Genomic DNA, 57671 nt, shown 5'->3' with positions numbered 1-57671 from the left:
GAGTTCGGTCGCGTCGGGCCAGAAGTTCGACGACGTGCTGAAGTCGTTGGCGCTGAAAATGTCGGACCTGGCGGCGAAATCGGCGCTGCAGGCCGGCGCGGGCGCGATGTCATCGAGTATTTCCTCGCTGGTCTCGAGCCTGTTCGGCGGCGCGGGCAAGGCTGGTGTGAGCAATACGGTGAAGGCGTTCGCGTCAGGCGGCGTGATCGGCACGCCCAGCTATTTTCCGATGGCTGGCGGCGGCACGGGTCTGGCCGGCGAGTCCGGGCCGGAAGCGATCATGCCGCTGCAGCGTGCCGCGGATGGCAGCCTCGGCGTCGCCACGCAGGGCGGTGGCAACACCATCCATGTGCAGATCGCGACGCCGGATCTCGACGGCTTCCGTCGTTCGGAGAATTACGTGACCGGCCAGATCGCCCGTGCCGTCGCACGCGGGCAGCGCAGTCTGTGATGGATAGCGTGCGATCTGCTTACCCTCCCCTGGAGGGGGAGGGGCGTCACGTGCGCAGCGCGTGACGGGGTGGGGTGACTGTTCATCGACGGTACTTGTGGCTTTACCCCACCCCGTCTCTCATCGCGCTTCGCGCGCCGATCGTCGACCCTCCCCCTCCAGGGGGGGGTGAAGGAAGAGTCTCATGACAGTCTTTCACGACATCCTGTTTCCGCTCGATATCGCGCTGAAGAGCGCAGGCGGACCGGAACGACGCACGGAGATCGTGTCGTTCGGCTCCGGGCGCGAGGAGCGTAACGCACGCTGGGCGCATTCGCGCCGCCGCTACGATGCAGGCTACGGCATCAGGACGCTGGCGGCGCTGCAGAGCGTGGTGGCGTTCTTCGAGGAACGGCGGGGACGACTGCACGGCTTTCGCTGGCGCGACCGGCTCGATCAGACCTCGAATAGTTCAGGCGAAGCGATTTCGCCGTTGGATCAAGGCATCGGTATCGGCGACGGAACGACTGCCTCGTTTCAATTGATGAAGACCTATGGCAGTGCCTTCGCGCCGTATCAGAGGCCGATCGCCAAACCCGTCGACGGAAGCGTGCGCATTGCCGTTGCCGGCGACGAGATCGCGGGCAGCGCCTTCAACTGCGATGTGACGACGGGGCTCGTGACATTCGCCAGCGGGCATATTCCTGGAGCGGGTGCCGCGATCACGGCTGGCTTCCAGTTCGATGTGCCCGTCCGTTTCGATACCGACTATCTCGAAGTCGATCTGTCGGCCTTTGCAGCCGGCGCGATCCCGAAAATTCCGCTGGTGGAGATCAGGATTTAGCAGGTGCATTGGTCGTGAGGGAGGCGGACGATCAGTCGGTCGTCTCGCCGTGCAGTTCGAGCTTGTAGCTGTCGGTGTTCTCGAAATTGACCGTGACCTTCTTGCCCTCGAAAGCCAGCCTCCAGGACTGCATTTCGCTGTGGCCGAGAATGCGGCGCTCGACGATAAAAGTATTGGCGTTCGTCCATCGCCCGCGGACCGCATCGACGCCATAGCTGACGGGAGAACCGGTCCGGAAATTGCCGTCAAGTCCGAGCGGGCCCGTGAAGCGGCGTGTCTGCTCGGGCTTGCCTGTGACCGTGGTGATCTCCCATGACGGGCTGTCGCCGACCAGGTTCAGGCTAAAGGTCCCGACCCGGATTGCATTTTCGGTGAAGCGGTAGGTCTTGCCGGAGATGTCTTTGGCCAGCTCCGGCGTAAGGCCGAGCGGCGACGGCCGCGGCGTTGCCGCGTTGCGGATCGATGCGGCCAGCAGTGTTTGCGCAACGGGATCGTCGGGCAGGGCGCTCTCGGATTTCACTGCGCTGGCGATGTCGTCGATCAGACGGCGGGTCGGATAGAATTCATCCTTGCGCATGCTGCCGGTCAACACGGCGACGATATCGAGTTTCGGCAAAACCATGACCAGTTGCGAGTGCAGACCTCGCGCCATATAGGCGCCTTTCTCAGGGATCGACCACCACAGATTGGCGTAATGATTGTCGGCAGTTGCGACGATCTTGCCCTCGGCCGTGCGATCGACCCATGACGGCGGAATGATCTCGCGGCCTTCCCAGACACCGTTTTGCAGATAGAGATAGCCGATCTTTGCCATGTCATGCGGCGGGATATAGAGCCCGGCTTCGCCATCGGTCACGCCCTGCGCATCGGGGCGACCCCAGTCGATGTCGGTAATGCCCAGCGGTCCGAACAATTCGCGCTTGGCGAATTCGAGCGCGTTCTGTCCCGTCTTCTTGTTGATCAGCGCGGAGAGCAGATAGGGATTACCGCTATTGTAATAGAACCGCTCGCCCGGCGCGCGGCTCATCTCCTGGCCAAGCACGAATTCGGTCGGATTTTTGCTGCGATACATCCGGTCAAGCGTTTCGTCGGATGTATAGGCTTCCTCCTTCCAGGCGATGCCGGAAGTCATGTCGAGCAGATGCTGGATCGTGATGGCCTTCTTGCGATCATTCAGTTTGTCGATCTGGTTGTCGGCGAACAGATCGACGACCGGGTGATCGACACTGTCGAGTATCCCGTTTTTCAATGCGATGGCGATCAGTGTCCCGGTGACGCTCTTGGTCACCGAGCGCAGATCGTGGCGCAGGCCGGCCATATAGGGCGCGTAATAGGCATCGGCGACCAGCCTGCCGTGGCGCACAATCAGCAGGCTGTCCTGCTGGCGTGCGCCGACGGTATCGATCAGTTGGGCCAGCTTGCCGGAATCCATCCCTTGCGATTCCGGTGTTGCGATCTGCCAGCCCTTGGTTGGCCACGGCGTATTCGCCGCCCGCTCTGCGTCTGGCGCGCTGGCTGCGGGAGTGACCGTCGCAGGACTAACAATCGATGTGACGATCGCCGCGAGCACGGCGATCCCGGCAAGGCGTTGTCGCAGCATCCGTCCGCTCCCTGTGCCCGGCTTATCGGGCCGCTATTGTGAGAGCAATTAGAGCGCGAAGGATGGTCGCGCGCAACGACAACGTTTCAGGATCCAATCATGCGCAGCATCCCGCCCGCACTTCAGGCCAAACTGGATTCCGGTGTCACCACACTGGCACAGGTGTGGAAGCTGACGCGGCGCGATGGCGTTGTCGCCGGCTTCACCGATCATGACTGCGATCTCGTCATCGGCGGCGTCACCTATCGCGCCGGCACCGGGCTCGCGGCGTCGGAGGCAACCAGCCGCTTCGATCTGTCGGTCGATGGCGGCGATATCGCCGGTGCGCTGGATGACGACATCCTCACCGACGCCGATCTCGCGGCGGGCCGCTACGATGCCGCGCAGGTGGAGACCTGGCTGGTGGACTGGAGCGACGTTGCGCTGCGCGTGCTGACGGCACGCGGTACGCTCGGTGAGGTGAAGCGCGAAGGCACCGCATTCATCGCGGAATTGCGCGGGCTTGCGGCGTTGCTGTCGCAGGAGAGCGGGCGGCTTTATACGGCGCGCTGCGGTGCCGACCTCGGCGACGGCAAATGTCGCATCAATCTCGCAGGCTGGCGAGGCGCTGGCGCGGTGGCGGCGCTCGAGGGTGCCTCGATGTTCTCGGCCAGCGGACTCGATGCGTTTGCCGATGAGCTGTTCACCGCAGGGCGCCTGACATGGACAAGCGGCGGCAATGCCGGGCTGGCGATGGAAGTGAAGCAGCATCGCGTCATGCCGGGCCATGTGCGGCTGTCGCTATGGCAGGCCATGGCGGAGCCGATCGCGGCCGGCGATGCTTTCACAGTCACGGCCGGCTGCGACAAGACGCTGGCGACCTGCCGCGATCGCTTCGACAATGTCGATAATTTTCGCGGCTTCCCTGATATTCCCGGCAACGACTTCGTCATGAGCTATCCGACGCCCGGGATGGGTGGGGGATGAGCGCGATCAATCCGTCCCCTGCAGGGTGAGGGATGGCGTGTGGATCGCATGTGATGCGGCGGCATCGATTCGTTGCAGGGCGATGTAGTGGACGATCACGAAACAGGCGATCGCGGCGGCGTAGAGCAGACGTTCGAGCAATGCCATCGGTGGTCCATCCGGATGAGAGGCGCGCTTGTCGTGGCTCATCATCGATGGCGCAGTGATATCAAGCGTCCTACGAACGGCTGATGCGACTTCACATTCGTCTGTTGCGTGCGTTGCCACGTTCTGACGCGAGAGACATCGAACCAGCGCACGCACTGATAGATTGAGCTTGATCTGTGCGGGCGTGACCAATGTCCGCTGTGCTTAGGTAGTAACGAAATTCTGCTCCGCAGCGAATGATGCAATGTGCCAATCGGTGATATCACCGGCTTCGCGTGCCGATCTCGAAAGGCTTTGTTAAGCGTCTTTCGTTGCGCGAGCGACACACGCCGCATGTTTGTCAGCGAGAACACGCTCCAGTTATTGTCGGATTGATTTAGCTCATTTACCGTCGCAACTATTCTTCGCGGATTGCACGCCTCAAGATTCGCATCCTCGAACCGGACCCGAGCGAAACTGGAACGAGCATCATGCGCGAATGCGTGGTTGAAGTAGCAACCCGACGACAACCAGATGACATGCGCCAGAAGACTCTGGATCGCGCGCGGCGATCCCCATCTGCCAGCCACGGAGCGCGCTGGTTCCACTTGCTGCTCGCGAGCGCCTCGGCAACGGCGCTCACGGCCTTGTTTGCCGCACCAGCAGCAGCACAAGTTTCAGACTGGAGCGGCGCCGTCAGCAATGACTGGACGCTCGCGACCAACTGGGCAGCCGGAACCGTTCCCGCCGGAGCTGGCACCACGAACGTGAATACGACGTCACCAAATGCGACTATCCTCGGCGTCGGCGGTCCGGCGATCGGGGCGACAGGGAGTTTGATTCTCGGCAACAACGCTGGAACGTTCGGCAACCTGACGATCCAGAACGGCAGCTCCCTGACAACCGGCATCGCGCGGTTCGGACTTAACGCCACAAGCGGTGGCATCCTCACTGTCACCGGACCCGGGTCGCAATGGGTGGCCGGCGGACTTGTGTCTGTCGGCTTTCTGGGTACCGGCACGGTGAACATTCAGAACGGCGGCCAAGTCGTCGCGGCGGCCGGCATGACCCTGGGCAACGGCGCCTCGTCTTCCGGCACGCTCAACGTCAGCGGGGGCGGCACGCTGGAGACCCAATTCCTGCGGGGCGGCGCCGGCGCGAGCCAGGCTAACTTCGACAATGGCATTCTGCGTGCCAGGGCCAACAATGCGACCTTCATCAACGGCTTCAATCCCGGAGAGCTCAACCTTCTCGCGGGCGGGCTGACCATCGATACCAACGGCTTCACCGTGGGCACGGACGCGACATCCGGCTTCAGCGGCATCGGCGGGTTGACCATCACCGGCGGCACGGTTTTCAGCCTTCTGGCGAACAGCACCTATTCCGGCGAAACGCGGATCGTGGCCGGCAGCGGCCTCGCGCTGTCGGGCGCCGGCGCCATCGCCAATTCCAGCAGGGTCATCGCGGACGGCGCCTTCAATGTCTCGGGTATCACGGCGGCCGGCACAAGCATCCAGAGCCTCGCGGGAAGCGGCGCCGTCACGCTGGGCACGAAGGATTTGACGATCACCAATGCGAAGAACGATCTGTTCTCCGGTGTCATCTCCGGCACCGGCGCTCTGACGGTCAGCGGCGGCAAGCAGATTCTTTCAGGCGTCAACACCTATACCGGCGGGACCACGGTGAACGGCGGCACGCTGGCGGTCAACGGCAGCGTCTGCGGCGCCATGACCGTGTTGGCCGGCGGCACGCTGCAAGGCATCGGTACGGTCTGCAATACATCGAATACGGGGATCGTGGCGCCCGGCAATTCCATCGGCACGCTCACGGTCGCCGGCAACTACACCGGCAATGGCGGAACGCTGCTGATCGAATCCGTGCTGGGCGGCGATGCCTCGCCGACCGACCGGCTTGTCGTCACGGGCAACACCGCAGGCAGCACCAATGTGCGGGTGATCAATCTCGGCGGCGGCGGCGCGCAGACCGTCGAAGGCATCAAGATCGTCGATGTCGCCGGCGCATCGAACGGCGCGTTCTCGCTGCTCGGCGATTATGTGATCCAGGGCCAGCAGGCCGTGGTCGGCGGCGCCTATGCCTATACGCTGCAGAAGAACGGCGTGAGCACGCCGACCGATGGCGACTGGTATCTGCGCTCCAGCCTGGTCAATCCGCCGCCGCCGATGTCGGCTATGCCGCTGTATCAGCCGGGCGTCCCGCTATACGAAAACTATGCGCAGGTGCTGCTCGGCATGAACGAATTGCCGACCATGCAGCAGCGCGTCGGCAATCGCTATTGGGGCGGCAGCGATGCCATGGCGCGCGCAGGTGTCGCGGCGGCACCAGGCGATGGCTCTTCGGCGCCCACGGCGTTCTGGGGCCGCATCGAGGGCGGCCAATCCGATTTGCAGCCCTCCACCACCACGGGCTCGACCTATAAAGCCGACCAGTTGAAGGTGCAGGCGGGCCTCGACGGTCTCCTGATGGAGAACGAGCGCGGAAGGCTGATCGTCGGTCTCACCGGGCAATATGGCCTGACCACAGCGAATGTCGCATCGGTCTTCGGTAATGGCCGCATCCGCGTCGAAGGTTCGGGTGTCGGTGGCACGCTGACCTGGTTCGGCGACAACGGCTTCTATGTCGACGGCCAGGCGCAATCGATGTTCTATCGCAGCGATCTGTCTTCGGTGCTGGCCGGCAGCCTGACCCACGGCAACGAAGGGGTGGGCTATGCTTTCAGCGCCGAAGCCGGCAAGCGGTTCGCGGTCGGCAACGGCTGGTCGCTGACGCCGCAGGCGCAGCTGTCCTATTCGAAGGCCGAGTTCGATCGCTTCTTCGATCGGTTCGGCGCGCCGGTATCGTTGCGCGATGGCGACAGCCTGCTCGGCCGCGCCGGCCTTGCGCTCAATCACCAGAAAACCTGGAACGACGGCGCGGGCATCGTGCGCTCGGATATCTACGGCATCGGCAATCTGCGCTACGAGTTTCTCGACGGCACCCGTGTCGATGTCGCCGGCACCGGCTTCGCCAGCGCGCAAGACCGTCTCTGGGGCAGCATCGGCGGCGGCGGCACCTATAGCTGGGCCAACGGTCGCTACGCGGTGTTCGGCGAGGTCTCCTATAGCGCGAGCCTTGAAGACGCGGCGGCGAACCGCAGCTACAAGGGCACCGGCGGCTTCCGCATCGTCTGGTGAGCGAACGCGCTGGTCGCGCAACTCAGTCAAGACCTTGTGTTTGTTCTGCGCCGCGACGTCGCCAGCCATTCAGGCAAGGCCTTACGCCGTTTTGCACGATCGGCGTATCGCGACCCGGTACGTCGAACGCGCGGCAAATGATCTGGCGCTCATCCGATCAGCTGCGTCGCATAGCCGGCATACAGCTTGACCAGATCCGCCTGCCGCCGGGTTCCGGTTTTGTAGAACAGACGGCTGAGATGCGTCTTGATCGTCGTTTCGGCGACGCCGAGCGCTGTGGCGACTTCGGGCACGCCGCCGACCTGGACGATCGCCAGCAGGACGCGAAGCTCTGACGGTGTGAGCTGGAATGCCTTGCCGATGAGTTCCGGCGGCGAGGTGGCGTCGATATCCGCCTTGCGCACGAACAGCGCCGCCGTGGCCGAATAGACCAGTCCGGCCTGTCGCCGTGCACCCGATGTCAGCGGCAGGAGATGTGCGACGTATCGTTCGCCAGTGCTGCCGACGAGCGGCATGGCGATTCCGCGCATGCCGAGCGCGCTGTCGCCTTCACCGGCGACGGCGAGGGCCTCTCGCAAGGCGCGATCGGCCTGGCTGTCGCGAGCACTGAGGCGGCCGGAGGAGGCGCGCAGGACGTCCGCTGTATCGAGCATGGCATGGCCAGCAAAGTTGGCATGGACGATGCGCGCTGCCGAATCGACGAGGAACAAGCTAACGCTCAGCCCGTCGAGCGTATCCGCCAGTGTTGCTGCTTCGCCGGCTTTCAAGTCGAACATGCGTCCGATCATCACGGCGCGGCGGATATGCGGCGCGATCAGTCGCATGCGGTGTCGTGCGCGCTCATCCGCGACGCCGTCACGCTCATGCCGGAATACGCCGAACATGGCGACATTGGTGATGGACTTGTCGAGCACCGAATTGATGCAATCCGCCAGTCCCTGCGGCTGCACCCATTCCTTGTAGAAGCGGGTTTCCCTGAACTCCGCGTAAGGCAGGATGTCCTCGATCCCAATCGGTTCATCGAGCTCCGCGAAGAACTGCACGGTCGTGGTGGGATCGAGCGCAACATATTTGTCGAAATAGGAGCTTTGATAGTCCGCGGAAATGCCGACCACGTGGAGAATATGCCCAGACGGCATCGCTGCATTCTTGGTATAGAGGCTGGCGCCGACGCCGCCGACGAATTGCATCGCGCGCTCGATCGCATTCGTCCAGGACGACGAGTCGAGGACGGTGTCGTAGATGCAGCTGATCAGGTCGCTGAGTTGTTCTGCGCTTTCTGCGAGATCAGGCGATGCGAGCCGGGCGGCCATCGGCCAGAGCGGAGTCACTGACGTCATTTGCAACTATCTCTCGGGAAGGTGAGCATGCACCTTTGCATGCGTGCCTATGCCGGCACACCACGATGCGTGATTGGAAAGCTATGTGGTTCCGGCGGCGATGTCGTTGCCGAACGCGCAGAAGCTGTGTTTCAGCGTGCGAAATATTTTCCGGATGATGCGCGGAATAAATCGAAAATCGCGGACGTGCGCCGATCGGTCTTTGATAGCAAAATGACGGCGCTTGCGGCGCCGTCATTTGAACCAAATTCAACTGATGCGGAACACTCAATCCTTGTGCAGGAATGCGTAGTCTGCCGAATAGGGCACGCTGAGAAACTGGCCGGCATCATCGCATGAACCGGCAGCAATGCCGCCTTTGGTGTTGATGCGCTGGATCACGTCGACCATTGCGAGCTTGCCGTCGCCATGCCGGTCAGTCACCGTCAATTTGAGCCACGGAATGTCGTTCGCGGTTTTGCCTGGTGCGCGGCCAACTGCTTTGCCGCCCAGCGTGCTGCCATCGGTGAGTTCCCAATGCGGGCCCGCATAGTGGCGGCCTACGGTCAGTCCATCGGACAGCAGCGTGGCGATCGGCTCGCGGAAGATCCAGGCAAGCTTGCCGTCGGAGGCGGCCATGCACTCATACACCTGCGCGCCTTCGGCGTGATAGATCGCGACAATTGTGGCATCCGGTTCGGCAATCTCGGACGGCACCTGAGCCGCGACCGGATGCGCAAACGCGGCGAGGGCGGCGATGAGCGCCGCCCCGAACAGTCGGTACTTCACTTTGCAATTCATATGATCGTTCATGGGACCTCGCGCGTGATGTCTATTCAGCGACGGCTTCGCCGGAGCCGCCGAGCTCCGCCGGAAAATCCTTCAACTTCGGCAGGCCGTCCTTCATCGGCAACACGGCCTCCGCATAATTGACGTGGACACCGGGTTCGAAACGAAGTGTCGGGATGGTCGCCGCAAAGACATCGACCAGGCCGAACGTCGGATGATTGGTCAGCAGGTGCCCGCCACATTTGCTGCAATACTGGCGCTGGCTGAGCGGCGTCTTCTGGAAGCTTGCAATATGCTTGGCGCCCGCGGTGATCCGCACGGCGTTCGGCTTCCACAGGCTGAAGGCATTGACCGGACCTCCGGACCACGAACGGCATGAACTGCAGTGGCAATAGCCCATCGCTTCCGGGACACCATCCACTTCCAGTTCGACCGCGCCGCAGAAGCACTTCCCAACATGTGTCATCGATCTCATTTCCTCTTGCTCGTGCATTTCGTCCCGCGGCGAAGCCGGGGCATCGCGCGTCCTGCTAGCAGGGACGCGCAAGCCGGAGCGTCATGCGATCGGATGAGGCAGCATCACAAGATGTGTCGATGCAACACGCGTACCAGACCGCAATGTGGCCGGTCGCGCAGTCGCTGACGTCATGGAGTTCACCTCATGGTCGCAACGCTCAAGCCCTCTGTCATTGTTGCCGAGGCGCGGAGCTGGATCGGCACGCGCTATCAGCATCAGGCGTCGCTCAAGGGCGTCGGATGCGATTGTCTCGGCCTCGTGCGCGGCGTCTGGCGCAATTGCATCGGCAGCGAGCCGGAAGCACCGCCCCCTTATGCACCGGACTGGGCCGAGGCGCGGGGCGAGGAGGCACTGGCACAGGCGGCGTTGCGTCATCTCGTGCCCATCGGAATCGATGCGTTCGGATGTGGCGATGTCCTGCTGTTTCGCTGGCGCGACGGCTTCGTTGCCAAACATGCGGCGATTGCGAGCGGCGAGGGCACGATGATTCACGCCCATGACGGCGCCGCCGTGTGCGAGGTCGCGCTGACACCGTGGTGGCGTCGTCGTCTGGCTTATGCGTTCCGCTTTCCCGGAGTGAGCTGATGTCGCAACTGGTTCTCTCCACGGCCGGCGGCGCCATTGGCGGCATGTTCGGCCCGCTTGGCGCGATCGCAGGCCAGCTCGCCGGTGCGGCGCTCGGCGGTGCGATCGATAGCGCGCTGTTCGGCTCAAATAATCAGACCACAAGCGGGCCGCAGCTCGCCGATCTCGATGTGATGGCGTCGACGGAGGGCGCGCCAGTCCCGCGCGTCTATGGCCGTGCGCGGCTGAGCGGCCAGGTGATCTGGGCGACGCCGCTGGAGGAAGTCGCGACCTCGGAGACGGAGCCGACAGGCGGCGGCAAAGGGCTCGGCGGCGGCCCCACCACAACGACGACGACCTATCGTTACTTCGCGAATTTTGCCGTGGGGCTGTGCGACGGCGTGATCGGCCGCGTCGGGCGGATCTGGGCCGACGGCAAGCCGCTCGATCTCGACGGGATCAATTTTCGCGTCTATCGCGGCACCGAAGACCAGATGACGGACGGGTTGATCGTCGCCAAAGAGGGCGCGGGCAACGCGCCGGCCTATCGCGGGCTCGCTTATGTCGTGTTCGAGCGCTTGCCGCTGGCGAATTTCGGCAACCGGATTCCGCAACTGTCCTTCGAGATCATCCGGCCGATCGGCCTGCTCGAAGCGATGGTGCGCGCGGTGACGCTGATCCCCGGCACCACCGAATTCGGCTATGAACCGTCCACGGTGGTGCAACTGCTCGGTCCCGGACAATCCGCACCGGAGAACCGCCATCACGGTTCGGCGCGGTCCGATGTGGTGGCGGCGCTGGACGATCTGCAGGGCCTGTGCCCGAACCTGCAACGTGTCGCCATTGTCGTGGCGTGGTTCGGTTCGGATCTGCGCGCCGAATATTGCGCCGTGCAGCCGGGCATCGACAATCCCGCCAAGACGACCAGCCCGCTGTCGTGGGAGGTCGCTGGCGTTACGCGCCCCTCCGCCTATGTGGTGTCGCAAATTGCAGGACGTGCGGCATTCGGCGGTACGCCGTCCGATGACAGCGTCGTGCATCTGATCGGCGAGCTGAGAGCGCGCGGGCTGAAGATCACGTTCTATCCGTTCGTCATCATGGACGTGCCATCCGGCAATGGCTTGCCCGATCCGTGGAGCGGGGCAGGCACACAACCGGCCTATCCCTGGCGCGGCCGCATCACCTGCGATCCCGCGCCGGGACGACCGGGCTCGCCTGATGGCACTGCAACCGCGGGCGCGCAGATCGACAACTTCTTTGCCGGCGGTCTCTGGAACTATCGCCGGATGGTGCTGCACTATGCGCAGCTCGCATCGCTTGCCGGCGGCGTCGATGGCTTCATGATCGGCTCGGAATTGCCTGGGCTGACGCGCGTGCGCTCGGCGCCCGGCGTCTATCCCGCTGTCGCTCAACTGATGGCGCTCGCCAGCGACGTGAAGGCGATCGTCGGGGGCGGCACGGCCGTGACCTATGGGGCGGACTGGACGGAATATGGCGCGCATGTCGCTACCAGTGATGCGTCGGAGATCCGCTTTCCGCTCGATCCGCTCTGGGCATCGGCCGCCATCGATGCGGTCGGGATCGACTATTATGCGCCGCTATCCGACTGGCGCGACGAAGCCGATCATCTCGACCGCGATCTCGCCACCACGATCTATGAGCGCGCCTATCTGCGCGGCAATGTGGCACGCGGTGAGGCCTATGACTGGTACTATCCGAATGACGATGCCCGCGATGCGCAGGAACGTGTTGCGATCACCGACGGGCTCGGCAAGCCGTGGATCCATCGCGTCAAGGATCTCTGGAACTGGTGGGGCAATGCCCATCACGAGCGCGTCGGTCATGTGGAATTGGGCAGTACGACCGCATGGGTTCCGCGCAGCAAGCCGATCTGGCTGACGGAAGTCGGCTGTCCCGCCGTCGACAAGGGCGCCAACCAGCCCAGCGTGTTTCCCGATCCGAAATCGTCGGAGAACTTTGCGCCGTATTTCTCCAGCGGCGCGCGCGACGACCTGATGCAGCGGCGTCATCTGGAGGCATTGATCTCCGCCTTCGATCCGGCCTTCGGCGCCAGCGATGCCGAGAATCCGGTGTCGCCTGTTTATGGCGGGCGGATGATCGATGTGTCCGCCATTCACATGTGGACCTGGGACTCGCGACCCTATCCGATATTTCCGGCGGCCGACGACATCTGGGGCGATAGCGCCAACTGGCATACCGGCCACTGGCTGAACGGCCGACTCGGCGGTGCGCCGCTGGATGCATTGGTCGACAGGCTGGCAACGGATGCCGGCGTCACGGGGATCGATGCCTCGGCACTATCAGGCGGCTGCGACGGCTATGTGGTGGACCGGCCGATGGCGCCGCGGGCGACGATCGAGCCGCTGTCGGTGGCTTACGCCTTCGATGCAACGGCGGCGGATGGCACGCTGCGCTTCATCCCGCGCGGCGGCGCGCCGGTGGCGGAATTATCCGAGGACGATCTGGTGGCGCCGGATGACGGCGCGCTGGCGCGCCTCGTACGCGCGCAGGAGACCGAACTGCCTGTTCAGGTCAGCATCGGCTTCAGCGATGCACTGACGGATTATCGCCGCTCGGCGGTGTCCTCGCGCAAACTCACCGGCGGCGCCAGCCGCATGCTGCATGCGGATCTCGCGGTCATCACCAGCGATACGGCGGCGACGCAGCGCGCCGAGGTCTGGCTGCAGGACCTGTGGGCCGGGCGCGAGCGCGCGGAGTTCGCCGTGGGGATGAATGCGCTGGCGCTGGCGCCGGGCGACGTGATTGCGCTGACGCTGAAGGGCCGACGACGACTGTTCGAGATCAGCGGGCTCGTCGATACGCAGGCGCGGCAGGTGACGGCGCGCAGCATCGATCCCGACGTGTTCGCCGTGCCGCTGCTGGCGCCCGAGATCAAGCTGCCGCCGGTGCCGCCAGCGCTCGGGCCGGTGCAGGTGCTCGCGCTGAACCTGCCGGTGATCGACAGTGGCAATGCCGATGTGCTGACGCGGCTCGCTGTCTTCGCCAATCCGTGGCCGGCCTCGGTGGTGGTCTGGCAATCCAGGGACGGCGCGAGTTTCCAGGTGGCAGCGGTCGCGGCGACGCCTGCTGTCATCGGCGAGACGCTGGATGTGCTGCCGGCCGGGCCGACCGCACGATGGGACAATGCCAATAGCTGCCGTGTGCGGCTCCATGGCGGTGCACTGGCGTCGCTGTCGGACGCGCGGGTGCTCGGCGGCAGCAATTCCGCAGCACTGCGGAATGCGGAGGGAGACTGGGAGATCATCCAGTTCGCCAATGCCGAACTGGTCGAGGCCAACACCTATAAGCTGTCGCGGCTGCTGCGCGGGCAGGCGGGGTCGGAATCCGCGATGGCAGCGCTATTGCCGGTTGGTGCGCCGTTCGTGATGCTCGACAGAAGCCTGGTGCCGATCGCACGGGGACTCGACGCACTCGAACGACCATTGTCGCTGCGCGTCGTCGGCAATGGCCGCAGCCATGACGATGCCTCAGCCGTCGCGCTGGTGCTGACGCCGGATCGCAGTGCGCTGCTGCCGCTGGCGCCCGCGCATGTGAAGGCCGCGCGCAAGAGCGACGGCATTCACATCTCATGGATCAGGCGAACGCGTCTCGATGGCGATGGCTGGAATGCCGAAGTGCCCCTCGGCGAAGACGGCGAGGCATACCGGCTCGAGATTCTGTCCGGCACGTCGGTCATCCGCAGCATCGCCTGCACCACATCGCAAGCGCTTTATGCGGTGGCCGACGAACTCGCGGATTTCGACGCACCGCAGCTGAGCCTGCATCTGCGCGTGGCGCAGCTCTCCGGCACCGTCGGTGCCGGGCATGCGACCGAGGGTATAATTTCATTGTGATCGTCATTGCGAGGAGCATAGCGACGAAGCAATCCAGCTCTTGGTTTTCTGGATTGCTTCGCTGCGCTCGAAATGACGGCTGAGAGCGCGAGACCGTAGACATGACCGACACGCCGAATCTCGGACTGCCCTTCATCGATGGCGGGCAGGCGCAGAAACACGTCACCCACAACGAGGCGCTGCGCATTCTCGACGCGGCGATCCAGATCTCGGTACTCGATGTGACGCGAACCGTACCGCCGGCATCGCCGGCCGAGGGCGCACGGCATATCGTGGCGGCCGGGGCGTCAGGGGCCTGGAGCGGCCATACGCTGGCCATCGCCACATGGCAGGACGGGGCATGGACGTTCCTCGTGCCGAAAGCCGGCTGGTGCGTCTGGTCGATCGCCGATGACGTGATGATGGTGTTCGACGGCGCGCTGTGGCGCGATCTGCGCAACCTTGCGCTCGACAATATCGACCATCTCGGCGTCAACACAGCGGCCGACAGCAGCAACCGCTTCAGCGTCAAGTCCGATGCCGTTTTGTTGTCGCATGACGACGTAACACCCGGCAGCGGCGACCTGCGGGTGACGTTCAACAAGCTGAATGCAACGAAGGATGTCGGCTTCACATTGCAGTCGAACTATTCACCGCGCGCGCTGATCGGCTTGCTCGGCAGCGACGATCTCTCGATCAAGGTCTCCGTCGATGGCGTGACCTATCGGACCGCGCTGGCAGTCGACAAGACCAGCGGGCAGGTCAGTTTCGAGCAGTCCCCGAAGTTTCTCGCCTATCTGAACTTCGACAAATATTGCGCGGCGAACACCTTCACCAAGGTGCAGTTCAACAATAGCCGGCATAACGACCAGAGCGTTTTCGATGCCGCGAACAACCAGTTTGTCGCGCCGGTCGCCGGCGTCTATGCGCTCGGCTTCCGCGTGTTGTTCAAGGCCAATGCGGCGGTGCCAACCATGCTGACGGCGGCCATGTACAAGAATGGCGTCGAACTGCTCGACGATACGCGCGTGCAGACATCGGCGCTCGTCAGCAACAGGACGATGCTGAGCGGCCATGCGCTGCTCAAGCTCGCCGCCGGCGATGCCATTTCGGTCTGGGCCGCGATGGAGACCAACGACGGCTATATCGCCGCCGCGCAGAACGGCTTCTACGGCCACCGCATCGCCTAGTTGCGCGACGGCGAGGATCTCGCTCTCCTACAGGATCATCATCATGAAGCTCGATGAAAACACCTTGCGGCGTCTCTGGCCGCAGGGCGACAGCCGCGTGCCCGGATTGCTGTCGGGTATGGTGCAATCGTCCGAGGCTGTGTTTGCGCGCTACGGCATCACCACGCCGCTGCTCGCCGCGCATGTGATGGCGCAGATATCACACGAATGCGGAGCAGGGCGCGACGTCGTCGAGAACATGAACTACAGCGCCGGGCGGATGATGCAGGTCTGGCCGTCGCGGTTTCCAACCATGGCGAGTGCCGCACCTTATGCCGGCAATCCGCGGGCGCTCGCCAACAAGGTCTATAACGGCCGCATGGGCAATGCCGTTGGCTCCGACGACGGCTGGAATTTCCGCGGCCGGGGCGGATCGCAGACCACGGGCCGCGAAGGCTATGAGCGGGTCAGGAAGGCCACGGGGATCGATGTGGTCAAGCATCCCGACTACCTGATCGATCCGCGTTACTTCCTCATTTGCGCTGTGTCGGATTTCATCAATTGCGGCTGCGTGCCATTTGCGAGAGCGGATGACATCGTCGGCGTCACCCGGCGGCTCAATGGCGGCACCGTGGGTCTCGCCGAGCGCAAGGCCTGGCTGGCGAAATGGAAGGCTGCGCTGCGCGATGTGTCGCTGGCGCCAGCGCCGTCCGTGGGGCTACCGCCCGTGATCGCATCGCCGCCGCTGGCGCCGGAACTGCCGACAGCCAAACCGACCAATCTTTTCGCTTTCATCGCCGCGCTTGTCGCGGCCTTCCGGAGGACATGACCATGGACTGGGGTGACCTTGCCAAACAGGTGATTGCGCTGGGCGCGCCGATGCTGGGGACGGCATTGGGCGGCCCGCTCGGCGGTGTGGCCGGCGAGATTCTCGCCAAGGCGGTGGGCTCGGTGACGCTGACGCCGGCGGCGGTGCAGGCGGCGCTCCCCGCGGCCGATCCGACCAGGCTGGCTGAAGCCGAGGCGCATTGGGCTGACATGATCCGCGCCGAGGCGGAGACCCAGCGCGCGGCGATCAGCGAGACCCAGGCGACGATCCGGGCCGAGATCGCCAGCGACGATCCGCTGCAGCGTTGGTGGCGGCCGGCCTATGCGCTGGAATTGACGGTAGAATGCGCCGCGCTGTGGTGTGTTCTGATGCACGAGTTCTGGACCGGGGATATCCAGACCATCAATGCGCTGGTCAACGCCACAGCGCTGCTGGTGACCTATTGGGGGTTCCGGTTCGGCGTGCTAGGCGTCTATATCAGCGGCCGCACCCGCGAAAAGGTCAGTGCACTGACCGGGCAGGATGCGCCCGGCATGGTCGAGAAGCTGGTCAAGGCGCTGACGGTTAAAGACGGTGTGAAGAAAAAGTAAGGTTGGCGGCCGTCGCCATTCATGGAGTGTTCACGCGTCCGGGCATCAATTCGGATTGTGAACGCGGAGAAGTCATTTGCGCCTGCTCGTTGTCGAAGATGATCCCGATCTCAACCGTCAGCTCACCACGGCGCTGACCGATGCCGGCTATGTCGTCGATCGTGCCTTCGATGGCGAGGAGGGGCATTTCCTCGGCGACAGCGAGCCTTATGACGCCGTGGTGCTCGATATCGGCCTGCCGAAGATGGACGGCATTTCGGTGCTGGAAGCCTGGCGCCGCAACAACCGCATCATGCCGGTGCTGATCCTCACCGCGCGCGACCGCTGGAGCGACAAGGTGCAGGGCTTCGATGCCGGCGCCGACGATTACGTCGCCAAACCTTTTCACCTCGAAGAGGTGCTGGCCCGCATCCGCGCGCTATTGCGCCGCTCCACCGGCCACGCCCAGTCCGAACTCACTTGCGGACCTGTGTCGCTGGATACCCGCACCGGCCGCGTCAGCGTTTCCGGCAATCCGATCAAGATGACATCACACGAATACCGGCTGCTGTCCTATCTGATGCACCATACCGGCCGCGTGATCTCGCGCACCGAACTGGTCGAGCATCTTTACGATCAGGATTTCGATCGTGACAGCAACACCATCGAGGTGTTCGTCGGCCGTATCCGCAAGAAGCTCGATGTCGATATCATCCAGACCGTGCGCGGCCTCGGTTATCTGCTCACGCCGCCGCAGCCGTGATCGTCCCCGGGATCATGCGCTGATGCGCAACAGCTCGCTCGCAACGCGGCTGTTCCTGTCGGCGACGGCCTGGGTGGTGGTGATCCTCCTGATCACCGGCATCGTCCTGTCCTCGGTCTATCGCAGCGCCACCGAGCGCGCCTTCGATCGCCGCCTCAATCTCTATCTCCGTACCCTGGTGGCCGAAGTCGCCAATCCCCCGGACGCGCCCGATCACGACACGCCATCGCTCGGCGAGCCGCTGTTCGAACTGCCGCTGTCGGGCTGGTACTGGGAAATCGCGCCCACCGAAGGCGCGAAGACCGAGATGCGGGCCTCGCGCTCGCTGTGGGACAAGAAGCTGCCCAAGCTCGAAGACCAGGGCGTCGAGCTCACGGCGTCGGGGATCCGCCAGGGCTATGTGGACGGGCCGGAAGACCAGCGCCTGCGCATGGTGGAGCGTCCCGTCGATCTCGGCGCCGACGGCAAATTCCGCATCAGCGTTGCCGGCGACGCCACCGAGATTTTCGAGGAAACCCGCACCTTCGACTATTATCTTGGCGGCACTTTCGCTGCACTTTCGATCGTGCTCGTGCTCACCACGATCTTCCAGGTCCGCTTCGGCCTCGCGCCGCTGAAGCGCATGTCGGATGCCATCGCCGATATTCGGTCCGGCCGTGCCGAGCGGCTGGAGGGCACATTCCCTGTCGAGATCTCACCTCTGGCGGGCGAGATGAACGCGCTGCTCGATGCCAACCGCGCCATCGTCGAGCGCGCGCGCACCCATGTCGGCAATCTCGCCCACGCCATCAAGACGCCGTTGTCGGTGATCGTCAACGAGGCGAACAGCCGGGGTGTCGACCCCTTTGCGAGCAAGGTGCTGGAGCAGGCCGATGTGATGCGCGATCAGGTGACGCATCATCTGGAGCGTGCGCGGATCGCGGCGCGTGTCACCATCGTCGGCACCGTCACCGATGTCGCGCCGGCGCTGGAGGCGCTGTGCCGGACAATGCAGAAGATTCACCGGGATCGCGGCATCACCATCGACCTTGAGGCCGATGCCGCCGCGAAATTCCGTGGCGAAAAACAGGACATCGAGGAGATGGTCGGCAATCTCGTCGACAACGCCTGCAAATGGGCGGACTCCCACGTCACCATCGGCGTGCAGGTCGAGCGCACCGGCAGTGCCGATCCGGCGTCGAAGCTGCGGATCATCGTCGATGACGACGGACGCGGGCTGTCGGACACCGAGCGCGCCCAGGTCGCGCGCCGCGGCCAGCGGCTCGACGAGACCAAGCCGGGGTCAGGTCTGGGTCTGTCCATCGTGGTCGATCTGGCCGCGCTCTATGGCGGTAGCCTGACGCTCGGCAAGGCGCCGATCGGCGGGCTGCGGGCGGAGCTGGTGTTGCCAGGCGTGTGAGGGCTTGCCCGTCGCCGCCTGGAAATGCCTATCCCCATATGCAACCTGTAGTTTAATGTTGTGCTGTTACTGTCGGTAGGTGCCGTCTCAGGCCGCTTGGGTTTCGGGAGAAACCAAAGGGTGTTGACATTTGTTAACAGCAGAATAGGTATTGGGTGTGAGGATGGCTAGGCGGCCTCTGCATCCGAACAAAGAGGTCGAAGCTGCGGTTGCTTATGCCGAGCAAAATGGCTGGTCATGGGTAAAGGTCAAAGGGCATGCCTGGGCGAAGCTCTTGTGCGCGCATCATGATCGCGAAGGGTGTGCGGTATTCGTCTGGTCGACACCCCGAAATCCGCAGAACCATGCGCGCCAGCTGAGACGCGAGATCGATCGTTGCCCGCACCGAGAACAGGAGGACAGTGATGACAGAATTTGAGTTCAGCATCATTGCATCCGGTCTCGATCCGGACGCGGAGGATTTCGCTGATCGCTTTTTCGACGCGGGTTGCGACGATGCGACAATTTCGTTCCAGAAAGGCCACATCATTGCTGATTTTGCCCGCGAAGCGACATCGATAGATGCGGCCATCTGCTCGGCGGTCGAGAATGTCATGAAGGCGGGCGCGCAGGTCGATCGCGTCGAGCCCGACCCGCTGGTGAGCCTTTCGGATATTGCCATGCGAACCGGGCTGTCGCGTGCGGCGATCACCAACTATGCCAGCGGCAATCGTGTCGGCAATTTTCCGCCACCGGTTGCACGCGTGACGTCGAAGACCTCGCTGTATGACTGGTCAGCGGTGGCGACATGGCTGTTCCAGCACGATCACCTGTCGCGCGAGAAGGCGATGGAGGCGGAGGCTGTCGGAGTCGCAAATGAGGCGATCCGCGCGCGCACGCCGAAATTGCAGGAGGCACTGCGCGATGGCTTGGCGACCTACGCAAAGAGGCTCGACGGCGTCGCATAGGCTAGATCCGCGTCTTTTGCTCTCGCTATCGACACGCATCTCATCTAACGCCGAGGCGAAATCATGAGGATGGCAATGCGGGTAGGATTTGTTGAGTGGCCAGAAAACTTAATTGCCGATAGCGAGCAATGGCTTAGTTTGGCAAACGATCTTTCCAAGACGACAGTCGATATATTGGTAACGAATGAGTTGCCTTTCGGTCCCTGGATTGCGTCAACTCCGGATTTCGATCCGAAACTGGCCGAATATAGCATTGAGTGTCATCGGGCAGGCGTAGCGGCACTCGAAAGGTTAAATATCCCAGCGGTCATTTCTTCTCGACCTGTTTGGGAGGGGGCGCGGCTTGCAAATGAAGCTTTCTGTCTTGAAGGTGGAGAAGTAAGACATCTCCACACCAAGCAATATTTTCCAGCGGAATTGGGCTGGTATGAGTCGAATTGGTACACGACCCAATCGCGCGAATTCGAGCCAGTCGTAGTTTGCGGTGTATGCGTAGGAGTGCTGCTATGCACGGAAGTGATGTTCAACGAACATGCTCGCCATTACCGTAAACAAGGCGCCGAGTTGATCGTTGTACCGAGAGCCACGGGTAGAACCGTGGATGTTTTTCGCACAGCAGGCGCGATGGCCTCGATTGTTTCAGGCTGTTATGTCGTAAGCTCGAACCGCGTTGGGCAAGGATCAAGTGGGCCGATATTTGGAGGCAAAGGTTTCGCGTGCGCGCCTACTGGAGAATTAATCGACATGACGTCTCCGGAAAACCCGCTCGTGATAATCGAGCTTGATATCGCTTCTGTCAAAGAGAAGCAGAAAAGCTACCCCTGTTATGTGACGGGACCTGTTTGATCAGCGCAGTGGTTCCAGCAGCCGTTTGGCCTCCGAGATATCCATTCCGCCGAATTTGCCTTTCCAATTGTACAGTGTCGCCTTGGAGACGCCGTGCCTGCGCGCGAGATCAGCGGCTTTCGCCCCCCGCCTCGTGCTCGCACAACACATCGATAGTCTGTTCTTCCCTTAACCTTGCTCGCTTCTTCTTTTCTGTCCTGCTTATCGGATGAGGCGGAGTCGCGCTTTCTATAACTCATTTTTGACCCATCGTATGAGCTATAGGAAAGGCCGCTATAGCTCATGGGATGGAGCTGGCAGCAGCCGGATTGGCCGGAATTCAGCTACGGATAAGCGTCGCTGAGTGTCGCTTTGAATGCGCTTATTGAGAATCGCCCGTTCGCTGGAGCGCCGTATATGGTCTTCGGCTCTGTGGGCCGGCAGCCCAGTTTTATCGATGGATTTGCGACAGGCCTCCTCAGCCTATGCAAGCCCACCCCGTTTCTGAAGAGATCGAGTGGGGTCCGAAACCCGCCCGCCTTGCGCCCCGTTGTCGCCCGAATTATCCCGTTCGTAACGTCTTTGACGTTTCCTGTGTTCCGGTTTGCGTTCGGGGTCTGCGGTCCATGGTCAAGTTCAACGCCTTCTGTGTTGCCGCCGTCGCGCTGACGCTGGGTGGTTGCGACGTGACGACGTCGGACGGCGGGTTGGGCCTCGGCACCGATACGATCGCCCGGGCCTATAGCAGCACCAAGTCGGCCGTTGGCCTGTCAGAGGAAAATGCAGCGGCGGCGGTGACCAATGCCGCCTTTGGCGGGCTGATCGGCGCCAAACTCGGCGCCCAGCTCAACGACGAGGACCGCCGGCTGGCTTACGAGGCCCAGATCGCCGCCCTTGACCGCGGTGCACCCGGCGCTCCGGTGCCCTGGCGCAACGCCACGTCGGGACGCTATGGCAATATTGTCGCCGGACCGGCCTATAACCAGAAGGGCCGGGAATGCCGCGGCTTTTCCCACACGGTCACCGTCAATGGTGACCTCAAGACCGCCCGCGGTACCGCCTGCCGCAGTCCTGAAGGCACCTGGGCGGCGGCCTGATCCCGGTTCCTCAACGCCTTCTTAACGGGGCGCCTGCTACAAAAATCGGTGGCGATTTTCGGTTGTAGATCGACCGGAAAGCACGGATTCCTAGGCTGCATGAACAAAACCTCGATCGATCGCTTGCGGGAGTATTTGGCGCAACTGCCCGAGCAGTCGCAGATGCTGCTGATGCGCGAATATGAGTGCGCGATCGAGCGCGGCGAAGACGTCGTGGTCGCCAATTTCGTGCTCGACCTGCTGCGCGGCGTGGTTCGCGGCCACGAGAATGCAGTGCGCCCGCGCGTCGAGGATCCTACCCGTCTCGTCTTCAAATCGCTCGAGCCGTTCCTTGTCGAAGGTGTGGGCAATGTCCGGCCCGGACAGATCCGGCGCGCCTCGCTGCTGCCGATCTGGCAGTGGCTGGAGCGCGACGCCGCAGACGCCGTGCGCGAGTTCGAGGCGGCCGTCACCGTATCGCCCGAGCCGGGCGCTTCGGACATCGAGCGCGCCGTCAAGAAATTCCAGCAGGCGGCAGCAGCCGCCATTACCACTGCCACATCGGGCAATCGCGGCGCGGCCCGCATCGGGCCGACCCATGCGGTCGAGGACCTGCCGTCCATCGGCGCGGTGCTGAAGGCGCGCGAGCAACTCGACGGCTTTGCGGGCAAGCTGCCGAGCGTGCTGCGCAGCTTCGGCGATAGCCAGATCGCCTCGGTGAACAGCGCGCTGAACGTGCCGACACTGACCACGCCGCAGGTGCTGCCTTTCGCACTCTCGCTGGTGATGCAGCGGCTGGCGGCGCCATGGCAGATCATTCGTCTGGCGGTGAAGATCGCGGCCTCGGACGATGAAATCCGCGTGGCCGCCACGCCCTATGGTGTCGCCGTGACCATGGCGCTGTCCGATCTCAATCGCGTCGCGGCCGAACTGCGCTCCGATATCAGGCGCGGCAAGTTCGACAGCGCCCCCGAACATCTCAAGGTCGCCCATGACGGCGTGCGCGGCCTGCGCACCGAACTCGACATGCGCAACGACAGCACCTGGGGACGCCAGATGGCGGCGATCCGGGTGGAGATTTCCTCGACGCTGCAGTCGGAGATCGAGAGCGTGCCGGGCAGGGTGCGGCGTCTGCTGCGCCAGCGCCCTGACAAGGATATTGCCGCGACGGCGACGATCGATTTCGCCGAGGTCGAGGAGACCGTGGCGCTGATCAATTTCGTCGCGGTGTGCCGGACCTATGCCAGCGAACTCGCCATCAACGAGGTGACGCTGCGGACCTATTCCGACCTGCAGCAATATGTCGAGAAGTCCACGGAGTCGCTGGTGCAGTCGCTGCGCGCCGGCGATACCCGCGTCCGTAGCTACCGGCAGATGCAGGCCAAGGCCGCTATCCGCTTCTGCCAGGTGTTGTTCGGCCAGGAATATGCCTCGCTGATGAGCCGCGCCGCCGAACAGGCCATGGTCGTGGTCGAGCGCAAGCCGAAGCGGGCCGGCTAGGCCAGGCGATGCGAAAATGGCTCGTCGGCGATGTGACATCCGCATCGCCTGATCCCGAGATCAGAGCGCCAATTGAATGCGATTGGCTTCGTTGCCGTTCTGTGCGGCCGGAACGGCACAGCAGATCAAGACTTCATCGTCGGCCACCGCAGCGGCTGGCTCTTTGACGTAGGTCACCACTCCCGCCAGAAGCTTCGTTCGGCAGGTGCCGCAATGTCCTTCCCGACAACTGAAATCGGGGCTCAGGCCACGCGATTCCGCGAGGTCGAGCAACGATCCCGACTCTGGTGTCCAGCGTGCTTCCTTCGCAGACTCCGCGAACACCACATGCACCGATGTCGACGACGGTGGTCGGCGCGCCGGTGCTGTCGCCGGGCTGTCAACGGTTCGTACCAGTGACGCGGGGCCGAATGCTTCGGCGTGGATACGGTTGTCAGCGATGTTCAGTGCACGAAGACCGTCATAGATCGACTGCATGAATCCGGACGGTCCGCAGAGATAGTAATCGTAGTCGCCGACCGGCATGAACCGTGACAGCAGGGCCATGTCGATACGTCCCGCAGCGTCGTAGTCGGGACCTTCTTCGGCATCCGTGATGTCGCCGAGAACTCGGATGACCCGGACTGCGTCTCCAGCGGAGGCCGCAAGCTCATCCAATTCGTTGTCGAAGGGACGCTCGTTCTTCGAACGGGCTGCCTGAAAAAGCATGGTCGGTCGAATCTTGAGCGTCCGCAGCCCTTCGTAAATCACATGCCGCAGCATCGCGAGGATCGGCGTGATGCCGATGCCGCCCGCCAGCAGCACCGCTGGCCGCGCCTCAGTGGCGTCGATCGTGAATTCACCGGCGGGCGCCGTTGCTTCGATCACGTCGCCAATATTGATGCCGTCGTGTAGCCGCTGCGACACCAGTCCGTCGCGTTTGACGCTGATGCGGTAGACGTGATCCGAAGGCGCGACCGACAGCGTATAGGTTCGGATGGTGGTCTTCTCCGCGCCGTCAATGGGCAGTCTGATCGGGAGATACTGCCCGGCGCGATGAGGCAGGAGACCGGCGCCGTCGGTCGGCTCCAGATGGAACGACCTGACCGTTGCGCTCTCATCGACGATGTTGATGACCTTGAACGGCCGCCATTTGGTCGCAAGTTCTGCAGCCCGCAGACGACCGGCTGCCTGCTCCCAACTGCCTGTCATGAGCGTGCTCGGAGCCCATCCGTCCGGCCGGAACGCCCAGCGCAGGGGCAGGGCACCGCGCCGAAGAACGACACGCCGCGCGTTGAATTGCCAGAGGCGCTCGGCGCCCTGGAAGGCGGCGATCTCCGGGGAGTCCAGTATGACCCGGGCGTCACCGGTCATCTGCAGCACGTCGCCGGTCTCGAAATCGACGAACAAGAGTCCGGCTTTGCCGTTGATGAGGATGTTGCCCAGCGTGGCGAAAAAGAGATTGCCTGCGAAATCCGGGATTGTGAGCGTGCCGTCGTCGGCAACGCGAACGAAACCGGGATTGCCGCCGCGGCTCGAGACGTCGACCTGTCGACGGGATTCTCGCTCGACATAGGACGCGACAAAGAACATGTCGGCGGCTTCGATCATGCCGCGTGCCGTTGCGTCGATTTCGGCTTTCTCTTCGATATTTCCCGTAAACAGTTCGCGTGGATCGCGGACGAACTCGTAATCGCGGAGCTGGATGTAGCGCGGGCAATTGCCGAAACTTTGGTCGACATCAAAATGAATGGCGTAATTGTCCGACGGCCCGATGATGCCGTTGACGCGATTCCGGCGGCGCGTGTGAAGTTCGATGCCGAGCAGGCCAATTGCATCGTCCTCGTGCATCCCTTCGCTGGCGGGATCGCTTGGCTCCCTGACGACATCGATATCGAGCGATTGCGCTGTTGGCGATGAGATGAAGCCGGGCTTGCCGGTGACAAATGTGGCCCATGCGTCACCTGCGCCGTCGACGCTGCCGAGCGCGATAAAGGGAATCTGGGCGTAGAAATCCCGGTGTTGCGTCGGCATGTAGTCGCGCACGATGCGCCTGCCGAGCTCATCCATGTGAGTCGAAACGCCGACCTTTTCCTGAATCGCCTTCTCGCCGGCGTGCCAGATGTCTAGTTTTGATAGCAACATAATATCGGTCATCGGTCCGCTCTCTCGTCGGCGGTGTCGGGCGTATGCCTGGATACGCCCGACACACGCAGTTAAGCCGCAGCGGCGAGGCCGACGGGTGTCTTGGCGAAAGGCACAAAACCAGGAAGCGCTTCGATGCGGCGCAAGAAGGCGTTCACCTTGGGATAGCCGGACAGATCGACATTTCCTTCCGGCGCGCTTGCGATGTAGCTGTAGAGCGCCACATCCGCGATGGTCGGACCATTGCCGACAAGCCAGTCGCGATCGGCGAGATGCGCTTCGACCAGTGCCAACAAGGCGTGCGCGCGCTCGATGACTTCCTCCGGATTGAAGTTCCTGCCGAAAACGGTGATCAGCCGTGCAGCAGCAGGACCATAGGCCAGTTGGCCGGCAGCGACAGACAGCCAGCGCTGGATCGCCGCGCTTCCCTTCGCGTCATCGGGCAGCCACTCGGTTCGGCCGGATGTCTTGGCGAGATAAACGAGTATCGCGTTCGAGTCGGAGACAATGGTGCCACTGTCATCGAGGACCGGCACCTGACCGAACGGATTGAGCGCAAGGAAATCCGGCGTCTTGTGCGCGCCCGACTTCAGGTCAACCTCGATGAGTTCGTGGGGCAGGCCAAGGAGCGAAGCGAACAGATGCGCGCGATGAGAGTGGCCGGACAGTGGATGGTGATAGAGCTTCATGATTGTGATCCTGAATTCGTGGTCGGGTCCATTCCCGTTCAGCGAATGCAAGTTGCTTCATGATCCGGCGCGCGAGAATGCACGCTCTGCGCACTTCATCATTGCGCCGGATGAAATAACCGCGGCCTTTGTCGGCGCGCGGCAGGCCCGATAGCGGTTTCATCAATCGCGTTGATGGGTCTTCCCGGAGGGCATCCACGTCGCGGAGGGGGCATTACTCGGAAAGCGGGCTCGTAGCCGCCGCAATCCTTGATCCAGAACAAGCGTCTGGACGTCGCGATGGCATAAAAGTCAATTGCGCGGCGTCGGCGGCCATGGTGTAACCCGGCAAAGACGTCGTTTAGATCGACTCAAGACTACGCCGGAACCCATTGATGGCCTTATGGTTTGTGTTCGCCTTGATGACCGCCGCAGCGACTTTCGCCGTGTTGTGGCCGCTTGGCCGGACCCGCTCCGATGCCGGGGGCACCGAGGCCACTGTCTACCGGGATCAGCTCGCTGAAATCACCCGCGATACCGCCGCCGGCCTGATCGGACCGACCGAGGCGGAAGCGGCGCGTGTCGAGATCAGCCGTCGTCTGCTGGCAGCGGTCGATGCGGAGGGCGCGGCGTCCGTGGGCAGCAGTCCCGGCTTTCGCCGCGCGGTGGCGCTGGTGGCGCTGATCGGCCTGCCGCTGCTGGCCGTCGGCTTCTATCTGCCGCTCGGTTCGCCTGCCATGCCGGACTTTCCGCTCGCCGCGCGCAACCAGTCGCCCAGTCCCACCCAGCCACTGGACAATCTCGTCGCACAGGTCGAGCAGCATCTCGAGAAAAACCCGACCGACGGCCGTGGCTGGACCGTGCTGGCGCCGGTGCTGGCGAAGATCGGCCGTACCGACGATGCGGTGCGCGCGTTCCGCAATGCGATCACCTATGCCGGCGATACAGCCGCGCGCCGCGCCGATCTCGGCGAGGCCATGGCGATGGCCGCCAATGGTGTCATCACCGCGGATGCCAAGACCGAATTCGAACGCGCTGTCGCGCTCGATGCCGGTGAGGTCAAGGCCCGCTACTTCCTGGGCCTCGCGGCTGAGCAGGACGGGCGTGGCAGCGACGCGGCGGCGATCTGGCGCGACATGCTGGCAAAGGGACCTGCGGATGCGCCGTGGCGTCCGGTGGTCACGGCGGCCCTGGCGCGTGTCGGCGGCAGCGCTCCGAAATCAGGCCCGAACCTGCCGGCGCTGTCGGAAGACACGATCGCGTCGGTACAGGGCATGAATGCAGGCGACCGCAATGCGATGATCCATGGCATGGTCGACCGGCTTGCCACGCGGCTCAAGCAGGATGGCAGCGATGTCGAGGGATGGTTGCGGCTGGTGCGTGCCTATATGGTGCTCGGTGAGCGCGACAAGGCAAAGAGCGCGCTGGCAGATGCACGGGAGGCGGTCGGCACCGATGCCGAGCGGCTGCGCAAGCTGAACGATGGCCTGAAAGACATCGGGCTGGATGGGTAACGCGCAATGACACGCAAGCAGCGACGATTGACGATGATCGGTGGAGCGCTGGTGGTGCTCGCCATCGCGGCCGGACTCGTGCTCAACGCGATGCGCGACTCCATCGTATTCTTCTCGACGCCGCAGATGGTTGCCGAAAAGCAGATCCCCGTTGGCAAGCGCTTTCGTCTCGGCGGCATGGTCGAGCAGGGCTCGCTGGTGCGCGGCGATAATCTCGCCGTGAGCTTCAAGGTCTCCGATGGTGGCGCAACCTTGCCGGTGAACTACAAGGGCATCCTGCCGGATCTGTTCCGCGAGGGGCAGGGCGTTGTCGCCGAAGGCGCGATGGATGCGTCGGGCGTGTTCAAGGCCGATACGGTCCTGGCGAAGCATGACGAGAACTACATGCCGAAGGAAGTCGCTGACGCGCTCAAGAAACAGGGGCGCTGGCAGGAAGGCGAGGGCGGCAAGCCGGTGATGTCGCAGGGCGCCGCCAAGCCCGTGGTGACGCCTGCAAAACAGAGTGTTTTGCAGTGATTGCCGAAGCCGGACATTACGCACTGGTGCTGGCGCTCGCGCTGGCGCTGATCCAGTCGACGGTGCCGATCATCGGTGCGCGGCTGCGCGATCCCGCGCTGATGAATGTCGCGCGCTCCACGGCACTGGCGCAGCTGCTGTTCGCGGGGCTGTCGTTTCTCGCGCTGACGACGCTCTACGTCACGTCGGATTTCTCGGTCGCCAATGTGTTCGAGAATTCGCACTCCGCAAAACCGTTGCTCTACAAGATCACCGGCGTGTGGGGAAACCACGAAGGCTCGATGCTGCTGTGGGTGTCGATCCTCGCACTGTTCGGCGGGCTCGTCGCCGCCTTCGGCAATAATCTGCCGCTGTCGCTGCGCGCGCATGTGCTGGCGGTGCAGGGCTGGATCGCCGCGGCGTTCTATCTGTTCATCCTGATGACCTCGAATCCGTTCCTGCGCCTAGCACAGCCGCCGCTCGAGGGGCGCGATCTCAATCCGGTGCTGCAGGATATCGGCCTCGCCGTGCATCCGCCGATGCTCTATCTCGGCTATGTAGGCTTCTCCATCGCATTCTCCTTCGCCGTCGCCGCGCTGATCGAAGGCCGCATCGATGCCGCTTGGGCGCGCTGGGTGCGGCCATGGACGCTGGTGGCATGGATCTTCCTGACGCTCGGAATCGCGATGGGCTCCTACTGGGCCTATTACGAACTCGGCTGGGGTGGTTGGTGGTTCTGGGATCCCGTCGAGAACGCCTCGCTGATGCCATGGCTGTCCGGCACCGCGTTGCTGCACTCCGCAGTGGTGATGGAGAAACGCAACGCGCTGAAGGTCTGGACCATCCTTCTCGCGATCCTGACCTTCTCGCTGTCGCTGCTCGGCACATTCCTGGTGCGCTCCGGCGTCCTCACCTCGGTTCATGCCTTTGCGACCGACCCGACGCGCGGCGTGTTCATCCTGCTGATCCTGTGCGTGTTCATCGGCGGCAGCCTGACGCTGTATATGTGGCGTGCATCGTCGCTGAAGCAGGGCGGACTGTTCGCGCCCATCTCGCGCGAGGGCGCGCTGGTGCTGAACAACCTGTTCCTCACCACGGCCTGCGCGACGGTGTTCATCGGCACGCTGTATCCACTGGCGCTGGAAATGCTGACCGGTGAGAAAATCTCTGTCGGCGCGCCGTTCTTCAACCTCACATTCGGCCCGCTGTTCGTGCCGCTGCTGCTGGCGATGCCGTTCGGGCCGCTGCTGGCGTGGAAGCGCGGCGATCTCAGAGGCGTGACGCAACGGCTGATGGCTGCCGGCATTGCCGCGCTGCTGGCCGTGGCACTGGTCTGGGCATGGACGACGGGCGGTGCGGCGCTGGCACCGCTGGCGATCGGGCTCGGCGTGTTCGTCATTGCCGGATCGATCGTCGATATCGCCGAACGCACCATGCTGTTTCGTTTACCGTTCGGTGCGGCGTTCCGCCGTGCGCGCGGATTGCCGCGCGCCGCCTGGGGCACGTCCTTTGCTCATGCCGGCATCGGCGTCGCGCTGATCGGTATCGTCTGCGAGAGCACCTGGAATACCGAATATATCGGCACCATGCAGCCGAACGATGTGGCGAAGCTTGCCGGCTATGAGCTCACGCTCAAGGACGTGACGCAGCGGCAGGGGCCGAATTTCCGTGAGAGCATCGCACGCTTCAGGGTGACGCGCGGCGGCGACGAGATCGGCGAGATGACGCCATCGAAGCGCAACTTCGCGGCGCGGCAGTCCTCCACCACGGAAGCCGCGTTGCTGTCGCGCGGCGCCAGCCAGCTCTATATCTCGCTCGGGGAAGAAGCCGCGGGCGGCGCTGTCGCCGTGCGGATGTATCACAAGCCGCTGGTGCTGATGATCTGGTGGGGGCCGGTGCTGATGGCCTTTGGCGGGCTGCTGTCACTGTCCGACCGGCGGCTACGCGTCGGCGCGCCGAAGCCGGCCAAGGCATCGCGTGCATTGCAGCCGGCGGAGTGACGGCATGACACGCATTATCGCAGGCCTCATCGCCGTCATGTTCCTGCTCGCTGCGCCGCTCGCGCATGCGGTGCAGCCCGACGAGATCATGAAGGACCCGGCCCAGGAAGGCCGCGCGCGCAACCTGTCGAAGGAGCTGCGCTGCATGGTCTGTCAGAATCAGTCCATCGACGATTCCGATGCACCGCTGGCGCGCGACCTGCGCCTCTTGGTGCGCGAGCGTATCGCCACTGGCGAAAGCGACAAGCAGGTGCTGGATTTCCTTGTGGCGCGCTATGGCGAATTCGTGCTGCTGAAGCCGCGGCTCAACCTGCACACGATGCTGCTGTGGCTGCTGACGCCACTGGTGCTGATCGGTGGTGGCGTTGCCTTGTGGTGGCACAACCGACGGCGGGGCAGGGCTGCAGGCGATGATGATGCCGTGATGACGCTCACCGCCGAGGAAGAAGCGCGGATCGAGCGGCTGATTGCCAAGGAAACGGTGCAGGACAAGCCGGTTTAGTTCGCCGACCCCGGCCAGCAGCCGACTATTGAGAGCTCGCATCTAGATCACAAGGCAAAGTCCCGAAAACAGCAACAAGCCCAGGATAATTCGTTTGAAGGCTGCTTCGTTGACCCGTCCGAACAGGACGATGCCTAAAGCCGTTCCAGCAGCCAAGGCGGGTAGAGACATGCCAAAGTTGATCAAGACCTTTAACGAAAGGCTGTGGTGCGAAAGCATGAGGGCAAGGGCGAAAAGCTGCATGACTCCTATGTAGGGTTGAACCAGGCCGCGCTGCTGATTTTTCGGGAGACCATGGATGTCGCACCAGATCGCAGGAAGTGCGCCGGGCATTGCCGTCAACCCGCCGACCAGTCCTCCACCAAACCCCACCAGCGCGTTCTTGCTCTGGCTCTCCATCTCACGCGAATAGGCAGGCGTTGGCCGGAACAAGGCATATGTCGCGTAAAGGGATACGAGAGCTCCAAAACCCAGTCTGAAGGTTCCAGTACCTACATTCTGCAGGAGATAGATCGCGATCGGAATGCCCAGCAGCCCACCCGCGATGAAAACGAGGCTGGTTTTCCATTGCATGCTCTTGCGTAGCGCAAACAGAGTGGCCGCTTGTACGGTGATGCTGCAAGCCATCATCAATGGCACGGCTTCCATAGGCGGAAAAACGTGTAGCAGGACAGCACCGGCGACCGCCGAGAACGCAAACCCGGAAAGGCCGGAAACGAACGCGCCCGCAAAGACCGCCCCGCTTAACGTCAAATAAGCCGCTATATCTGACATGGCATCGCTTCCTTTGGAACGGTGATCGTCTTCAATAGCGGGACAGTTGGGGCGTCCGAACTCTCTCAACCGATAACAACCAATCCATCTAGTCGCCGTGGATCGCCGTTGTTGTCGTTTCGGTAGGTTGGATACTCGACACGTGGTTCAGCATGTATCCTCCGACAACGTGCAAAATGCCGAAGCCAGCCAGGACAGCGATTGCCCACGCTTTGAGAGGAGACGGAGGAGGCGTTGGTCGACGGATGTGGGAGCTCTTGGTAACTGCCATCTCCAAATTTCCTTCTCGCACGCGTTTGGAAAATTCGACTGTCACTTTGAAAGCCCGCTCCTGCTTCCAACTGCCGAATTCAAGATCGGCTGCTGTTCAAGCGCGTCCAGTTGGGGTGAACGATATCGCTGGGTTCATACGCGAGCGATACGGCAGATGTCGTATTTCGTCGTCGGCAAGGAGGCTAATGTCGAAAGGCCCCGTGCTGCTACAGGTGGCCCGTGGGAGATCAGCGCGGAGACGCGCTCTCAACCGTGGCCGGGTGATCGCCAATCCGGGCAGCTACATATTCTTAGCGACCGCCATTGATTTATTCCTTAGCGCCACGGGATCAGCCGCCTGCCGGATATCGCTGGTGAGGGGCGGGCCAACCGCCAGTTGGCGCGGCCATCCCTTCGACCGGACCTGTCGAGGTCATGGCATCGAGCATCGGCTCGCGGCTTTCCTGAACAGCTACAACTTCGCTAGGCGGCTGAAGACGCGGCCTCACTGCCCATGAAGCCATCTGTACGGCCTGGGCAAATGAGCCATACCGCTTTCGGCTCGATCCGTTCCACTTCACCTCGGGACTGAACACCTAGGGCGAAAGGGGAGACGCGCGGGTTCTGAAGTTGCCGCGCTGGCTAAATTCAAATCGGTTGACGTCAAAATTCTTCGGATAGGTGTTTTCCAATTGTGGCGGTATCGGCAGGTTATAGCCGATCTTCAATTGGTTCATCAGGACACTGCGTAATCGCATCGATCCGGCAAGGCCGGCAGTCACGCAGGTGCCTGCCACATTCTCGAGTCCGGGGGCGCATGTGAATCGGGCCGCGGCAATCGAACTGGTAAGGACGCTGGCTCCAAAAGCGAGCGTGACGAGAAGGCCGGTGCTGAAACGTTTTGACATGTCGGCCTCTCTCAAAAATTCACGGTTGCGCCGCCGGCGACGACCCAGGCGTCGCCGGACATGAATGGCACTAACGGCGCGAAGGCCGGCGGTCCCGGAGTTTCATTCTCCCGAATCCAGACCCGCTCGACCCTGCCATTGATGTTGATCTTGTTGGTGACATTGTAGTTGGCGACTCCGCCCACCGCCCAGCGGGTCTTGGCCGGCACGAAGCTGAACGTCGCAGCATCATAACCATCGTGGTCGCGATAGAGATAGCCCGCGGTGGGGCCGACGGTGAAGCCGTTGGCAAACCTGTAGTTCAATCCGGCATTGACCCTATACAGGTTGCTGTTGGAATTGAACCCTTCCGGAATCAAGGCCAACCCGCCAGGATCAAGAATCTCATTCTTGTTGGTATGGGTCCAGAAACCATCGCTGTAGATCGACCACCTTTGATCAAAGGCATAAGATGCACTGCCGGAAATCGTCGTGCGCGGCCCGACCCTGTACTTGTCGTAGCCTAGCATGCCGAACTGGCCGGATTGCGAGATGCCGTCCCAGGAATAGGACCCGGAGCCCTGCAGCGAGAGCGGCCCATTGGAATATCCAAGCGCGGCTGTCACGGTTGCCTCGTCGCCGTTCTTGATACTGATGGTATCGGTGGTCAGGCCCGTAATCGGGTTGAGGGCTTCCTTGTTGAAGGGGGTGCGCTGGGTATAGCCACTCGACAGGGTCAAAATCAGCTCCTGCGACAGCGGAATGTTGACGCCCGCAGTCGGTCCGAAATTCCAGCCTTCGCCATAGGTGCCCTGGTCGACGAGATCGCCGTCCATGCGCGCGAAGCGCGAGTTACCGTAAAGTGCGGACGTTCCGGTCGGGGCGTTGATCAGCATTGCGACGAAGGGCTGGAAGCCGGTGAAGCCATTGTAAGTGGCGGCGCCCGAGAGCTGCGTATCGACCGGCGTATCGACCGAGCCGCGTTCGCCGGATGTTGATTGCGACGAAGAGACAAAGCCCCCCCGCAGCACGAATTCGAGTTTCCAATTGGGGTTGGGATTGCCTGTCACCGACAGTGACATCGGCGCGTAAAGTTGTGTTCCCTGACCGACGCCGTTCAGGGGGGCAGCATTGGTCGGAAAGCCTCGGGTATTCCGCCAACTGAAATAGCGGACTTCGCTGTTGTAGCTGATGTTCCACAACTGATCGATCGACTGCACAACGGCCTTGATCGGCATATCGGCTGCAAGCGCCTGACCTGGAGCACCTCCGCACGCAACCACGACCGCACCGGGAATTAATAGTCGCATAAAATACCCCCGCCGCCCAAAATTTCAGAACGCATTTCACAGCATTACGGACAAATTTCAAAGTCAGTAATGTTCCCCCAAACAGGGCTGGTCTGTGGAGGAATGATGCACCGGTTACGGAGTAGCCGCGGCGAGGGCGGCCCGTATTTTGTTTGCTAGTATAGAAAAGGCCGCCTGGAGGCGCCCCCGAAACGACCAGGTCGTAGCCGCGGTTTGGTCGGTTATTGTTTTCCGATATACTTCAGACCGACATAGGGGCCGTTGAGGCTGAAGTTGGTGTTGTTACCGTTGCGGATCGTCGAGCCGGAGGAAGGCGAACCGGAAAAGTAGTTTGAGGGCGGTTTGGCCTGCGAGAGATTTAGCGCGCCGTTTTTCATCGTGTATGACGGTCGCTGGCCAAGCCCGCCCTGACTTTGGGCGAGCGCGTCGTCTGAGGCGGCCAAGTAGCCACCCGACGCCAAGACAGAGCCAACTACGGCAATTTGTTTCGTGAACATGTTAGATATCTCCTGTGTGACATCCACTCATCCTCGCGGTCAATCGATTGACGTGCACTTCGCCACTCATGCGACCGACTTTGGAATCAAAACGTCGCCGTTGCCTCATAATAGCTAGAGGAACGCGCTCGCCTGCATGCCGCTCACCACTTGTATCCCAAGACAGGTTTATAGGGGCCAGAAGCGCTGTTACCGTTGCGGATCGTCGAACCGGACAAGGAGTTTGAGGGCGATTTGGTCTGCGGACCGGCGAGATTTGGCGTGCCGTTTTTGACCGTCTGCGAGGGGCGCTGGCCAAGCCCGCCTTGACCTTCGGCCAGCGCGCCATCTGAGGCCGCCAAGTAGCCGCCCAACACCAAGACGGCACCAACTACGGCAATTTGTTTCATGAACATGTCAGATATCTCCTGTGTGACATTCACTCGACATTCCCTGCTCACCACTGGTACCGCGCGAGACTTTCGCCTGCGTAGCTGCGCGTCACGTTGGAGAACTCATCCTCGAAGATCGCCGTCGTCGTGCGAGACTTCCCGAAGCGAAGCTGCTCGTCTTGATAGCTCCGTTGATGGCACACTTCTGCTCTCAACTGCCGAATTCAGAATCTGCCGCTGTTCTAGCGTGCCCAGTCGGCACGAAAGATATCGTTGGGTTCAGTCGCAAGCGATACGGCAGATGCCGTATTTCGTCGTCGGTAAGGAGGCCAGAGCCTTTTCCGTTTCGATAGAATCGAAACGGGGCTCTAGATTCGTTATTCTGACGCGTTTTCTTGACGCGAACCGGGTCCACTTTGCTGGAAAACGCTCTGGTGTCGAAAGGCTTTGCGCCGCTGCAGATGGTGGCGCCGTGGGAGATCAGCGCGGAGACGCGATCTCAACCGTGGCCGGGTGATCGCCAATCCGGGGCAGCTACATATGCTTTTAGCGACCGCTATCGATTGATTCCTTGCCGTCAACACAGGCTGTAACGATCGCTTCGTGCAATTCCTCGCCGGTGATCGGCTTGTGCAGAATACGATGACCGCTGGCGATGGCTTCCTTGATCCGCGACGGCGAGGTATCGCCGGTCACGATAACGGCAGGGACCGAGCGGCCGATATGGGCGCAAAGAGCCTCGATTACGTCCAGGCCCGTAGCTCCATCTCCGAGGCGGTAGTCGGCAATGATCAGATCGACCGGTGCCTTGCCGGCCTCGATCGCCTCGGCATGAATCTGTTGCACCTCGGCGGCAGATCGGCCGGCATAGACGCGATGCCCCTGCAGTGTGAGCAACTGGACCATGATATCGAGAACATCCCTCTCGTCTTCCACGACCATGATGCCGACGGCGATGCCGGCTGGTGATGCCTTGTTGTCGGGCAAGGGAGTTTCCACCGCACTGGCTATCGGAACCGTAACGGAAAACATCGAGCCGCGCCCGGTGACGGAGACCAGCTTTAGCGGGTGTTGCAGCAGCACGGCGGTGCGGCGAACGATGGCGAGGCCAAGGCCGAGGCCAAGCGCGCGATCCCTCGCCGGGTTCTGCAATTGTACGAATTCCTCGAACACCATTGCTTGCTGATCTGCGGGGATGCCGGGGCCGGTATCCCATATCTGGATTTCCACCGAAGCGTCGCGCCTACGGCAGCCGAGCAGAACGCCGCCGAATCTCGTGTATCGAAAAGCGTTCGACAGCAGGTTGTCCAAAACCCGTTTCAGCATCATGGGATCGCTGTCCACCAGCAGACGGCTTTCAACAACACGCCAATCAAGGCCGCGATCCTTCGCCACGGGCGCGAATTCGTTGCCGAGTTGATTGAAAAGTTGGGACAAATTCACCGTCTCCTTCGCAACAGTGACGACGCCGGCATCGAGCCGGGAGATGTCGAGCAGTCCATTCAGGAGGGCGCTGAGATTGCCGACAATGGATTTTGCCTTGCCGGCCAGATCGCGAGCATCGCCGGATGCAACAGCGCCTCGGTGACCCAGCGCCGCGAGCGTGGCGATCAGTAGACTCAAGGCATGGATCGGCTGGCGCAGGTCATGACTGGCAGCCGCAAGGAAACGCGTTTTCGCACGATCGGCTGCTTGCGCGCGGTCGCGTTCTTCCTGCAGGTGGCTCACCAGTTCGACATTTTCCAGGCGCAACCTGATGGTCTCACGCAGCATGTGGTACGTCGTGCGGCAGTAATAAAGATTGATGGCCACAAGCCCCGCAAGCAGGGAGAGATATGCGCCGGAGATATCACCTCCATTGGTAATAGAGCGTACCGTGATTGGCAGCACCGTTGCGACGATCGAACCGACGAGAGCAGGCGGAAAGGCCGAGAGCGACGGGACGGTGCCGCAGATCAGACCGGTCAAAACGATGACCGTGAATGAAAAAGGAATGGGCGCCTCGGGAAGGAACCCAACCCAGCCGAGCATTCCCCACAGCAGGCCTGACACGCAGGAAAACGCAGCCGCGAGCCAGGCCCATCGCAACGCGGACGTCGGCTCTCTATCTCGGTTGAAGAACCGGCGCGCCGCCAGAACGCGTATGGCAGTGAGCAGATACAACGCGCCGAGCCATCCGATCAACCAGCTCGCCGATACGACGCTCCTCAGTACGTATGCTGCCGCCAGGGAGATGAGGATGTTGGCGACCACCACTCCGTAGGAATTGCGATACAAAAGCTCGACGAGCGCCTCGCGTATCTTGTCTTCTTGCATCGAAACCTCTTCGCGCGCCGGTAGGTGCGGCGGCTTCGTTCGCGAGTTGCCGTTGCGCTAGCCCGCTGGAAGGCCGAGACGAATTGCGTAGGCTGTCAATTCAGCACCGCTGTGCAGATCAAGCTTCCGCATCAGATTCTCGCGATGTTTCCGGGCGGTCAGCGGGCTAATGCCGAGCCGATTGGCGATGTCGCGGCTGGTGGCACCGTGAGGGATCATCCCCAGGATTTGCCGCTCGCGCCGTGTAAGCGTGACCGGAGATATGATCGCAGCCGTGGGCTCCGGGGAGTCGTTCGGGCCGTCATGCTGGTCCACCGCAAAACGAACCTCCTCCGCCACATAGGCGTTGCCTTTTCTGATGGCATCGACTGCAGCGATGAGTTCGGATGGATCGCCGCTCTTGGTCAAATAGCCATTCGCGCCTGCAGAAAACGCTGCCCGAATGGAACGTGGCTCAACATTGGCGGTCACGACAAGAACTCGCAGCTCCGGCCATTCGGTTCTCAGGTTAGCTATGAATTGAAACCCGTTCACACCCGGCATGCCGAGATCGAGTATGAGAAGATCGGCGGAGCTTTCGTTCAGCAGCCGGTGAACGGCTTCACCGTCCGCCGCTTCTCCACTGACCGTAAGCCTGTCCACGGTCGACAGAAGCTGTTTCAGGCCTTCCCGAATGAAGGCATGATCGTCAGCAATGATCGTCCTCAGCAGTCCGCTCATGCATCGCCCCGCTACAACGGCGCTAGGATATAAGTCAGATCCAATCAAAGATTGGAATCCATGCATTCATTTGCCTGATGATCTTAATACAAAATACGCGAGTTGCCGTATTTTTACATATGGTCGCTGAGGCTCAGGACTCATTGAATCCAGGCGCTCGACCGCACCCAACCCGGCTTGCCGATGAAGAAGGGCCGCGTCGGGACGATGATCCACGACTACAAACGGCACGACCAATCTGTTTGCTGCGCTGAATATCCTCGACGGCACCATTATCGGCCGCAATATGCAGCCCCACCGGCACCAGGAGTTCATCCGCTTCCTCAACACCATCGAGGGCCAGGTGCCGGCACGAAGGCGATCCACGCCATCATCGACAACTACGCCAACCGCAAACATCCCAAGGTGCAAGAATGGTTGGCCCGGCATCCCGCTGGACGTTCCGCTTCACACCAACCTCGGCATCATGGCTCAACGCTGTCGAAGGCATCTTCGCAAAGCTTGCGAGACGCCGCCTCAAACGCGGCGTGTTCCGGTCCGTGGATGATCTCAAAGCCGCCATCGATCGCTTCGTTACCGAAACCAACGCCGATCCAAAGCCCTTTGTCTGGACGGCCAATCCCAAACTCGTCCTCGTCGCTATCAAACGGGAGAAGCGTCAATCCACTAGTGCAGCTGTTGCCGCGGCCGGCGTCTATTCGGCGGGCAACACCGCCTGGATATTCCGACCCGTGCGTTCGATATGCTCCCGCAGGATCCGTGTTGCATCGCGGGTGCGGCGCTCGATCATCGCATGGGCCATGGCAGTGTGTTCTGCAGGCACATCGCGATCTGGCTGATGTTTCTTCAGGAAGATGCGGCGATAGCGATCGCTCTGATCGTGCAGCGTCGCGCAGAACTGCCGCAGCAGCGGCATCTGGCATGCCGAGATCAGTTCGGCATGGAAGGCGCGATGCGCAATCTCCCAGGCTTCCTGTTCAGCGGCCGAGCGTGAGCCGCGCTTGCAGCGGCTGAGCTGATGCAGCGAGCCGAGCACGCGTCCTTCCCAGGCGACATCGCCGTGTTCGATGGCTTCCTTGACGGCGAGGCCTTCGAGTTCGACGCGTAGCCGGATGATCTCGGCGAGATTGCTCGCCGAGACCGGCGTGACGCGATAGCCGCGCTGGTCGATCAGCGCGACGAGTCCGTCATTCTCCAGACGACACAGCGCTTCGCGCAGCGGGCTGAGGCTGACGCCGAAGGCGGTGCGCAGGCGATCAAGATTGAGTTTGCTGCCCGGCAGTAGGTCGCCGCGCATGATCGAATCCCGCAAGCGGGTGACGAGCGTGGTGGATAATGTGGTCGGGATCGCGCCGGCCGTAGTGGTGCGTGCGGTGCTCATGATGCCTGTCCGATGCTCTCGAAACCGTAAAGCGAAGCCGGGTTATCCACCAGTGCCAATTGCTGCGCTTTGGGATCCGGCAGCCAGAGCGGGATGAGATCGACGAGGTCGCCATCGTTCGGCATCGCGACCGGGCAGATCGGATGTGGCCAGTTGCTGCCCCAGAGAATGCGGTCGGGACGTGCTTCGACCACGCGCGCGATCATCGGCAGCATGTCGCGATGCGGACAGGGCTCTGCAGAGAGGCGATACAGGCTGGCGAGCTTGATCCAGCAGCGGTCGGTATCGAGCAATCGCAGCAAGGTTTGGAACGGTTCGGAATCGACGCCTTCCGCGGCGCTGATGCGGGCGAGGTGATCCAGCACGAACGGACTGCGGACCTGCATCAGTTGAGGCGCGACATCGACCAGTTCGCTCGCTCTGTTGAAATGCAGCACGAGATGCCAGCCGAAATCGAAGGTCTCGTCCGCGAGGCCGCGCAAATGCGCGAAGGATGCGCCGCCGCTGACGACGGTGGACATGCGGCAGCCCCGCATGCCGCGAAGGTGCATGTCTTCGAGCTCCTGCTGCGGCAGGCCCGACGGGATCACGGCCACCCCGCGCAGCCGTCGCGGATTGAGGTCGAGGGCCGCGAGCGTCGCACTGTTGTCGGTGCCGTGAGCGCCGCCATGCACGATGACGGCGCGGTCGATCCCGAGCGTTTCGTGGAGCTGCATCAGGTCGTCATAGGTGCAGTCTTCGGGCGTGTAGCTGCGCTGTTCGCTGAACGGAAATTCGGCCTGCGGGCCGAAGACGTGGACATGGGTATCGCAGGCACCACGCGGCATCACGAATGCCGGCCGCTTTGGATGGCGATCGGGGCCGGGGCAGGGCTTCGGTGGGGCGCCAGGCGTATGCGCACTCATCGTGGCAACTCCCTTCAAATAAGCGATCTTTGTTCGCTGAAAATAAACGGTGGCAATCAGCCGATTTGACGACAGCCTTAAGTAGTGCCAACATAAAATCGACGAAGCAAGAAAAATCGATTATTTGGAGGTTCGCATGCGGCACGTGGTTTCTGCACTGGTGGCTCTGGTCATGTTTTCGCTGGTCGGCCAGGTTGCCCATGCAGGGTTTCCCGAACGCGGCATCAAGATCGTGGTGCCGTTTCCCGCCGGCGGATCGAACGACGTCGTTGCCCGCTTGCTTGGCACCAAGCTGCAGGAGCTCTGGGGACAGCCGGTGGTGATCGACAACCGTGCCGGCGGCGGCGGCAACATTGGCGCGGATGCCGTCGCGCGCTCGCCCGCTGATGGCTATACGTTGCTGCTGACGGCGCCCGGACCGCTCGCGGTCAATCAGTCGCTCTACGCGCAACTCCCCTTCAATCCCGCGCAGGATTTCACGCCGGTGGCGTTGATCGCGTCGGTTCCGATCGTGCTGGCGGTCAATCCGGGCGTGAAGGCGACGACGGTGGCGGAGCTGATCGCGCTCGCCAAGGCATCGCCGGGCAAACTCAATTTCGGCTCGTCCGGCCTGGGATCAACCAATCATCTGGCCGGCGAGCTGCTGAAGGCGCGCGCCGGCATCGATATCGTCCATGTGCCGTATCGCGGCGCGGCGCCGGCGATGAATGACCTGATCGCCGGTCAGATCCCGATGATGTTCGACAACATGCCCGCCATTCGTCCGCAGGTTCAGGGCGGCACGATCCGCGCGATTGCCGTGGCCGGCGCAGCACGTTCGCCTCTGTTCCCGGAGCTGCCGACCATGGCGGAGGCGGGTGTCGCGAATTTCGAGGCGTCGTCATGGTTTGGCCTCGTCGCGCCGGCCAAGATGCCGCCGGATGTGACGAAGCTGCTGGTCGACGGGGTGACCAAGGTGCTGAAGGACCCCGACATGGTGAAGCGTCTCGCCGATGTCGGCGCCGAGCCTGGCACGTTGTCCGGCGACGCGTTCGCTGCGTTTCTGCGCGCCGAGTCGGAAAAATGGGGCCAAGTGGTCAAGACAGCGGGCGCCAAGGTCGAGTAGGGACCTCATGCCAAGATCGATTTGAAAACGGGAATCATATGACGAAGAAAATTGCTGAGCTCGACGAGCTGAAGTCCCGCTACGAGACCATGATTGGCTTCACGCCGCCGAAGATCGCCAAGCGACTGGAACTCGGCATGCGCGTCGATCCCGCGCTGGTCACGGCGCTGGAGGACTGGAGGATTGCGGCGCTGACGCCGACGGCACTGGACCAGAAGACCGTGCAATTGATGTCGTTCGCGATCCTGCTGGTCCAGACGTCCGAAGCTGCTGCCAATCACGCAAAGGCTGCGATCAAGGCCGGGGCTACGCTTGAGGAACTGCACGCAAGCGCCGGAATCGCGGCGCTGTTCCGCGGCGTTGCAGCCTTCAACATGGCCGGCGAAATCCTGGCCGGTCTGTTCCCGGAGACGGCTCAAAAAACCGGCGGCTGATACCGCCGTTGCATCTGCGGATACCGGGATGATTCAGGCACGTTGTCCCCCGCGTCATCCCGCCACACCTGTATCCGCCAGATTACCAAACCTTAATTCCCCTGCCAGCCCGCGGTAAGGTGGAAACCTCCATCTTCAGATCACACAAGGCGCCTTGCCCCCGCGCCGTTGCTCTGGAGATTTTCTCGATGTCCGACCGCCCCAACGATTTTTCCGAATTGCCGTCCTACAAGGCGTCCCGCCGTTCGCTGTTCTCTGCGCGTAAATTCGCGCTGATGGCGTCGGTTGTTGCGGGCCTTGGTGTTGCCGCTTATGGCCTGTCGCCCTCCAACGGTCCGGTCGACATCTTCACCACCACTGCGCATGCGCAGGTTGACAAGCAGGTCAAGTCGCAGGCCGCGCAGCCGGTCGGCTTCGCCGATATCGTTGAGCGCGTGAAGCCGTCGGTGATCTCGGTCAAGGTCAACATGAAGGAAAAGGTCGCATCGAAGGATGACGACAACAACGGCGACTCGCCGTTCCAGCCGGGCTCCCCGATGGAGCGCTTCTTCAAGCGCTTCGGCCAGGACGGCGTGCCCCCGGGCATGCGCGGTGGTCCGCGCGGCGGCGGCCGTGGCGTCGTGAGCGGTCAGGGCTCGGGCTTCTTCATCTCGGCTGACGGTTTCGCCGTAACCAACAATCACGTGGTCGATGGCGCCGACAAGGTCGAGGTCTCGACCGACGACGGCAAGACCTATTCGGCCAAGGTGATCGGCACCGATCCGCGCACCGATCTGGCGCTGATCAAGGTCGAGGGCCGCACCGATTTCCCGTTCGCCAAGCTTGCTGACGGCAAGCCGCGGATCGGCGACTGGGTGCTGGCAGTCGGCAACCCGTTCGGACTCGGCGGCACCGTGACCGCAGGCATCGTCTCGGCCTCGGGTCGCGACATCGGCAGCGGTCCGTATGACGATTTCATCCAGATCGATGCGCCCGTGAACAAGGGCAATTCGGGTGGTCCGGCTTTCGATACGTCGGGCGAAGTGATGGGCGTCAACACCGCGATCTATTCGCCTTCGGGCGGCAGCGTCGGCATCGCGTTCTCGATCCCGGCCTCGACCGTGAAGACGGTGGTGGCGCAGCTCAAGGACAAGGGTTCGGTCTCGCGTGGCTGGATCGGCGTGCAGATTCAGCCGGTGACCCAGGATATCGCTGACAGTCTCGGCCTGAAGAAGGCGGAAGGTGCGCTGGTCGCCGAGCCGCAGGCCGATGGTCCGGCGGCCAAGGCCGGCATCAAGTCGGGTGACGTCATCACCGCGGTGAATGGCACGCCGGTGAAGGATGCACGCGAACTCGCCCGCACCATTGGCGGCTTCGCGCCGGGCAACACGGTGAAGATCAACGTGCTGCACAAGGGGGAGGACAAGGTTCTGTCCATGACCCTCGGCCAGTTGCCGAACACGGTAGAGGCGAAGGCCGATGTCGATAGCGGTGACAAGGGATCGTCATCGCGCGGCAGCGACGTGCCGCGGCTTGGCCTCACGGTCTCGCCCGCGAGCAGTGTCGCCGGTGCCGGCAAGGACGGCGTGGTCGTGACCGGCGTCGATCCGAAGAGTGCCGCTGCCGAGCGTGGCTTTAAGGAAGGCGACGTCATTCTCGAAGTCGCCGGCAAGAGCGTGACCAATCCCGGCGATGTGCGCGAGGCGATTGTCGCCGCGCACAACGACAACAAGAACAGCGTGCTGATCAGGGTTCGCTCGAACGGCTCCTCGAAGTTCGTGGCCGTTCCCCTCGCGAAGAGCTGATCACCGCACATGAACGGAGAGTGTCGCCGGCATAGTCGCCCCCGCTGACGGCTCTTTCCAGGGGGCGAGCCACAAACTCGCTCCCGCTGCTTCCTTTCGATGGAAAACGCCCCCCTCCGTTGAAAGGCCAATGGGCGGTGAAGTTTCCCCCAGCTTCACCGCCTATTCTTCTTTCTGCCCCGAAGGATAACCGGCGGGCATTCCGCCGCCTTGCATGAAAGCCCGGTGCGCGCCATGGTGACCGAGACTCACAAGATCCACAGCGAATCCGATCCCCAGATGCGTCTGCTCATCATCGAAGACGACCGCGAATCCGCCGACTATCTGGTCAAGGCTTTCCGTGAGGTCGGCCATGTCGCCGATCACGCCAGCGATGGCGAGGAAGGTTTCGCGCTCGCCGATTCCGGCGATTACGACGTGCTGGTGGTCGATCGCATGTTGCCGAAGCGCGATGGACTCTCCGTTATCGGCGGCCTGCGCGACAAGGGTAACCGGACGCCGGCACTGATCCTGTCGGCGCTGGGCCAGGTCGACGACCGCATCAAGGGCCTGCGCGCCGGCGGCGACGATTATCTGCCGAAGCCTTATTCATTCGCTGAGCTGCTCGCGCGCGTCGAAGTGCTGTCGCGCCGCCAGGGTGGTCCCGCCGAAGAAACGACCTATCGCGTCGGTGATCTCGAACTCGACCGGCTGTCCCATGGCGTGACGCGCGGTGGCCAGGAACTGATCCTGCAGCCCCGCGAATTTCGGCTGCTCGAATATCTCATGAAACATGCCGGGCAGGTGGTTACCCGCACGATGCTGCTGGAAAACGTCTGGGACTATCATTTCGATCCGCAGACCAACGTGATCGACGTCCATATCTCGCGCCTGCGCTCGAAGATCGACAAGGGCTTCGAGCGTCCGCTGCTGCACACGATTCGCGGCGCCGGCTATATGGTCCGCGACGGCATGAAGTGAGTCAAATCTAGGTTCAGTCAGAAGATTGACGCTTTACGCGGTCGTTGCCGATCATCATCGCGTGAATCGTCCCGGACTGCGAAAGTGATTGATCTCAATTGACGGGCGGGTGCGCGGGGGCTGCCCCGGCGACTGACCGTTCGGGAACCGACGCGCAACGCGAGCCTTTAATGACCATCAGCGCCGTGCCCACGACGAGACCCGTGAAGAGCAGGTAGGTGAGAGACATGTTCTCCCCTGCATCTGCCAGCAACAGGTAAGCGAACAGTCCTGCAGTCGATGCGGCGTAGCCGAGCCATGCAAGTTTCGGAAAGCGGAAGCCGCTCTCATCGCGCGAGAGGTCGAGCACCAGGTATATGGCCAGCAACGTGTTGCACAGCGCCGCGGGGAGCAGGCCCATCACGATCTCGCGTTCGAATCCCAGATAAGACAGCACGCCGGAGACTTGAGCGATCACCGGAAACGGCAGGTAACGCGCATTGAGACAGGCGAGCCCGATGGACGCGACCTCGAACGCAAAGAAGTAACGATCGTGCATCTTCGGAAGCAGGTAGGGCATGATCATCAGAGATGCGCATGCGACAAGCATAATGAACTCTGGGCCTTCTCGCTTGGACCGCGCGAGCAAGGCTGCCAGAGCCAGCCCGCCGAGCGCCGCCAATGCGAGCCCGATGGCGACACCCATCTGGTAGGGAAGACTCCCTGCGAACACCCAGATATTCGCGGCGTTCATGGTGAGGCGGTGGAACCGCTCAGCCTGCTCCATGTAGATGCTGAACACCGAGGCGATGGGTCTGCCGGCGACAACCACAGGAACGGCGAGGGCTGCATAGACCACGGGAACGGCGGCGAGCCATGCCCAGTGAATCTTGTCACGCAACATCATGCCAAGGACGAACGGCCCCAGGAATACGCCTTGGGCCTTCACCGCGACTGCGACCGCGAATGGCAAAATGCCGTTCCGATGCTGCATGAATGCCGCTATCGAAACGAGCGTGAAGAATGTCCAGATCGAGTCGGCCTGGCCCCACACCGCGCCGTTGAAGATCACTGTCGGCGCAAGCCAGACACAGCAAAAGGCAACGCACGCGCGCGATGGTGCCTTATTCGCCGACCACACGATCAGAGCTACCACAATCGCGCAGCCGAATTCGAATACGAACGAGATCGCCTTCACCAGAGTGAGGGGCTGGCCCAGCCCATTGAATTGCGCCGTGATCAACAACAGGTAACTGTAGAACGGCGTGTAGTTGGTGAAGGCTTCGCCAAGCCCGCCGATACCGCGGTCGCGCGCGAATATGTACCAGGGGATCAGGTATCGAACGGCGTCAGTGGTGGCATGCTCCCGAGCGAGGAAGCGGAGCAGGAAGCCTAAAAGAACGCATCCGATCACGATCAAGGAAACAGAAAGCCGCCGGCTATCCAACCGTCGAGCAAGCATCTGCATCAGCCTCAATTCCTCCCCCAAGCTACTTCATCTACTGCCCGATAGCGGTATTTGGTAGGATTAATCGGCCGAGTTGCCGATGTCGTTCTGGTTGTTGTCGGCCTCCAACCGGATCTGCCAAGATCCATGGAGCTTTATCCTCTTCACCCATAACTAAGGAGATTAGGCAAATTTACCCGTGATTCCCACACTTTCGCGCTTGATCAGGTCGCCGGCGAAACTATGGCAGCTGGCGAGATTGCCTTACGACAATCGTGACATTCTCCCGGAACCTGATTCTAATAAAGATGCAGCGGCGGTCCCGTCGCGCCATCTATGGCTGTTCTTCGTCGAACGGCGCGTTGATCACCAGTTCGACGACGGAGCTTGCCTTGTAGCCCGCCACGAAACGTTCGCCGAAATCGCGAATGAAGTTGTCGTAAGTGGTGCCGGGTTGGGTCCGGGCGATATGGCAGAAGCAGCGAGTCATTTTCTGCTTCATTCCCAAACGTGGAAATTCCGCGACAATTGCCGCCACGTCGCTCGGTGGAATAAGCTCATACTGCAAGCCGACGACATCGAAGCAGATGCCGGCGGTGCAGAGCGCGACTTCCGCTTCCTTGAACAGCCCAATCGACGGTGTGGAATTGAGCGCAACGCTATCCCAGATCAACTGAGCACGGCTTCGGTCGAAGCCATGCTCCCGTGCAAAGAGACGCGCGAGGTCGGCGCCTTCCACTTCGAAGCGACGCGGTCCGGCGAAGCGTTCATTGAGCGTGATGTCATGCAGCAGTGCTGCGACGGCGAGAACCTCGCCGTCGTGCTCGATGTTCTGCAGTTGAGCGAGCCGCACCGCAAACAACCATGACCTGACGACATGGTTGAACAGGTACGGTTCGCAACTGTTCCGGGCGTGGTCGATCGCGCTGGCGATGATGGCCGTATCGGGGACGGTTACTCCCGCCAGTTGCCTGTCATTGATCTGTTGCATGTTCGTCGCCTCGCTCTACCGGACCGTGAAGGTTGCTTGTGCTAGCTCTTCAGGAATTTCAGCAGCTCGGCATTGACCTGATCCGCATGGGTCGCCGTGATGCCGTGCGGTGCGCCGGGATAATAGACATCCTTGGCACCCTTGATCAGCTTGGCTGATTTCACCGCGGAGTCCTTCACGGGCACGATCTGATCGTCCTCGCCATGCAGGACGAGGGTAGGGATGTCGAACTTCTTCAGGTCTTCCGTGAAATCCGTCTCCGAGAACGCCTTCACGCTCTCATAGGCATTCTTCGCGCCGGCCTGCATGCTCCACAGCCAGAACTGATCCAGCGTCCCTTGGGAGACTTTCGCGCCGGGCCGGTTGGCGCCGTAGAAGGCGATCGCCAGATCCTTGTAGTATTGCGACCGATCTCCGGCCACACCGGCTCGGATGCCGTCGAACACCTCGATCGGCAAACCTTCCGGATTGGCTGGTGTCTTCAGCATGATCGGTGGCACCGCAGCGATCAGCACCGCCTTCTTCACGCGCTTGGTGCCGTGGCGGCCGATGTAGCGTGCGACTTCGCCGCCGCCCGTGGAATGGCCGACCAGCGTCGCGTCCTTCAGATCGAGCGTCTCGATGACTGCGGCGAGATCGTCGGCATAGCCGTTCATGTCATTGTTGTTCGAGGCCTGGCTGGAGCGGCCATGACCGCGGCGGTCATGGGCGATGACACGGTAGCCATGCTGGGCGAGAAACAGCATCTGGCCGTCCCACGCGTCCGCGTTGAGCGGCCAGCCATGGGAGAAGGTAACGACCGGGCCCTTGCCCCAGTCCTTGTAATAGATTTCGGTGCCGTCCTTTGTGGTGATAGTGCTCATGGTACGATGTCCTTTGTGAGCGTGAGGTTTGGTTGGCTTGTCGCCGGCCTTGCCCTCGGCGATCGAGGGCAAGCCGGCAGTGATCGCGGTGATGGCGGCAGCTGCGAGCAGATCGCGGCGGGAGGGTGTCGAGCGCGGAACGTCGTCGGTCATGGTTGGTCCTTGGTTGGCGGAGAGGCAGCTTGCGTCGATCAGCCCTTGAGCCAGTCGTCGAGATGGATCGCTCCGATGCGCGCGCCGACATCGGGTGTCAGGGAGCGATCATTGATCGGCGTGCCGAAATAACCCACGTGGATATCGGCGATGACCTGGCGTGGGTCCTGCTTTGCCGTCAGATATTTGCGCCCGAGTGCGTCGAGCGGGAGCGGTTCGGGCCCGGCCACCTCGACGACGCCGTTCACCGGGGTGCCCAGGGCCAGGTCCACCATGGCGGCTGCCACGTCCGCAGATGCGATGGGCTGGATCAGGGCCGGCGCCAGGCGAATCACGTCGCCGTCCACGCCGCCTTGCACGATGGCGGGGATGAATTCGAAGAACTGCGTCGCCCGCAGGATCGTGTAGGGCATTCCAGACGCCTTGATGAGATCCTCCTGGGCCAGCTTGGCACGGAAATAGCCGCTGGCTTGAAGGCGCTCGGTCCCGACCACAGACAGGGCCAGATGATGCTGGACGTCTGCGGCCTTTTCCGCCGCGAGCAGGTTGCGGCTGGATGTCTGGAAGAATTCCATCACTGGTCCATCCTCGAATGATGGCGAATTCGCCACGTCGATGACGACGTTTGTCCCGGCCATGGCCTCGGCCAGTCCTTCCCGCGTCAGGGTGTTGACGCCCGTCGACGGCGAGGCGGCGACGACCTTGTGGCCCAGCTTCCTCAAGCCGCTCACGACCTGCGTACCGATGAGGCCGCTACCTCCGATGACGACGATTTTCATGATATTTTCTCCCTTTCACACGGTGACGATCGTGTAGGCGGACCATGCGCCGCGGTGCACAGGAAGACTTTGCCGCAATCTTCGTTTTCTCTTGAGTTTCGCTTGGATGTTCGTTCAGAAAGGGCCGGCTGGCACGTCACCGCCGATGGCGCGCGACAGGCCAGTTGTGGGGTCGGTTCTGTTGCCTCCTGAAGGTCTTGACGGTTCATTGCCGCCGGCCGAAAACGCAGGCAGTCATGGAGCGCCGAGTGCCGTATCTGTTCGCAGGCTATGTCCTCGATCCCGACCGCAGAGAATTGTCGCATGGCAGCGACAAGGTGGCGATCACGCCGCAGGCTTTCGACCTGCTGCTGCATCTGGTGAAGAACCGCGACCACGTCGTCAGCAAGGATGCCCTTCTCGATGCCGTGTGGGCGGGACGGATCGTGTCCGAATCGACGCTGGCCAGTCACATCAATGCGGTACGCAAGGCGCTGGGCGATAGCGGCGACGAACAGCGGCTGCTGAAGACGGTGGCGCGCAAGGGCTTTCGTTTCGTCGGCGATGTGACCGAGACGGCAATGGCGGCGCAGTCTGACGCGGCGGTTGCCGATCACGCCACATCGACGGCGAATCCGAACGCCGCGCTGACGTTGCCCGATCGGCCGTCGATCGCAGTATTGCCGTTCCTCAATCTGAGCGGCGATCCGCAGCAGGACTATTTCGTCGATGGCATGGTCGAGGACATCATCCTCGCACTGTCGCGGCTTCGCTGGCTGTTCGTCATCGCCCGCAATTCCAGTTTCACGTTTAAAGGCCGTGCCGTGGACGTCCGCGAGGTCGGGCGCGAACTTGGCGTGCGCTATGTACTGGAAGGCAGCGTGCGCCGTGTGGCGAACCGCGTGCGCATCACCGGACAGCTCGTCGATACCACCACGGGCATGCATCTGTGGGGCGAGCGCTTCGAGAGCGTCGTCGATGACATCTTCGATCTGCAGGACCAGGTCACGGAAAGCGTCGTGGGCGCTATCGCGCCGCAGCTTGAATTTKCGGAGATCGAACGCGCCAAGCGGAAGCCGACCGAAAGCCTCGACGCCTATGATTACTACCTGCGCGGACTGGCGAATTTTCATGTGTCGACGCGCGATGGGATCGATGCGGCATTGGCGAATTTCTACAAAGCCATCGAGCTCGATCCCGACTTCGCTGCGGCCTATGGGATGGCTGCGGGATGCTTCTACTGGCGCAAGATGAATCGCTGGCTTTCCGATCGTGTGGCTGACGGGCGTGAAGCGGCGCGGCTTGCCGAACGCGCCGTCACCCTCGGAAAGAACGATGCGGTGGCGCTGACACGCGGCGGCCATGCCTGGCCGCATTTCGGCGGCGACCTGCATGCCTGCGTCGCCTATGTCGATCGTGCGCTGGTGCTCAATCCCAATCTCTCGACGATCTGGTATCTCGGGGGCTATCAGCGCGTCTCGCTCGGCGAGCACGACGAGGCCATCACCTATTTTTCACGCGCCATGCGGCTCAGTCCGCTCGATCCCGAGACATTCCAGATGCATACGGGAATCGCGATGTCGCATCTCTATTCGCGACGCTTTGATACCGCGCTCGATTGCTTGCGGGAGGCGTCGCGCGAGGTGCCAAACATTCTTCGGGTCGCCGCATTCCAGGCCGCTGCGCATGCCCTGGGTGGGCGAATGGAAGAGGCGCGTGAGGCGATGGGCCATGTGCGCCGGCTCGATCCCACATTGCGGCTCAGCAATATTGACGACTGGCTGCTGGTGCGGCGACCGCAGGACTTCGCACTTGCATCGGAAGGCCTGCGCAAAGCCGGCCTTCCGGAATGAGCCTGCCTGAAAGATAAAATTCCCACAGCGGGGCGACATTACCAACATCTCATACTCCCGCCCTGTTTGTTGCAGCTTGCGCCTGCTAGAACAGGGGATGAAGTCCAGAACCTTCCATTTCCGCACGTCCCGAGCGTGACCCGTGACGGCTATCGGTAAACTGTTTCGCACGACGGCCTTCCGGTTGACGTTGGCCTATCTGCTGCTGTTCGCGCTGTTTGCAGCATCGCTGCTCGGCTATTTCGCCTGGAATACACACCGGCTGATCAACGATCAGATCACGACCACGGTCGATGACGAAATGACCGAGCTGAGCGATCTGTTCGGGCGGCGCGGCTTGCGGGGAATCGTGGGCGCCATCGAGAACCGGGCGCTGCGTCCTGGCGCCAACCTCTATCTGATCACGACACCGGCGGGTCAATCCATCGCCGGCAACGTGTCCTCACTGGCGCCTGGCGTGATGGCGACCACGGGCTGGTCCGAGACCGCCTATCGCCGGCTCGACGATCCCGACTCGTCCAACCATCGCGCACTGGTGAAGGTGACGCAATTGAGCAGCGGCTTCCGGCTGCTGATCGGCCATGATCTCGAAGAACGCCGGCGCCTGTTCGACATCGTCGGCGATGCCGCAAAGTGGTCGGTGTTGATCGTCGTTGTCCTTGGACTCGGCGGCGGCATCTTCGTCGCCAGCCGCGTGCTGCGGCGGATCGACGCCATGACCGGCACCACCCAGCGCATCATGGCGGGTGATCTCTCCGGCCGTCTGCCGGTCGGACGCAGCGGCGACGAACTCGACCGTCTCGCGGAAAATCTCAATGCCATGCTGGAGCGCATTGAAGCGCTGATGACAGGGCTGAAGGAAGTCTCGGACAATATAGCCCATGACCTCAAGACGCCGCTCACGCGGCTGCGCAATCGGGCGGAGGAGGCGCTGGCGCGATCCAGCCACGAGGCCGAATATCGTGCGGCGCTGGAACGCACCATCGAGGAATCCGATGGCTTGATCCGGACCTTCAATGCGCTGCTGATGATCGCACGTGCGGAATCAGGACAGGCGCGGGGCAATATGGACAATTTCGACGCTGCTGAAGTGGCCGAGGGCATCCACGAGCTCTATGAACCGCTTGCCGAAGACAGCGATCTTACGCTGACCGTCAAGACCGCGGCTGCGCCGCTGCGCGGCAATCGCGAACTGATCAGCCAGGCGCTCGCCAATCTCGTCGAAAACGCCATCAAATATGGCAAACCTGCGATCACGGACGAGAATGCCGATAGCGCGGGCGCCGCGGCTGCCAAGGACATCGTGATCGAGGCGCGGCGCGAGGGCGATCGGGTGCTGCTTAGCGTGTCCGATCATGGTCCAGGCATTCCCGAAGCCGATCGGAAACATGCGGTGGAGCGCTTCGTGCGGCTGGAAGCGAGCCGCACATTGCCCGGTTCCGGACTCGGTCTCAGTCTTGCATCTGCCGTGGCCACGCTGCACGGCGGTGAATTGCAGCTGGGCGACAATCATCCAGGGTTGCGGGTCACGCTGGCGCTGCCGGCAGTGGCAGCCGAAGGCCTTGCGGGTCAAACGGGGAATGTGCCACAGAAGTCGGCATGACCTCAGCCGCAACAGGCGAGGGCCAGCTCCCGCTGGCCGCGCAATTCGTCAGCGGACCGCAGCTGTTCGCCCCCGCCGATGCCGAGCAGCGCTTCGGCGAATGGCTCGCCGATAACGCGCCGGACGATGCCGGCGCGTTTCGTGCGATCACCGACCAATATCCGCATGCCAGGGCGATCCTGCTCGGCATTGCCGAGGCCTCGCCCTATCTGTTCGATCTGATCCGCGCCGATGCCGGGCGCGCATTGCGGCTGCTGCATTGCGATCCCGATCGCCATCTCACCACTCTGATCGCCGAGACCTCGGCGAATGTCGCTGCCGCTGGCGGCGATCCCGATGTCATGCATCTGCTGCGACGCATGAAATCCGAAGCGGCCTTGTTGATTGCGCTGTGTGATATCGGTGGCGTCTGGCCGGTGATGCGCGTCACGCGGGCGCTGACCGATCTCGCTGTGTCCTCCGTCCAGACGACGGTGCGTTATCTGCTGCGCCAGGACATGGCACGCAAGCGCATCCTGCCGCCGGATCCCGATCATCCGGAGCAGGGCAGCGGCCTGATCGTGCTGGCGATGGGCAAGATGGGCGCCGGCGAGCTGAACTATTCCAGCGACATCGACCTGATCGTTTTCTTCGATCTCGAGGCGCATACGCTGGCCGAGGATATCGAGCCGAATTCATTCTTTGTGCGCATCGCGCAGGGCGTGTCGCGGCTGCTGCAGCAGCGCACTGGCGACGGCTATGTGTTCCGCGTCGATCTGCGGCTGCGACCCGATCCGGCCTCGACGCCGGTAGCCGTCTCGACGGCATCGGCACTGCATTATTATGAGCGCGAGGGGCGCACATGGGAACGCGCGGCAATGATCAAGGCGTTTCCTTGCGCCGGTGACTTCAAGGCCGGTGAGGCCCTGCTGGCCGAGATCGCGCCTTTCGTCTGGCGCAAGCATCTGGATTTCGCCGCGCTGGCCGATGTCCATGACATGAAACGGCAGATGCAGACGTTTCGCGGGCAGAATGAAATCTCCGTCGAGGGCCACAATGTCAAGGTCGGGCGCGGCGGCATCCGTGAGATCGAGTTCTTCGCCCAGACCCAGCAGTTGATTGCCGGCGGGCGCCATCCCGAATTGCGCGTGCGGCCGACGCTGGAGGCGCTGAATATTCTCGCTGCCAGCAACTGGATCACCTTTGAAGCGCGCGATGAACTGACGCTCGCCTATGAATTCCTGCGCCGTGTCGAACATCGGCTGCAGATGGTGGCCGACGAACAGACTCACTCGCTGCCCGATGACGTCGGCGCCATGGAACGCTTTGCGCGCTTCTTCGGCTATGACAGTCGTGAAGCCTTTGCCAGTGATTTGCTCGGGCATCTCAATTGCGTGCAGGGGCATTATGGCCGCCTGTTCGAAGGCGACCCCACCGATAACGTCCATCTGCCGGCTGTCGACTACAAAGCAGGCGCAACGGACCAGCGGCTGCTCGAACATTTCACCAAGCTCGGTTTCCGCAAGCCCGCGATGGTGGCGGAGACGGTGCAGCACTGGATGACAGATGACTATCGCGCGCTCAAATATGAGGGCACGCGGCAGGCGTTCATGGAATTCGTGCCTTCGCTGATCGTCGGGCTGGCCGATGCCGAAGAGCCGGATCTTGCGGTCGTCGCGTTCGACCGCTTTCTGCAGGCATTGCAACGCGGCGGCAGGCTGATCTCGCTACTCAGCCAGAACCGCGATCTCGTCGCGCTGGTGGCGCTTGTACTTGGCGCGGCGCCGCGTCTGGGTGACATGCTGGCACGGCAGCCGCAGATCATGGACGGCCTCATCGATCCGCGCTTCTTCGGCGCCATGCCGGACCAGCGCGAACTGTCCGGGCGCCTTGCGGCGACGCTCGAAGACGCCAATTCCTATGAAGAGTTTCTGGATCGTCTCAGGCTGTTCGGGCAGGAAAGCCTGTTCCTGATCGGCACGCGCATTCTCTCGGGCACGGTGTCGGCGCAGCAGGCCGGGATCGCATTCGCCGACGTCGCCGAAGGCATCGCGCATACGCTGCACGGGCTGGTGCTCGATCAGTTCGTTGCCCAGCACGGCCGCATCAAGGATCAGCAGACCGCAATCGTCGCGATGGGGAAGCTCGGCAGCCGCGAGATGACGGCGGCGTCGGATCTCGATCTGATTTTGATTTACGACTTCGATCACGATGCGCCGGACTCAGATGGACCGCGCCCGCTGCACGGTGCGCAATATTTCGCGCGGCTGACGCAGCGCCTGATCAGCGCCTTCACCACGCGCACCAATTATGGCGTGCTCTACGAGGTCGATATGCGGCTTCGCCCGTCGGGCCGCGCAGGACCGCTGGCGTCGCGCATCGACTCCTTCGCTGAATATCAAGAGACCGAGGCCTGGACCTGGGAGCACATGGCACTGACGCGCGCGCGGGTGATTTCGGCGACGCCCGCGTTCCGCGAGAAGATCGAACGGGTCATCCGCGACGTGCTGACGCGTCCGCGTGAAATCACGATCATCGCCAACGATGTTGCCGAGATGCGTCAGGCCATCGCCGAGGAAAAGGGCGAAGACGATATCTGGGACCTGAAACATGCCGCGGGCGGCATGGTCGATATCGAATTCATCGCGCAATATTTGCAACTGGTGCATGCGGCAGAGAAGCCCGAGATCCTCAGCATCAGCACGCAACAGGTGCTGGAGAATGCGGCGCGGCTGGGCATTCTGCCGCCAGCTGCCGCCGATGTGCTGCGTCCGGCAGTGCGGCTCTATCACGACCTCACGCAGGTACTGCGGCTATGCGTGAGCGACAAGTTCAAGCCGGAAACCGCAGGCACGGATCTGTTGCGCATACTCGCACGCGTGAGCAACGAGCCCGACTTCTCCTCGCTGCAAGCGCGGGTGCGCGATATGCAAGCCGACGTACGGCAGGTGTTCCGCGCTGTTGTCGAAGGTCAGACATAGACCTATCTGCCGCGCCGTGCGGCGGGCATGCGAGTTGTGTATGACCGGCTGCGTATGATCTCGCGTGAACGGCTGGATAGATTCTAAACCCGCCGCATTGTGACCGCACCCTGACCTCCTGTAGGTCCGCATCTCGTTTGCCGATGACATGAGGCTTGAGATGTTGCAGCTGCCTGCGCCCGAATGTCGCAGCATCGGCGATGTCGTCATGCATCAGCACTGAAATGAAACCGCCGATATGGAGTCGACATGCAGGTTCTAGGCTTCCGCGCCGCCACCGTTGCTCTTGCCTTGATCGCTGCATTTGCTCCGAACGGGACCAAGGCGGATGAAATCTCCCTGATTGAGAAGTCACTTCCCGGAGAGGGGCAGCGCCCGCAGGCGATCGTCGTCGGGCCGGATGGAAATTTGTGGGTGACGGAAGTCATCAAGCACCAGATTTTTCGGGTCACGCCAAACGGTGAGATGAGTTCCTTTCGCGTTCCGGGCGATCAGGTCGGAGTTATTCAGGGGATCACGTCTGGCCCTGACGGCAATCTTTGGTTCACGTCACGCGAAGAGAACGCCATTCGCCGAATTTCAACCAAAGGGGAATTCAACGGAACATTTGCGATCCCCTCACAGGCCACGACACCCACGAAATTCAACACGGGATCATGGCCGCGCGGCATTACGGTCGGTCCGGACGGCCAGATCTGGTTTGCGGAAATGGCGGCGAACAAAATCGGCCGCGTGACGCTGACCGGTGAGTTTTCGGAGTTCGCAATCCCGACGGAAAATGCCGAAGCCTATGGTGTGGTGACAGGCCCCGATCAGAATTTGTGGTTCACGGAAAGCGGTGCCGGAAAGATCGGACGACTCGACGTCAAGACAGGAAAGATCACGGAATTTCCGCTCGGCAATCCGAAGTCACGCCCGCGCGACATTACGGTCGGGCCGGATGGTCATCTCTGGTTTTCGATGAACGGCTCCGATCACATCGGCAGAATTTCCATAGCTGGCGAGATCAAGGAGTTTCCATTGCCAGCAGAGACGCGCCCCATTGGTATCGCCGCGGGAACCGATGGCAACGTCTGGTTCACCGCTTTCAAGTCTCACAAGATCGGCCGCATCACGCCGGCAGGTGAAGTTGCGTTCTTCGATCTCAAGACGGAGAACGCGCAGCCCTTCGGCATGACGAAGGGGCCGAATGGCGTGGTCTGGTTCACATCCCAGGCCAATCAGGTCGGGCACGTTCACGTCACGTCAAAGCGCCAGTGATGATCGTGATTGCGCGCCGCGAGAGCGTGGGAGTGCGTTGCTATCCAATCTGATAATCTGCAAGGTTTCAGAGTAAAATAAAGTCCTGCAGAATTCATCGTCTGTGTCAAATTGCATGCGCACGGTAGCGAGTTGCATGCGGCGTTCTGCGTATGAAGCGGCGTGAAGCATTAGATAGAATCTAGACGCGCCGCATTGTGACCGCACCATGTCATCCTGTAGGCCCCATTGAGTTAGTCGACAGAAGTCGACGAAGTTTTTTGGGGCGACTATTCAAATGATGCGCAGGACTACACTTCACAAGAAAACCCTTTTGGCTGCTGTGAGCGCATTCGCGTTATTGCTTGATGCTGACGCAACGGTTGTTGCGCAGACCTCGCAAGCGCTGCCCGCCGTTGAAGTGCATGCGCCGACGCCGCGTGCGGTCCGTCGTGTCGCGCCGCGCCGAAATGCCGCAGTCACGCCGCGTGCGACGCCGCGGCCGGTGGAGCGTCGCACACCGACGACGCCCCCGACTGGCATGATCGGCTCGCTGCCGGCGGCTTATGCCGGCGGGCAGGTCGCATCCGGCAGCCAGGTTGGTTTGCTCGGTAATCGCGGCGTAATGGATACGCCGTTCAACCAGACGAGCTACACGGCGCAGACGATTCAGGATCAGCAGGCGCGTAAGCTCGACGACGTGTTCGCGAACGATCCGTCGGTGCGTGTCACCGTGCCGCGTCTCAGCGGCTTCGACCAATTGAACATTCGCGGCTTCAGCGTGTCCAGCACGGCTTACGGGCTGAACGGGCTATACGGAATCGCGTCGGCGTTCTCGCTCTCGTCGCTGTCAGCCATCGAACGCGTGGAAGTTCTGAAGGGGCCGTCAGCCCTGCTCAATGGCATGCCGCCCGGCGGTGGCGGCGTCGGCGGCAGCGTCAATCTGGTGACCAAGCGGGCGGGGGACGTGCCGCTTGCGCAGATCACGAGCACCTATTCATCGCGGTCGCAATTCGGCACGCAACTGGATGTTGGCCAGAGATTTGGCGAGTTCAAGGAGTTCGGCGTTCGCTTCAATGGCAGCTACAAGGACGGTGCCACGGAACTTGCCAATCAGAGCCAGGAAGTCGGCAATGCGTTTGTCGGGCTGGACTATCGCGGCGAGCGCGTGCGCCTCTCAGCCGATTTCGGCTACGAGAATAACAATGCCACCGCGATGACGCGCTTCGTAGACCTCGGTAACCTCACGGCACTTCCAGCAGCGCCGGACGCTCGCGCGAACTACATGCCGAACTGGGGCTTCTGGAATTCGGAGTCGCGTTACGCACTCGTTCAGGGTGAAGTGGATATCACCGAGAATCTCACGGCCTATGCCCAGGCAGGTATCGGCACGAGCAATACGCGGTATCTTTACTCCGATATCCGGATGGACAATCTGAACGGCAACTTCAACGGGACGCCGAGGCGTAACAACCAGAAGCACGAGCGGACGGCGGCCCAGGCAGGCTTCCGCGCGAATGTCGACACCGGGCCGATCAACCACTCCATC

48 protein-coding genes and 2 pseudogenes (2 of these 50 cut by a window edge) are annotated in these 57671 nt (G+C 62.2%); 29 read left to right on the top strand and 21 right to left on the bottom strand.

Annotated features, from left to right (window positions below; genetic code table 11):
- Both AC1DUY_RS27065 and AC1DUY_RS27060 read left to right on the top strand, forming a co-directional pair.
- A protein-coding gene (locus AC1DUY_RS27065) for a phage tail tape measure protein (RefSeq protein ID WP_478118333.1) crosses the window boundary here: on the top strand, positions 1–451 show its 3' portion. Its footprint begins 119 nt before the window's first position; only the last 451 of its 570 coding nucleotides appear in the window; its start codon lies beyond the left edge, outside the window; the stop codon is at positions 449–451.
- Positions 452–635: 184 nt separating this feature from the next.
- Positions 636–1274 carry a phage distal tail protein, Rcc01695 family gene (locus AC1DUY_RS27060; protein WP_478118331.1) on the top strand — a complete coding sequence of 213 codons (639 nt, stop codon included), beginning with the start codon at positions 636–638 and terminating at the stop codon, positions 1272–1274.
- A gap of 31 nt (positions 1275–1305) precedes the next feature.
- Here AC1DUY_RS27060 and AC1DUY_RS27055 read toward each other — a convergent pair whose 3' ends face one another.
- Entirely contained in the window at positions 1306–2874 is a 1569-nt protein-coding gene (locus AC1DUY_RS27055; RefSeq protein ID WP_478118329.1) for a serine hydrolase domain-containing protein, read from the bottom strand.
- A gap of 99 nt (positions 2875–2973) precedes the next feature.
- Between AC1DUY_RS27055 and AC1DUY_RS27050 the strand changes: the two genes are divergently transcribed.
- The gene (locus AC1DUY_RS27050; RefSeq protein ID WP_478118327.1) at positions 2974–3840 is read left to right on the top strand and encodes a DUF2163 domain-containing protein; all 867 of its coding nucleotides are present in this window, start codon (positions 2974–2976) and stop codon (positions 3838–3840) included.
- Positions 3841–3846: 6 nt separating this feature from the next.
- Here the strand turns inward: AC1DUY_RS27050 and AC1DUY_RS27045 are convergent, their stop codons facing one another.
- Positions 3847–3987, bottom strand: a complete 141-nt coding sequence (locus tag AC1DUY_RS27045; protein WP_478118325.1) for a hypothetical protein — start codon at positions 3985–3987, stop codon at positions 3847–3849.
- A 518-nt stretch (positions 3988–4505) separates the two neighbouring features.
- On the opposite strand from AC1DUY_RS27045, the gene AC1DUY_RS27040 reads away from it, so the two are divergent.
- Entirely contained in the window at positions 4506–7157 is a 2652-nt protein-coding gene (locus AC1DUY_RS27040) for an autotransporter family protein (RefSeq protein WP_478118323.1), read from the top strand.
- Between the two features lie 149 nt (positions 7158–7306).
- On the opposite strand, the gene AC1DUY_RS27035 is transcribed toward AC1DUY_RS27040, so the two are convergent.
- The 3 genes from AC1DUY_RS27035 to AC1DUY_RS27025 all read right to left on the bottom strand — a co-directional run bounded on the left by AC1DUY_RS27035 (position 7307) and on the right by AC1DUY_RS27025 (position 9731).
- Positions 7307–8497 (bottom strand): helix-turn-helix transcriptional regulator, encoded by a 1191-nt coding sequence (locus AC1DUY_RS27035; protein WP_478118321.1) that lies wholly within the window; start codon positions 8495–8497, stop codon positions 7307–7309.
- Between the two features lie 267 nt (positions 8498–8764).
- Positions 8765–9289, bottom strand: coding sequence for a DUF3455 domain-containing protein (locus tag AC1DUY_RS27030; protein ID WP_478118319.1), 525 nt, complete (start codon positions 9287–9289; stop codon positions 8765–8767).
- A gap of 19 nt (positions 9290–9308) precedes the next feature.
- A complete protein-coding gene (locus AC1DUY_RS27025) occupies positions 9309–9731 on the bottom strand; it encodes a GFA family protein (RefSeq protein ID WP_478118317.1) in 423 nt (140 codons plus the stop codon).
- Between the two features lie 195 nt (positions 9732–9926).
- Between AC1DUY_RS27025 and AC1DUY_RS27020 the strand changes: the two genes are divergently transcribed.
- The 9 genes from AC1DUY_RS27020 to AC1DUY_RS26980 all read left to right on the top strand — a co-directional run bounded on the left by AC1DUY_RS27020 (position 9927) and on the right by AC1DUY_RS26980 (position 20722).
- Complete coding sequence (locus AC1DUY_RS27020) at positions 9927–10367, top strand: NlpC/P60 family protein (protein WP_478118315.1); 441 nt, start codon at positions 9927–9929, stop codon at positions 10365–10367.
- Positions 10367–14221 (top strand): baseplate multidomain protein megatron, encoded by a 3855-nt coding sequence (locus AC1DUY_RS27015; RefSeq protein WP_478118314.1) that lies wholly within the window; start codon positions 10367–10369, stop codon positions 14219–14221. The genes AC1DUY_RS27020 and AC1DUY_RS27015 overlap by 1 nt, the downstream gene beginning before the upstream one ends.
- A gap of 101 nt (positions 14222–14322) precedes the next feature.
- On the top strand, positions 14323–15390 hold the full coding sequence (locus tag AC1DUY_RS27010) for a DUF2793 domain-containing protein (RefSeq protein WP_478118312.1): 1068 nt from the start codon (positions 14323–14325) through the stop codon (positions 15388–15390).
- A 43-nt stretch (positions 15391–15433) separates the two neighbouring features.
- Positions 15434–16198 (top strand): glycoside hydrolase family 19 protein, encoded by a 765-nt coding sequence (locus AC1DUY_RS27005; protein ID WP_478118310.1) that lies wholly within the window; start codon positions 15434–15436, stop codon positions 16196–16198.
- Positions 16199–16200: 2 nt separating this feature from the next.
- The gene (locus tag AC1DUY_RS27000) at positions 16201–16788 is read left to right on the top strand and encodes a 3TM-type holin (RefSeq protein ID WP_309944670.1); all 588 of its coding nucleotides are present in this window, start codon (positions 16201–16203) and stop codon (positions 16786–16788) included.
- Positions 16789–16864: 76 nt separating this feature from the next.
- Positions 16865–17530 (top strand): response regulator transcription factor, encoded by a 666-nt coding sequence (locus AC1DUY_RS26995; RefSeq protein ID WP_089267078.1) that lies wholly within the window; start codon positions 16865–16867, stop codon positions 17528–17530.
- 22 nt (positions 17531–17552) lie between these two features.
- Positions 17553–18929 carry a sensor histidine kinase gene (locus AC1DUY_RS26990; protein ID WP_231080995.1) on the top strand — a complete coding sequence of 459 codons (1377 nt, stop codon included), beginning with the start codon at positions 17553–17555 and terminating at the stop codon, positions 18927–18929.
- A gap of 404 nt (positions 18930–19333) precedes the next feature.
- Positions 19334–19876, top strand: a complete 543-nt coding sequence (locus AC1DUY_RS26985) for a helix-turn-helix transcriptional regulator (RefSeq protein ID WP_478118307.1) — start codon at positions 19334–19336, stop codon at positions 19874–19876.
- Between the two features lie 63 nt (positions 19877–19939).
- Entirely contained in the window at positions 19940–20722 is a 783-nt protein-coding gene (locus AC1DUY_RS26980) for a carbon-nitrogen hydrolase family protein (RefSeq protein WP_478118306.1), read from the top strand.
- A gap of 18 nt (positions 20723–20740) precedes the next feature.
- On the opposite strand, the pseudogene AC1DUY_RS26975 reads toward AC1DUY_RS26980, so the two are convergent.
- Positions 20741–20927: pseudogene (locus tag AC1DUY_RS26975) on the bottom strand (transposase); the annotation flags it as partial.
- A gap of 400 nt (positions 20928–21327) precedes the next feature.
- Here AC1DUY_RS26975 and AC1DUY_RS26970 point away from each other — a divergent pair.
- Complete coding sequence (locus tag AC1DUY_RS26970; protein ID WP_439063560.1) at positions 21328–21798, top strand: RT0821/Lpp0805 family surface protein; 471 nt, start codon at positions 21328–21330, stop codon at positions 21796–21798.
- 99 nt (positions 21799–21897) lie between these two features.
- Positions 21898–23277 (top strand): hypothetical protein, encoded by a 1380-nt coding sequence (locus AC1DUY_RS26965; RefSeq protein WP_478118304.1) that lies wholly within the window; start codon positions 21898–21900, stop codon positions 23275–23277.
- 60 nt (positions 23278–23337) lie between these two features.
- Here the strand turns inward: AC1DUY_RS26965 and AC1DUY_RS26960 are convergent, their stop codons facing one another.
- Together AC1DUY_RS26960 and AC1DUY_RS26955 are read right to left on the bottom strand one after the other, a co-directional pair.
- Positions 23338–25413 carry a 2Fe-2S iron-sulfur cluster-binding protein gene (locus tag AC1DUY_RS26960; protein WP_478118302.1) on the bottom strand — a complete coding sequence of 692 codons (2076 nt, stop codon included), beginning with the start codon at positions 25411–25413 and terminating at the stop codon, positions 23338–23340.
- 59 nt (positions 25414–25472) lie between these two features.
- Entirely contained in the window at positions 25473–26090 is a 618-nt protein-coding gene (locus AC1DUY_RS26955) for a glutathione S-transferase family protein (RefSeq protein WP_175367428.1), read from the bottom strand.
- A gap of 374 nt (positions 26091–26464) precedes the next feature.
- Here AC1DUY_RS26955 and ccmI point away from each other — a divergent pair, with 374 nt between their 5' ends.
- The 4 genes from ccmI to AC1DUY_RS26935 are packed head-to-tail and all read left to right on the top strand — an operon-like array spanning position 26465 to position 30580.
- Positions 26465–27583, top strand: coding sequence for a c-type cytochrome biogenesis protein CcmI (gene ccmI / locus AC1DUY_RS26950; RefSeq protein WP_478118300.1), 1119 nt, complete (start codon positions 26465–26467; stop codon positions 27581–27583).
- Positions 27584–27589: 6 nt separating this feature from the next.
- Positions 27590–28099 carry a cytochrome c maturation protein CcmE gene (ccmE, locus tag AC1DUY_RS26945; protein ID WP_231080987.1) on the top strand — a complete coding sequence of 170 codons (510 nt, stop codon included), beginning with the start codon at positions 27590–27592 and terminating at the stop codon, positions 28097–28099.
- Entirely contained in the window at positions 28096–30078 is a 1983-nt protein-coding gene (locus AC1DUY_RS26940; RefSeq protein ID WP_478118298.1) for a heme lyase CcmF/NrfE family subunit, read from the top strand. Before ccmE ends, AC1DUY_RS26940 begins: the two co-directional genes overlap by 4 nt.
- Before the next feature lie 4 nt (positions 30079–30082).
- On the top strand, positions 30083–30580 hold the full coding sequence (locus AC1DUY_RS26935; protein ID WP_478118296.1) for a cytochrome c-type biogenesis protein: 498 nt from the start codon (positions 30083–30085) through the stop codon (positions 30578–30580).
- Between the two features lie 42 nt (positions 30581–30622).
- Here the strand turns inward: AC1DUY_RS26935 and AC1DUY_RS26930 are convergent, their stop codons facing one another.
- The 7 genes from AC1DUY_RS26930 to AC1DUY_RS26900 form a co-directional block, all read right to left on the bottom strand.
- A complete protein-coding gene (locus AC1DUY_RS26930) occupies positions 30623–31354 on the bottom strand; it encodes a sulfite exporter TauE/SafE family protein (RefSeq protein ID WP_478118294.1) in 732 nt (243 codons plus the stop codon).
- Between the two features lie 848 nt (positions 31355–32202).
- Complete coding sequence (locus tag AC1DUY_RS26925) at positions 32203–32514, bottom strand: hypothetical protein (protein WP_478118292.1); 312 nt, start codon at positions 32512–32514, stop codon at positions 32203–32205.
- A gap of 11 nt (positions 32515–32525) precedes the next feature.
- Complete coding sequence (locus AC1DUY_RS26920; protein ID WP_478118290.1) at positions 32526–33803, bottom strand: outer membrane beta-barrel protein; 1278 nt, start codon at positions 33801–33803, stop codon at positions 32526–32528.
- A gap of 221 nt (positions 33804–34024) precedes the next feature.
- Positions 34025–34300: a hypothetical protein gene (locus AC1DUY_RS26915; RefSeq protein ID WP_478118288.1), complete on the bottom strand. Its 276-nt coding sequence runs from the start codon at positions 34298–34300 to the stop codon at positions 34025–34027.
- 143 nt (positions 34301–34443) lie between these two features.
- A complete protein-coding gene (locus AC1DUY_RS26910) occupies positions 34444–34695 on the bottom strand; it encodes a hypothetical protein (protein ID WP_439076720.1) in 252 nt (83 codons plus the stop codon).
- Between the two features lie 522 nt (positions 34696–35217).
- Positions 35218–36987, bottom strand: coding sequence for a hybrid sensor histidine kinase/response regulator (locus tag AC1DUY_RS26905; RefSeq protein WP_441276978.1), 1770 nt, complete (start codon positions 36985–36987; stop codon positions 35218–35220).
- A 57-nt stretch (positions 36988–37044) separates the two neighbouring features.
- Positions 37045–37707 (bottom strand): response regulator, encoded by a 663-nt coding sequence (locus AC1DUY_RS26900; RefSeq protein WP_441229294.1) that lies wholly within the window; start codon positions 37705–37707, stop codon positions 37045–37047.
- 147 nt (positions 37708–37854) lie between these two features.
- Here AC1DUY_RS26900 and AC1DUY_RS26895 point away from each other — a divergent pair.
- A pseudogene (locus tag AC1DUY_RS26895) lies at positions 37855–38357 on the top strand (IS630 family transposase); the annotation flags it as partial.
- Between the two features lie 44 nt (positions 38358–38401).
- Here the strand turns inward: AC1DUY_RS26895 and AC1DUY_RS26890 are convergent.
- Positions 38402–39088 (bottom strand): GntR family transcriptional regulator, encoded by a 687-nt coding sequence (locus AC1DUY_RS26890; RefSeq protein ID WP_478118285.1) that lies wholly within the window; start codon positions 39086–39088, stop codon positions 38402–38404.
- Positions 39085–39993, bottom strand: coding sequence for an amidohydrolase family protein (locus tag AC1DUY_RS26885; RefSeq protein ID WP_478118283.1), 909 nt, complete (start codon positions 39991–39993; stop codon positions 39085–39087). Before AC1DUY_RS26885 ends, AC1DUY_RS26890 begins: the two co-directional genes overlap by 4 nt.
- A gap of 136 nt (positions 39994–40129) precedes the next feature.
- Here AC1DUY_RS26885 and AC1DUY_RS26880 point away from each other — a divergent pair, with 136 nt between their 5' ends.
- The 4 genes from AC1DUY_RS26880 to AC1DUY_RS26865 all read left to right on the top strand — a co-directional run bounded on the left by AC1DUY_RS26880 (position 40130) and on the right by AC1DUY_RS26865 (position 44276).
- Positions 40130–41098: a Bug family tripartite tricarboxylate transporter substrate binding protein gene (locus AC1DUY_RS26880; RefSeq protein ID WP_478118281.1), complete on the top strand. Its 969-nt coding sequence runs from the start codon at positions 40130–40132 to the stop codon at positions 41096–41098.
- A 38-nt stretch (positions 41099–41136) separates the two neighbouring features.
- Positions 41137–41532, top strand: a complete 396-nt coding sequence (locus tag AC1DUY_RS26875; protein WP_175367419.1) for a carboxymuconolactone decarboxylase family protein — start codon at positions 41137–41139, stop codon at positions 41530–41532.
- A 188-nt stretch (positions 41533–41720) separates the two neighbouring features.
- Positions 41721–43316 carry a Do family serine endopeptidase gene (locus AC1DUY_RS26870; protein WP_478118279.1) on the top strand — a complete coding sequence of 532 codons (1596 nt, stop codon included), beginning with the start codon at positions 41721–41723 and terminating at the stop codon, positions 43314–43316.
- A gap of 279 nt (positions 43317–43595) precedes the next feature.
- A complete protein-coding gene (locus AC1DUY_RS26865) occupies positions 43596–44276 on the top strand; it encodes a response regulator transcription factor (protein ID WP_068730718.1) in 681 nt (226 codons plus the stop codon).
- Between the two features lie 94 nt (positions 44277–44370).
- Here the strand turns inward: AC1DUY_RS26865 and AC1DUY_RS26860 are convergent, their stop codons facing one another.
- From AC1DUY_RS26860 to AC1DUY_RS26845, 4 genes are all read right to left on the bottom strand, one after another.
- A complete protein-coding gene (locus tag AC1DUY_RS26860; RefSeq protein WP_478118277.1) occupies positions 44371–45723 on the bottom strand; it encodes a hypothetical protein in 1353 nt (450 codons plus the stop codon).
- Positions 45724–46036: 313 nt separating this feature from the next.
- A complete protein-coding gene (locus AC1DUY_RS26855; protein ID WP_089267099.1) occupies positions 46037–46693 on the bottom strand; it encodes an HD domain-containing protein in 657 nt (218 codons plus the stop codon).
- Between the two features lie 41 nt (positions 46694–46734).
- Positions 46735–47709, bottom strand: a complete 975-nt coding sequence (locus AC1DUY_RS26850) for an alpha/beta fold hydrolase (protein ID WP_349633107.1) — start codon at positions 47707–47709, stop codon at positions 46735–46737.
- 38 nt (positions 47710–47747) lie between these two features.
- Positions 47748–48488 (bottom strand): SDR family oxidoreductase, encoded by a 741-nt coding sequence (locus AC1DUY_RS26845; RefSeq protein ID WP_478118274.1) that lies wholly within the window; start codon positions 48486–48488, stop codon positions 47748–47750.
- A gap of 248 nt (positions 48489–48736) precedes the next feature.
- On the opposite strand from AC1DUY_RS26845, the gene AC1DUY_RS26840 reads away from it, so the two are divergent.
- From AC1DUY_RS26840 to AC1DUY_RS26820, 5 genes are all read left to right on the top strand, one after another.
- On the top strand, positions 48737–50320 hold the full coding sequence (locus AC1DUY_RS26840) for a winged helix-turn-helix domain-containing tetratricopeptide repeat protein (protein WP_478118272.1): 1584 nt from the start codon (positions 48737–48739) through the stop codon (positions 50318–50320).
- Positions 50321–50462: 142 nt separating this feature from the next.
- On the top strand, positions 50463–51923 hold the full coding sequence (locus tag AC1DUY_RS26835) for a sensor histidine kinase (RefSeq protein WP_478118270.1): 1461 nt from the start codon (positions 50463–50465) through the stop codon (positions 51921–51923).
- Positions 51920–54883, top strand: a complete 2964-nt coding sequence (locus tag AC1DUY_RS26830; RefSeq protein ID WP_478118268.1) for a bifunctional [glutamine synthetase] adenylyltransferase/[glutamine synthetase]-adenylyl-L-tyrosine phosphorylase — start codon at positions 51920–51922, stop codon at positions 54881–54883. The genes AC1DUY_RS26835 and AC1DUY_RS26830 overlap by 4 nt, the downstream gene beginning before the upstream one ends.
- Positions 54884–55132: 249 nt before the next feature.
- Positions 55133–56143: a Vgb family protein gene (locus tag AC1DUY_RS26825; protein WP_478118266.1), complete on the top strand. Its 1011-nt coding sequence runs from the start codon at positions 55133–55135 to the stop codon at positions 56141–56143.
- 340 nt (positions 56144–56483) lie between these two features.
- Positions 56484–57671, top strand: the 5' portion of a protein-coding gene (locus tag AC1DUY_RS26820) for a TonB-dependent receptor (protein ID WP_478118264.1). Its footprint extends 1011 nt past the window's final position; the window shows 1188 of its 2199 coding nt (coding positions 1–1188); its start codon is at positions 56484–56486; the stop codon falls past the right edge of the window.

The organism is Tardiphaga sp. P4_G1 (genome assembly GCF_056401215.1).
The sequence above is the reverse complement of the archived record's forward strand: the minus strand, read 5'-3'. Positions and strand labels throughout refer to the sequence as shown.

What these genes read in the sequence shown, in the direction of transcription:
- AC1DUY_RS26860 (WP_478118277.1), bottom strand. Translation starts at nt 45,723, where the DNA reads ATGCAGATGCTTGCTCGACGGTTGGATAGCCGGCGGCTTTCTGTTTCC.
- AC1DUY_RS27060 (WP_478118331.1), top strand. Translation starts at nt 636, where the DNA reads ATGACAGTCTTTCACGACATCCTGTTTCCGCTCGATATCGCGCTGAAG.
- AC1DUY_RS27000 (WP_309944670.1), top strand. Translation starts at nt 16,201, where the DNA reads ATGGACTGGGGTGACCTTGCCAAACAGGTGATTGCGCTGGGCGCGCCG.
- AC1DUY_RS27040 (WP_478118323.1), top strand. Translation starts at nt 4,506, where the DNA reads ATGCGCCAGAAGACTCTGGATCGCGCGCGGCGATCCCCATCTGCCAGC.
- AC1DUY_RS26905 (WP_441276978.1), bottom strand. Translation starts at nt 36,987, where the DNA reads ATGCAAGAAGACAAGATACGCGAGGCGCTCGTCGAGCTTTTGTATCGC.
- AC1DUY_RS26955 (WP_175367428.1), bottom strand. Translation starts at nt 26,090, where the DNA reads ATGAAGCTCTATCACCATCCACTGTCCGGCCACTCTCATCGCGCGCAT.
- ccmI (WP_478118300.1), top strand. Translation starts at nt 26,465, where the DNA reads ATGGCCTTATGGTTTGTGTTCGCCTTGATGACCGCCGCAGCGACTTTC.
- AC1DUY_RS26855 (WP_089267099.1), bottom strand. Translation starts at nt 46,693, where the DNA reads ATGCAACAGATCAATGACAGGCAACTGGCGGGAGTAACCGTCCCCGAT.
- AC1DUY_RS26965 (WP_478118304.1), top strand. Translation starts at nt 21,898, where the DNA reads ATGAACAAAACCTCGATCGATCGCTTGCGGGAGTATTTGGCGCAACTG.
- AC1DUY_RS26845 (WP_478118274.1), bottom strand. Translation starts at nt 48,488, where the DNA reads ATGAAAATCGTCGTCATCGGAGGTAGCGGCCTCATCGGTACGCAGGTC.
- AC1DUY_RS26880 (WP_478118281.1), top strand. Translation starts at nt 40,130, where the DNA reads ATGCGGCACGTGGTTTCTGCACTGGTGGCTCTGGTCATGTTTTCGCTG.
- AC1DUY_RS27010 (WP_478118312.1), top strand. Translation starts at nt 14,323, where the DNA reads ATGACCGACACGCCGAATCTCGGACTGCCCTTCATCGATGGCGGGCAG.
- AC1DUY_RS27015 (WP_478118314.1), top strand. Translation starts at nt 10,367, where the DNA reads ATGTCGCAACTGGTTCTCTCCACGGCCGGCGGCGCCATTGGCGGCATG.
- AC1DUY_RS26935 (WP_478118296.1), top strand. Translation starts at nt 30,083, where the DNA reads ATGACACGCATTATCGCAGGCCTCATCGCCGTCATGTTCCTGCTCGCT.
- AC1DUY_RS26985 (WP_478118307.1), top strand. Translation starts at nt 19,334, where the DNA reads ATGACAGAATTTGAGTTCAGCATCATTGCATCCGGTCTCGATCCGGAC.
- AC1DUY_RS26920 (WP_478118290.1), bottom strand. Translation starts at nt 33,803, where the DNA reads ATGCGACTATTAATTCCCGGTGCGGTCGTGGTTGCGTGCGGAGGTGCT.
- AC1DUY_RS26910 (WP_439076720.1), bottom strand. Translation starts at nt 34,695, where the DNA reads ATGTTCATGAAACAAATTGCCGTAGTTGGTGCCGTCTTGGTGTTGGGC.
- AC1DUY_RS26875 (WP_175367419.1), top strand. Translation starts at nt 41,137, where the DNA reads ATGACGAAGAAAATTGCTGAGCTCGACGAGCTGAAGTCCCGCTACGAG.
- AC1DUY_RS26825 (WP_478118266.1), top strand. Translation starts at nt 55,133, where the DNA reads ATGCAGGTTCTAGGCTTCCGCGCCGCCACCGTTGCTCTTGCCTTGATC.
- AC1DUY_RS26925 (WP_478118292.1), bottom strand. Translation starts at nt 32,514, where the DNA reads ATGTCAAAACGTTTCAGCACCGGCCTTCTCGTCACGCTCGCTTTTGGA.
- AC1DUY_RS27025 (WP_478118317.1), bottom strand. Translation starts at nt 9,731, where the DNA reads ATGACACATGTTGGGAAGTGCTTCTGCGGCGCGGTCGAACTGGAAGTG.
- AC1DUY_RS26990 (WP_231080995.1), top strand. Translation starts at nt 17,553, where the DNA reads ATGCGCAACAGCTCGCTCGCAACGCGGCTGTTCCTGTCGGCGACGGCC.
- AC1DUY_RS26885 (WP_478118283.1), bottom strand. Translation starts at nt 39,993, where the DNA reads ATGAGTGCGCATACGCCTGGCGCCCCACCGAAGCCCTGCCCCGGCCCC.
- AC1DUY_RS26850 (WP_349633107.1), bottom strand. Translation starts at nt 47,709, where the DNA reads ATGACCGACGACGTTCCGCGCTCGACACCCTCCCGCCGCGATCTGCTC.
- AC1DUY_RS26970 (WP_439063560.1), top strand. Translation starts at nt 21,328, where the DNA reads ATGGTCAAGTTCAACGCCTTCTGTGTTGCCGCCGTCGCGCTGACGCTG.
- AC1DUY_RS26870 (WP_478118279.1), top strand. Translation starts at nt 41,721, where the DNA reads ATGTCCGACCGCCCCAACGATTTTTCCGAATTGCCGTCCTACAAGGCG.
- AC1DUY_RS26865 (WP_068730718.1), top strand. Translation starts at nt 43,596, where the DNA reads ATGCGTCTGCTCATCATCGAAGACGACCGCGAATCCGCCGACTATCTG.
- AC1DUY_RS26960 (WP_478118302.1), bottom strand. Translation starts at nt 25,413, where the DNA reads ATGACCGATATTATGTTGCTATCAAAACTAGACATCTGGCACGCCGGC.
- AC1DUY_RS27050 (WP_478118327.1), top strand. Translation starts at nt 2,974, where the DNA reads ATGCGCAGCATCCCGCCCGCACTTCAGGCCAAACTGGATTCCGGTGTC.
- AC1DUY_RS27035 (WP_478118321.1), bottom strand. Translation starts at nt 8,497, where the DNA reads ATGACGTCAGTGACTCCGCTCTGGCCGATGGCCGCCCGGCTCGCATCG.
- AC1DUY_RS27045 (WP_478118325.1), bottom strand. Translation starts at nt 3,987, where the DNA reads ATGGCATTGCTCGAACGTCTGCTCTACGCCGCCGCGATCGCCTGTTTC.
- AC1DUY_RS26890 (WP_478118285.1), bottom strand. Translation starts at nt 39,088, where the DNA reads ATGAGCACCGCACGCACCACTACGGCCGGCGCGATCCCGACCACATTA.
- AC1DUY_RS26830 (WP_478118268.1), top strand. Translation starts at nt 51,920, where the DNA reads ATGACCTCAGCCGCAACAGGCGAGGGCCAGCTCCCGCTGGCCGCGCAA.
- AC1DUY_RS26915 (WP_478118288.1), bottom strand. Translation starts at nt 34,300, where the DNA reads ATGTTCACGAAACAAATTGCCGTAGTTGGCTCTGTCTTGGCGTCGGGT.
- AC1DUY_RS27020 (WP_478118315.1), top strand. Translation starts at nt 9,927, where the DNA reads ATGGTCGCAACGCTCAAGCCCTCTGTCATTGTTGCCGAGGCGCGGAGC.
- AC1DUY_RS26930 (WP_478118294.1), bottom strand. Translation starts at nt 31,354, where the DNA reads ATGTCAGATATAGCGGCTTATTTGACGTTAAGCGGGGCGGTCTTTGCG.
- AC1DUY_RS27055 (WP_478118329.1), bottom strand. Translation starts at nt 2,874, where the DNA reads ATGCTGCGACAACGCCTTGCCGGGATCGCCGTGCTCGCGGCGATCGTC.
- AC1DUY_RS27030 (WP_478118319.1), bottom strand. Translation starts at nt 9,289, where the DNA reads ATGAACGATCATATGAATTGCAAAGTGAAGTACCGACTGTTCGGGGCG.
- ccmE (WP_231080987.1), top strand. Translation starts at nt 27,590, where the DNA reads ATGACACGCAAGCAGCGACGATTGACGATGATCGGTGGAGCGCTGGTG.
- AC1DUY_RS27005 (WP_478118310.1), top strand. Translation starts at nt 15,434, where the DNA reads ATGAAGCTCGATGAAAACACCTTGCGGCGTCTCTGGCCGCAGGGCGAC.
- AC1DUY_RS26980 (WP_478118306.1), top strand. Translation starts at nt 19,940, where the DNA reads ATGAGGATGGCAATGCGGGTAGGATTTGTTGAGTGGCCAGAAAACTTA.
- AC1DUY_RS26900 (WP_441229294.1), bottom strand. Translation starts at nt 37,707, where the DNA reads ATGAGCGGACTGCTGAGGACGATCATTGCTGACGATCATGCCTTCATT.